This is a genomic window from Devosia sp. SL43, from assembly GCF_021729885.1.
Classification (GTDB): Bacteria; Pseudomonadota; Alphaproteobacteria; order Rhizobiales; family Devosiaceae; genus Devosia.
Map to the genome: position 1 here is coordinate 853,753 of NZ_CP063401.1, position 57,105 is coordinate 910,857.

At 60.6% G+C, this 57,105-nt stretch carries 53 protein-coding genes and 1 pseudogene (2 of these 54 cut by a window edge); 16 read left to right on the forward strand and 38 right to left on the reverse strand.

What is annotated here, in order from left to right; genetic code table 11:
• Together IM737_RS04255 and IM737_RS04260 are read right to left on the reverse strand one after the other, a co-directional pair.
• On the reverse strand, positions 1-886 hold the start of the coding sequence (locus IM737_RS04255) for a PAS domain-containing protein (RefSeq protein ID WP_236898588.1). The gene continues 1,943 nt to the left of window position 1, outside the view; only the first 886 of its 2,829 coding nucleotides appear in the window; the start codon lies at positions 884-886; the stop codon falls past the left edge of the window.
• A gap of 299 nt (positions 887-1,185) precedes the next feature.
• Positions 1,186-2,052, reverse strand: coding sequence for an aminoglycoside phosphotransferase family protein (locus IM737_RS04260; protein WP_236898590.1), 867 nt, complete (start codon positions 2,050-2,052; stop codon positions 1,186-1,188).
• Between the two features lie 422 nt (positions 2,053-2,474).
• Here IM737_RS04260 and IM737_RS04265 point away from each other — a divergent pair, with 422 nt between their 5' ends.
• The gene (locus tag IM737_RS04265) at positions 2,475-3,626 is read left to right on the forward strand and encodes a hypothetical protein (RefSeq protein WP_236898591.1); all 1,152 of its coding nucleotides are present in this window, start codon (positions 2,475-2,477) and stop codon (positions 3,624-3,626) included.
• A gap of 259 nt (positions 3,627-3,885) precedes the next feature.
• Here the strand turns inward: IM737_RS04265 and IM737_RS04270 are convergent, their stop codons facing one another.
• Both IM737_RS04270 and IM737_RS04275 read right to left on the reverse strand, forming a co-directional pair.
• Entirely contained in the window at positions 3,886-5,118 is a 1,233-nt protein-coding gene (locus tag IM737_RS04270; RefSeq protein WP_236898593.1) for a sensor domain-containing diguanylate cyclase, read from the reverse strand.
• Between the two features lie 385 nt (positions 5,119-5,503).
• Positions 5,504-6,319: a DUF1206 domain-containing protein gene (locus tag IM737_RS04275; protein ID WP_236898595.1), complete on the reverse strand. Its 816-nt coding sequence runs from the start codon at positions 6,317-6,319 to the stop codon at positions 5,504-5,506.
• A 251-nt stretch (positions 6,320-6,570) separates the two neighbouring features.
• Between IM737_RS04275 and IM737_RS04280 the strand changes: the two genes are divergently transcribed.
• Positions 6,571-7,254 carry a DUF1236 domain-containing protein gene (locus IM737_RS04280; protein WP_236898597.1) on the forward strand — a complete coding sequence of 228 codons (684 nt, stop codon included), beginning with the start codon at positions 6,571-6,573 and terminating at the stop codon, positions 7,252-7,254.
• 58 nt (positions 7,255-7,312) lie between these two features.
• Here the strand turns inward: IM737_RS04280 and IM737_RS04285 are convergent, their stop codons facing one another.
• Positions 7,313-7,507, reverse strand: a complete 195-nt coding sequence (locus IM737_RS04285; RefSeq protein WP_236898599.1) for a hypothetical protein — start codon at positions 7,505-7,507, stop codon at positions 7,313-7,315.
• 225 nt (positions 7,508-7,732) lie between these two features.
• Positions 7,733-7,984, reverse strand: coding sequence for a DUF6894 family protein (locus IM737_RS04290; protein ID WP_236898601.1), 252 nt, complete (start codon positions 7,982-7,984; stop codon positions 7,733-7,735).
• A gap of 320 nt (positions 7,985-8,304) precedes the next feature.
• Here IM737_RS04290 and IM737_RS04295 point away from each other — a divergent pair, with 320 nt between their 5' ends.
• Positions 8,305-10,539, forward strand: coding sequence for an AI-2E family transporter (locus IM737_RS04295; RefSeq protein WP_236898603.1), 2,235 nt, complete (start codon positions 8,305-8,307; stop codon positions 10,537-10,539).
• A 190-nt stretch (positions 10,540-10,729) separates the two neighbouring features.
• On the opposite strand, the gene IM737_RS04300 is transcribed toward IM737_RS04295, so the two are convergent.
• Positions 10,730-11,179, reverse strand: a complete 450-nt coding sequence (locus tag IM737_RS04300) for a YidB family protein (RefSeq protein WP_236898605.1) — start codon at positions 11,177-11,179, stop codon at positions 10,730-10,732.
• Between the two features lie 42 nt (positions 11,180-11,221).
• On the reverse strand, positions 11,222-11,479 hold the full coding sequence (locus IM737_RS04305; protein WP_236898608.1) for a GlsB/YeaQ/YmgE family stress response membrane protein: 258 nt from the start codon (positions 11,477-11,479) through the stop codon (positions 11,222-11,224).
• Between the two features lie 249 nt (positions 11,480-11,728).
• On the opposite strand from IM737_RS04305, the gene IM737_RS04310 reads away from it, so the two are divergent.
• On the forward strand, positions 11,729-12,160 hold the full coding sequence (locus tag IM737_RS04310) for a curlin (RefSeq protein ID WP_236898610.1): 432 nt from the start codon (positions 11,729-11,731) through the stop codon (positions 12,158-12,160).
• A gap of 353 nt (positions 12,161-12,513) precedes the next feature.
• Here IM737_RS04310 and IM737_RS04315 read toward each other — a convergent pair whose 3' ends face one another.
• Positions 12,514-12,777, reverse strand: coding sequence for a hypothetical protein (locus IM737_RS04315; RefSeq protein WP_236898613.1), 264 nt, complete (start codon positions 12,775-12,777; stop codon positions 12,514-12,516).
• 375 nt (positions 12,778-13,152) lie between these two features.
• Between IM737_RS04315 and IM737_RS04320 the strand changes: the two genes are divergently transcribed.
• The 3 genes from IM737_RS04320 to IM737_RS04330 are packed head-to-tail and all read left to right on the forward strand — an operon-like array spanning position 13,153 to position 15,439.
• The gene (locus tag IM737_RS04320) at positions 13,153-13,413 is read left to right on the forward strand and encodes a PepSY domain-containing protein (protein ID WP_236898615.1); all 261 of its coding nucleotides are present in this window, start codon (positions 13,153-13,155) and stop codon (positions 13,411-13,413) included.
• A 2-nt stretch (positions 13,414-13,415) separates the two neighbouring features.
• A complete protein-coding gene (locus IM737_RS04325) occupies positions 13,416-14,078 on the forward strand; it encodes a response regulator transcription factor (protein WP_236898616.1) in 663 nt (220 codons plus the stop codon).
• A gap of 23 nt (positions 14,079-14,101) precedes the next feature.
• Complete coding sequence (locus IM737_RS04330) at positions 14,102-15,439, forward strand: sensor histidine kinase (RefSeq protein ID WP_236898618.1); 1,338 nt, start codon at positions 14,102-14,104, stop codon at positions 15,437-15,439.
• Positions 15,440-15,771: 332 nt separating this feature from the next.
• Here the strand turns inward: IM737_RS04330 and IM737_RS04335 are convergent, their stop codons facing one another.
• From IM737_RS04335 to IM737_RS04350, 4 genes are all read right to left on the reverse strand, one after another.
• Positions 15,772-15,975 (reverse strand): hypothetical protein, encoded by a 204-nt coding sequence (locus tag IM737_RS04335; protein ID WP_236898620.1) that lies wholly within the window; start codon positions 15,973-15,975, stop codon positions 15,772-15,774.
• Positions 15,976-16,129: 154 nt separating this feature from the next.
• Positions 16,130-17,611, reverse strand: coding sequence for a DUF6600 domain-containing protein (locus IM737_RS04340; RefSeq protein WP_236898623.1), 1,482 nt, complete (start codon positions 17,609-17,611; stop codon positions 16,130-16,132).
• A 68-nt stretch (positions 17,612-17,679) separates the two neighbouring features.
• Entirely contained in the window at positions 17,680-18,126 is a 447-nt protein-coding gene (locus IM737_RS04345; protein WP_236898624.1) for a DUF1236 domain-containing protein, read from the reverse strand.
• 570 nt (positions 18,127-18,696) lie between these two features.
• On the reverse strand, positions 18,697-18,843 hold the full coding sequence (locus tag IM737_RS04350; RefSeq protein WP_236898626.1) for a hypothetical protein: 147 nt from the start codon (positions 18,841-18,843) through the stop codon (positions 18,697-18,699).
• A 157-nt stretch (positions 18,844-19,000) separates the two neighbouring features.
• Between IM737_RS04350 and IM737_RS04355 the strand changes: the two genes are divergently transcribed.
• Both IM737_RS04355 and IM737_RS04360 read left to right on the forward strand, forming a co-directional pair.
• Complete coding sequence (locus IM737_RS04355; RefSeq protein ID WP_236898627.1) at positions 19,001-19,357, forward strand: YciI family protein; 357 nt, start codon at positions 19,001-19,003, stop codon at positions 19,355-19,357.
• Positions 19,358-19,359: 2 nt separating this feature from the next.
• The gene (locus IM737_RS04360) at positions 19,360-20,592 is read left to right on the forward strand and encodes an RNA polymerase sigma factor (RefSeq protein ID WP_236898629.1); all 1,233 of its coding nucleotides are present in this window, start codon (positions 19,360-19,362) and stop codon (positions 20,590-20,592) included.
• A gap of 242 nt (positions 20,593-20,834) precedes the next feature.
• Here the strand turns inward: IM737_RS04360 and rsgA are convergent, their stop codons facing one another.
• From rsgA to IM737_RS04375, 3 genes are all read right to left on the reverse strand, one after another.
• Positions 20,835-21,788, reverse strand: coding sequence for a ribosome small subunit-dependent GTPase A (rsgA, locus tag IM737_RS04365; protein WP_236898631.1), 954 nt, complete (start codon positions 21,786-21,788; stop codon positions 20,835-20,837).
• A 372-nt stretch (positions 21,789-22,160) separates the two neighbouring features.
• Positions 22,161-23,627, reverse strand: coding sequence for a pyridoxal phosphate-dependent decarboxylase family protein (locus IM737_RS04370; protein ID WP_236898633.1), 1,467 nt, complete (start codon positions 23,625-23,627; stop codon positions 22,161-22,163).
• Positions 23,627-24,712 (reverse strand): PLP-dependent cysteine synthase family protein, encoded by a 1,086-nt coding sequence (locus IM737_RS04375; protein WP_236898635.1) that lies wholly within the window; start codon positions 24,710-24,712, stop codon positions 23,627-23,629. Before IM737_RS04375 ends, IM737_RS04370 begins: the two co-directional genes overlap by 1 nt.
• A gap of 105 nt (positions 24,713-24,817) precedes the next feature.
• Here IM737_RS04375 and IM737_RS04380 point away from each other — a divergent pair, with 105 nt between their 5' ends.
• Positions 24,818-26,824 carry a BTAD domain-containing putative transcriptional regulator gene (locus tag IM737_RS04380; protein ID WP_236898637.1) on the forward strand — a complete coding sequence of 669 codons (2,007 nt, stop codon included), beginning with the start codon at positions 24,818-24,820 and terminating at the stop codon, positions 26,822-26,824.
• Here IM737_RS04380 and IM737_RS04385 read toward each other — a convergent pair.
• Positions 26,821-27,150, reverse strand: coding sequence for a hypothetical protein (locus IM737_RS04385; protein WP_236898639.1), 330 nt, complete (start codon positions 27,148-27,150; stop codon positions 26,821-26,823). The genes IM737_RS04380 and IM737_RS04385 overlap by 4 nt on opposite strands.
• A 717-nt stretch (positions 27,151-27,867) precedes the next feature.
• On the opposite strand from IM737_RS04385, the gene IM737_RS04390 reads away from it, so the two are divergent.
• The gene (locus IM737_RS04390; protein WP_236898641.1) at positions 27,868-29,109 is read left to right on the forward strand and encodes a tyrosine-type recombinase/integrase; all 1,242 of its coding nucleotides are present in this window, start codon (positions 27,868-27,870) and stop codon (positions 29,107-29,109) included.
• Between the two features lie 278 nt (positions 29,110-29,387).
• On the opposite strand, the gene IM737_RS04395 is transcribed toward IM737_RS04390, so the two are convergent.
• Positions 29,388-30,542 carry a GlxA family transcriptional regulator gene (locus IM737_RS04395; RefSeq protein ID WP_336886231.1) on the reverse strand — a complete coding sequence of 385 codons (1,155 nt, stop codon included), beginning with the start codon at positions 30,540-30,542 and terminating at the stop codon, positions 29,388-29,390.
• Between the two features lie 31 nt (positions 30,543-30,573).
• Between IM737_RS04395 and IM737_RS04400 the strand changes: the two genes are divergently transcribed.
• Positions 30,574-31,404, forward strand: a complete 831-nt coding sequence (locus IM737_RS04400) for an alpha/beta fold hydrolase (protein WP_236898643.1) — start codon at positions 30,574-30,576, stop codon at positions 31,402-31,404.
• 285 nt (positions 31,405-31,689) lie between these two features.
• On the opposite strand, the gene IM737_RS04405 is transcribed toward IM737_RS04400, so the two are convergent.
• Entirely contained in the window at positions 31,690-32,331 is a 642-nt protein-coding gene (locus IM737_RS04405) for a hypothetical protein (RefSeq protein ID WP_236899988.1), read from the reverse strand.
• On the opposite strand from IM737_RS04405, the pseudogene IM737_RS04410 reads away from it, so the two are divergent.
• A pseudogene (locus IM737_RS04410) lies at positions 32,291-32,590 on the forward strand (transposase); the annotation flags it as partial. The gene IM737_RS04405 and the pseudogene IM737_RS04410 sit on opposite strands and share 41 nt — an antisense overlap.
• A gap of 1,023 nt (positions 32,591-33,613) precedes the next feature.
• On the opposite strand, the gene IM737_RS04415 reads toward IM737_RS04410, so the two are convergent.
• The 9 genes from IM737_RS04415 to IM737_RS04455 form a co-directional block, all read right to left on the reverse strand.
• Positions 33,614-35,473, reverse strand: a complete 1,860-nt coding sequence (locus IM737_RS04415) for a chloride channel protein (protein WP_236898645.1) — start codon at positions 35,471-35,473, stop codon at positions 33,614-33,616.
• Positions 35,474-35,671: 198 nt separating this feature from the next.
• Entirely contained in the window at positions 35,672-36,154 is a 483-nt protein-coding gene (locus tag IM737_RS04420) for a heme-degrading domain-containing protein (protein ID WP_236898647.1), read from the reverse strand.
• A 1-nt stretch (position 36,155) separates the two neighbouring features.
• Positions 36,156-36,629: a VOC family protein gene (locus IM737_RS04425; RefSeq protein WP_236898649.1), complete on the reverse strand. Its 474-nt coding sequence runs from the start codon at positions 36,627-36,629 to the stop codon at positions 36,156-36,158.
• A 58-nt stretch (positions 36,630-36,687) separates the two neighbouring features.
• A complete protein-coding gene (locus IM737_RS04430; RefSeq protein WP_236898652.1) occupies positions 36,688-37,671 on the reverse strand; it encodes a Gfo/Idh/MocA family protein in 984 nt (327 codons plus the stop codon).
• Positions 37,671-38,492, reverse strand: coding sequence for a formylglycine-generating enzyme family protein (locus tag IM737_RS04435; RefSeq protein WP_236898653.1), 822 nt, complete (start codon positions 38,490-38,492; stop codon positions 37,671-37,673). Before IM737_RS04435 ends, IM737_RS04430 begins: the two co-directional genes overlap by 1 nt.
• A gap of 154 nt (positions 38,493-38,646) precedes the next feature.
• The gene (locus IM737_RS04440; protein WP_236899858.1) at positions 38,647-40,209 is read right to left on the reverse strand and encodes a sulfatase family protein; all 1,563 of its coding nucleotides are present in this window, start codon (positions 40,207-40,209) and stop codon (positions 38,647-38,649) included.
• Positions 40,210-40,276: 67 nt separating this feature from the next.
• Entirely contained in the window at positions 40,277-41,317 is a 1,041-nt protein-coding gene (locus tag IM737_RS04445) for an ABC transporter ATP-binding protein (protein WP_272906544.1), read from the reverse strand.
• A gap of 15 nt (positions 41,318-41,332) precedes the next feature.
• Positions 41,333-42,211 carry a carbohydrate ABC transporter permease gene (locus IM737_RS04450; RefSeq protein ID WP_236898654.1) on the reverse strand — a complete coding sequence of 293 codons (879 nt, stop codon included), beginning with the start codon at positions 42,209-42,211 and terminating at the stop codon, positions 41,333-41,335.
• The gene (locus IM737_RS04455; protein WP_236898655.1) at positions 42,204-43,142 is read right to left on the reverse strand and encodes a carbohydrate ABC transporter permease; all 939 of its coding nucleotides are present in this window, start codon (positions 43,140-43,142) and stop codon (positions 42,204-42,206) included. Before IM737_RS04455 ends, IM737_RS04450 begins: the two co-directional genes overlap by 8 nt.
• 293 nt (positions 43,143-43,435) lie before the next feature.
• Between IM737_RS04455 and IM737_RS04460 the strand changes: the two genes are divergently transcribed.
• Entirely contained in the window at positions 43,436-44,386 is a 951-nt protein-coding gene (locus IM737_RS04460) for a LysR family transcriptional regulator (protein ID WP_236898656.1), read from the forward strand.
• Between the two features lie 30 nt (positions 44,387-44,416).
• Here the strand turns inward: IM737_RS04460 and IM737_RS04465 are convergent, their stop codons facing one another.
• The 6 genes from IM737_RS04465 to IM737_RS04490 all read right to left on the reverse strand — a co-directional run bounded on the left by IM737_RS04465 (position 44,417) and on the right by IM737_RS04490 (position 52,071).
• Positions 44,417-45,592, reverse strand: a complete 1,176-nt coding sequence (locus IM737_RS04465; RefSeq protein WP_236898657.1) for a Gfo/Idh/MocA family protein — start codon at positions 45,590-45,592, stop codon at positions 44,417-44,419.
• 31 nt (positions 45,593-45,623) lie between these two features.
• Complete coding sequence (locus tag IM737_RS04470; RefSeq protein ID WP_236898658.1) at positions 45,624-46,706, reverse strand: Gfo/Idh/MocA family protein; 1,083 nt, start codon at positions 46,704-46,706, stop codon at positions 45,624-45,626.
• A gap of 326 nt (positions 46,707-47,032) precedes the next feature.
• Complete coding sequence (locus IM737_RS04475; RefSeq protein ID WP_236898659.1) at positions 47,033-48,541, reverse strand: ABC transporter substrate-binding protein; 1,509 nt, start codon at positions 48,539-48,541, stop codon at positions 47,033-47,035.
• 156 nt (positions 48,542-48,697) lie between these two features.
• Complete coding sequence (locus IM737_RS04480) at positions 48,698-49,543, reverse strand: 3-keto-disaccharide hydrolase (RefSeq protein ID WP_236898661.1); 846 nt, start codon at positions 49,541-49,543, stop codon at positions 48,698-48,700.
• Between the two features lie 49 nt (positions 49,544-49,592).
• Positions 49,593-50,465, reverse strand: a complete 873-nt coding sequence (locus tag IM737_RS04485) for a sugar phosphate isomerase/epimerase family protein (RefSeq protein WP_236898663.1) — start codon at positions 50,463-50,465, stop codon at positions 49,593-49,595.
• Between the two features lie 682 nt (positions 50,466-51,147).
• Positions 51,148-52,071 carry a LysR family transcriptional regulator gene (locus IM737_RS04490; RefSeq protein ID WP_236898666.1) on the reverse strand — a complete coding sequence of 308 codons (924 nt, stop codon included), beginning with the start codon at positions 52,069-52,071 and terminating at the stop codon, positions 51,148-51,150.
• A gap of 133 nt (positions 52,072-52,204) precedes the next feature.
• Here IM737_RS04490 and IM737_RS04495 point away from each other — a divergent pair, with 133 nt between their 5' ends.
• Entirely contained in the window at positions 52,205-52,918 is a 714-nt protein-coding gene (locus IM737_RS04495) for a hydrolase (RefSeq protein ID WP_236895903.1), read from the forward strand.
• A 71-nt stretch (positions 52,919-52,989) separates the two neighbouring features.
• Positions 52,990-53,301: a c-type cytochrome gene (locus tag IM737_RS04500; RefSeq protein WP_236898668.1), complete on the forward strand. Its 312-nt coding sequence runs from the start codon at positions 52,990-52,992 to the stop codon at positions 53,299-53,301.
• Positions 53,302-54,068: 767 nt separating this feature from the next.
• Here the strand turns inward: IM737_RS04500 and IM737_RS04505 are convergent.
• The 4 genes in view from IM737_RS04505 to IM737_RS04520 are tightly spaced (at most 17 nt apart) and all read right to left on the reverse strand, a layout consistent with a single transcriptional unit that may run on beyond the window.
• The gene (locus tag IM737_RS04505) at positions 54,069-55,508 is read right to left on the reverse strand and encodes an aldehyde dehydrogenase family protein (RefSeq protein WP_236898669.1); all 1,440 of its coding nucleotides are present in this window, start codon (positions 55,506-55,508) and stop codon (positions 54,069-54,071) included.
• A 17-nt stretch (positions 55,509-55,525) separates the two neighbouring features.
• A complete protein-coding gene (locus IM737_RS04510; protein WP_236898670.1) occupies positions 55,526-56,275 on the reverse strand; it encodes an SDR family NAD(P)-dependent oxidoreductase in 750 nt (249 codons plus the stop codon).
• A complete protein-coding gene (locus tag IM737_RS04515) occupies positions 56,272-56,994 on the reverse strand; it encodes an SDR family oxidoreductase (protein WP_236898671.1) in 723 nt (240 codons plus the stop codon). Before IM737_RS04515 ends, IM737_RS04510 begins: the two co-directional genes overlap by 4 nt.
• 2 nt (positions 56,995-56,996) lie before the next feature.
• Positions 56,997-57,105, reverse strand: the final stretch of a protein-coding gene (locus IM737_RS04520) for an amino acid ABC transporter ATP-binding protein (protein WP_272906545.1). Its footprint extends 638 nt past the window's final position; only the last 109 of its 747 coding nucleotides appear in the window; its start codon lies beyond the right edge, outside the window; the stop codon is at positions 56,997-56,999.

Here is a 57,105-nt window from a genome sequence, read left to right on the forward strand (position 1 = left end):
TTTCAGTGAGTTGGCGGGCCTTAATATCCCGTTCTCGTTCCAGGGCAGTGCGGGTCCTCTCCGCGACCTCCTTGATCAGCTCCAGCTCGTCGGCACGCCAATGGCGAACGTCTGCGTCATTTACGAAAAGCACCGCTACGAGCTTGCCACGCTCGAGCACCGGAACGTTGACAAATGAGCGTGCGCTCTTGCTCTCCAGCGCCTCAGCTGCCATCGACGTGCGCGGATCGAGGCGAACATCCTCAATGGCGACGAATTCGCCGCGGCGAAGGCTTTCGATGAATGAGCCATAGTTGAGCAGGGGAGTCGCGCCCGCCAGGGACACTATTCCCTGTTGCGCGAAGTCCTTGTCAACGAACAGCGTAGCGGCAGGATCATCGATGGTGCCATAACCGACGCGACTGACGTTGAGTGCCTTTCCCAACACCTCGGCCGCTTCGTATGGAAGATCATCAGCACTCTCGGCCAGGCGCAGGCGTTCGCTAAAATTGGCCAGAATGCGCCAGCGCTCTTCTGCCCTTCGCGCGTCCGTAGTGTCATATCCTCCGACGAAGATCCCCGTGATATTGCCCGCGTCATTCCGGATGGGGTTGTACAGGAAGTCGATGAATCGACTGCCATCGTCGCGGTCAAGCTCGATCGGCGTCGACCGTGCGGCATAGGGCGTGCCGGTTCTGTAGACCTCGTCCAGCAGCCCGAAAAAGCCTTGTCCCTCCAGCTCCGGAAACACTTCCTGGACCGTCCGACCGATAAAGTCTCTCCGCCCGGCTACGTCGCGATAGGCTTCATTCACATAAGTAAAGGTGTGACTAGGGCCATCAAGGATGGCCACAAACCCAGGCATGAAATCGAACACGGCTTGGCCGCCAGAGATAAAATTGTTCAAAGGCGCCCCCGCACAATTACCCGTTAAATCTATAAAGATGCCGGGCCCGTTTGGTTCCAGGGAAATGCCTCATGCGGACCGCTGACAATGAGTCTCACTCGGGCTTGAATGTAGCGGTCAATACAAGAGCGAAGCGCCGATGGCGCCGAAACGCGCCCATTTCAGTCGTCCAGCTCCTTCGGCGGTCTCCTCGAAGCTTCCCGCACCAAAGGGGTATGTAGACGGATCAAATGGGGTGGGTAGCGGACCGACCGGTTTTGGAACGCGACGGGCTAAACCGGCCACTTCACTACGACAAACTATAAATCAGCCAGATGCCGAGCCATCGCATCGAGGGACGGCCACGGTGCGCCCTTGCGTAGAGTGCGGATGAATTGATCGGCCCAACGTCGGCCGTCCGGGAACTGGTCGTCCGCGTCCCACCGCCACGCTGCGACCATCACCAGAACGAGAGCACGGCACTTCCCAAGCAACACCTGATCAACGTCAGGATAGTGCTCAATGACCGCTTCCGGAACGTGAGCTAGGTCGAACTCGATCGGCCCTCGGCAACATGTCTCAAGGTCGATGAACAGTGGCCCGAACTTTGTGCCTAGCACGTTGCCCGGGTGTGGCTCGCCGTGGAGCAACTGCTCCTTGGCACCGCAATCAACAATCGATGATTTGAGGCTCTTCAACATGCCGTTGAGAAACTCCCGGTCCGCATCTGGGAGTTCAGGTGTCTGGTGACGGCTCGCCAAAAGTCGCTGGGCTTCCGCAACTCGATCCGTGAAATGCGGCGTCGTGGTGTCGATCTTCCGCATGCCGATGTGGAGACGCCGTAGCGCGTCCCCGTAGTCGGCTGAGGCGATGGCTGGCGTGACTGACGCGTGGTAAGACCAGAACGTGACCGCGAAGCCGTCGCGCTCGTAGACGCGCGGCGGAACGCGAGGTTCGAGGGCAACTGCAGGGCTCTCTGTCTCAGCAAGCTGCCCGGCAAGCTCAATCTCGAACTGCGCAACTTGATGGGCCAGGGGGGCGATCCGGGCAAGCGAGTCGCAGGGCAGAAGGTGCACTGTGAGCTTGTTCGAGTTCTGGAGAACGACCGCGTCATCTACTTTCAGCCCAAGCGCTGAGGCGGTCGAAACGGCCGAGGCCACAGCACGGGAAACCTCAGTTGGCTGCATAGACAGGTTCCGTCCTACTTGCTCACAAGTGGGGTTACTACAGGAGAAAACGTCTCCCGTCGCCGCGTAAGCCCGTCTCCACAGGCAGATTGGGTTTGGTTTCCTGACACTCCGCTTTTGGGTTCGACATTTGAAGAGAGCAGACATCAGCGAGGCCGGCCGAAAGCCGCTGAGCTCGCGCGGGCCGTGCTCGCGCGCCACGCCCACATTTGTGTGCTGATCGTCTCGGCTACTCCGCCTTGGACGAGATCGCCCCCGACCTTCCCAGGTTGACCAAGCCCTTCCGCAACGACGGACTCGCGACTGCCTTGGGGGCGTCTACTTGGATTTCGATTATCCTCCGGTCGCCAGGTTTCCGCGGCCGAAAGCGGAACGTGAGAGGGCTACAAGCGTTGTGCGCCCGAACCCCGGGGGCAAACGTCATGTCTAGTCTGTCGCAGCGCCTACGCGAACCGCTCGTCCTCGCCATTCTCGTCATCGCCGTCGCCGGCTGGGTCGCCTTCCTGGCCATCTGGTTCAATTCATCCAGGCAGTCGGGAGAGTACCAACAGTCGATCAGCGCACTGACGACAGAGCGTGACGGCGCGGCGGCGAGCCTCGAGGAGCAGGTCGCGACGAACGGCGCGCTCGCCGAGACGCAGGCGAACCTCTCCAAGGCACGACAAGACCTGGCCGCCGCCATGGCATCCACCGAGAACGTCAATTCCGAGCTCGCCACGCGGCAGGAGGAATTGGTTACCGCGTTGACGGAGCTGGAAGCAAGCCGCGCCGAGGCGAACGCTGCACGACAGCTCCAAGCAGAGGCAGCTGCTGAGGCGGAAGTCCTTGCTGCGCGGCAGCAGGAGGTGACGCTCCAGTTGGAGACCGCCAACCAGCAACTGACCGACATCGGCGCCCGCCTGGAACAGGTGCGCAATGAGGAAGCAGAAGCGACCGCCCGATCCGCCCAGTTGGCAGAAGAGGCAGCCGTTGCGACAGCCAGCCTCGCCGACATCCAGTCACAGTTGCAGACCGCCCGTGTCGATCTCGCGGCCGTGCAGCAACAGACCGCGGACGTCACCGCCCAGAGCGAGACTGCCGGAGCAGACCTCCAGGCGCTGCAACAGCAGGTCACGGAGCTGGGCAGCCGCGGCGAGCAGCTCGCGCAGGAAGTAGCAGGCTACGAGCAACAACGCGACGAACTGCAGCCACAGGTGGAGGCATTGGCCGCGGCGGTGACCGCTCGCGGCGAGGAACTCACGGCACTGGAGGCAAGTATCGGCGACGCGTCGCAGGCGGCCGACGCCGCAGCCGCGACAGGCACCTTTATAGCGGGGGACGACAGTGCCGCACCCGGTCTTTCGCTTCTGCTGGGAGGCGACGGGCGTTTCACTCTCACCGGTGCCGATATGCGCGCTGTGGAGGGAAGCTACGTCCTGAGCGATACAGAACTAGTGTTGTCGGAGGCCACCGGTGCGATCGGGGCAGCGACGTTCCCGATGACCTGCCCAATCTCCCGGACAGGAACGACGCTGACGATCGGCGAGGCCGAGGGGTGTATGATCGCGGGCATCCGGTTCGACCGGAGACGATGACGGTCGGGCCGAGTTATCGCTCTTCCGAGGACCGCGGAAAGTCAAGGTATCGCTCCCGCGTGTCGAAAAAGATCGCTCCGTACATCCGCTGGATGGCGCTGGAGTTGGATTAAGTCCGGTCTCGCGCAGGGCCGCTTAAACAAAGGCTATGTCTGCCCGACTTATCGACGCCCAAATTGAGCAACTACTCGTTCCCTAGGGTTCCTATATCACCGCATAGGCTAACCCCGGGGCAGCCCGGTCAGGCGGGCCTGTGCCTTCAGCAGAACTGCACGTCGAGATGCCGATCCGTTTGCGACACCACGCGGCAAGCACGCTCCAAGCCGTCTGAGCGGATCGACAGGGTAAACTGGGCTGGGATGCCGAAAACGCCCAAAATGTCCATTCCAGCGCCCTCGTCAGAAATCCATCGCACGGTGCAGTTCACGACGGACGCGCTTCCATTGAAGACAATGCGACCGGCCTTAAGCACGCGGCGTGCGTTGGTGCGGATGGCCTCCGGTACGGGCTCGACAGCCATGACGCGGTTGCGGCCGTTCTGCTTAGCTAAGTAGAGTGCTGCATCAGCCTGCTCAAGCAGGGTGTCGATATCGGGTGCGGTTGAGCCAATCACCGACACGCCAAAGCTGGCGGTTACAGGGACGGTTTTGTCGCCGAAGGTGAACATTAGCCCCGAGATACTTTGCCGCAGCTTCTCCGCAACTTCGATGGCACTGGCACGATCAGTGAGCGGCAGCAGCACAGCGAATTCTTCACCACCAAGTCGGCCGATGAGGTCGCTTTGGCGCAGCAGGGTCACGCAGGCCTTGATCACATCGGTTAGCACCCGATCGCCGGCGGCATGGCCGAAGCGGTCGTTTACAGACTTAAAGTGGTCGAGATCGAAGGTGAGGCAGGCGAGCGCATGGTTGTGCCGGTTGGCCAGGGAGGCGGCACGGCTGCCCTCTTCCTTGAAGGCGCGACGCGAGAGGGCGCCAGTAAGAACATCGATGGTGGCGCGCTGGCGCAGTTCGAGTTCGCTCATGGTGATGAGCGCCAAATCCTCGAGGATTTTGAGTTCTCGGTCGGAAAAGTCTCGCGGCCGGGTATCGACTGCGCAAATGGTGCCGATCACATGGCCGTCGGGGCTGCGCAGCGGCACACCTGCGTAAAAGCGCACGCCACCCGCCAGAACATTGGGATTATCGGTAAAGCGTGGATCGCTTGTGGCGTCGGGAACCACCATCGGCACGCCTGAAACAAGCGGAAAGCGGCAGAAACTCTCCTCGCGTGCCACTTCAGTGGCACCGGCGCCGTCGGCCGATTTGTACCACTGGCGATGCCCGTCAATCATCGACACGATGCCCGTGCTGACGCCGAAAATGCTGCGGATCAACCGCGTCACCCGATCGAACGGCTCCTCGCGAGGAGAATCCAGCACATCGAAGCGCTGCAACGCAGCGAGCCGATCGCTTTCCCACTCGTCCCGATTGACAGAAACGACTGCCGACATATGCCTCTCCTAGTGGCAGCGAAGCCCAAGATGACGCAGGAAATATTTCCAAGTGGTTAAGTGCATTGCACGGCAAAGACTGCACTCTTTGGTCATAGCCAATGGCAAGTGGAACCTACGCATCCGGAGTAGTCCGGCTCTTTTTCACGCGCATAGCGTTATCTTTTAGGCAGTGCGGTGACTTGAAGGCGCGTGAACGGCTGACGGCGCGTTGGCGACCGACTACTTGGCCATGGGGTAACGACTCTGAGCAGCGCGCGACGGGCTCTGCATCCCGCATCAGGCGCATATCAACTCCGCGCTCCCTAGTTGAGCTTCGCTATGGAAGGACAGGCCGGGCGACGGCCTACCGTAGCGCCGCCCACGTCGCTGGGATAAATCGGGGCTATAAGCCGGCGGCGGCGCGGACGTCGCCCATATCGGGCGCCTCCACCTGCCGGTAGAGCCCCTCGATGACGCTATACACGCCGAAGGCGACGAGGCCCAGGGCAACCAGGCCGTAGAGAAAGGGACCGAACGGCAGGCTGTGCACGTAGTCGAGCGCCTCGGCCGTGCCGCCGGCATTTTCGGGACTAACGGTGAAGGCGGCGTAGAACAAGAAGCCGCCCACAATGGCGAAAACCACGCCGCGCGCAACAAGGCCGAAGGCGCAGACTGGGTCCATCCATTGCCTGTGTGCTGAGGGTAGCGACAGGCGCTTGCGATAGCCGTGCGATGCGCCATACCACGCCTGCACTCCGCCTGCGGCCAGCACACCGCAAGCGACCATGCTGAGGAGAAACGGGCCGAAGGGCTGCTGCAACAGCCAGGCGGACGCGGCCTCTTCGCCATCGCCACTTCCCCGGCCCATGCTGAGCGCCAGGCGGGCAGCGCTGAGCATGAGGAAGAGATTGGCACCGCCGCTGATCAGCTGTCCTGCCCTTGTGACGAAGCCCTGCAGGTCATCGTCCCGGTTGTCGGCATTGAGCAGTCCCTGTGCAAGTTTCCACAACACATAACCAAGAAGGCCAACGGCAACGAGGCCCAGCAGCACGCGTCCGAAGGGCAGGCCGAGCAGGCTCGACAGTGCGTCGGACGAGCCCTCGGCACCATTGCCCATGCCCCAGATGGCCGAAGCCAGCGCTAGCCCCCCGAGCGAGAGATAAACAACGCCGCGGGCGATGTAGCCTAATCGCGCCAGGGCCTCGAACTTATTGTGCATGGGGCTCTCCTGTATCGGGAGCGCAAACGGCAGAACACGCGCATGCGTTCCCGGCGGCGGCCGGCAGCTGACCGTCGCAGCTGGCCCAACCTGACAATTGGCTTACAGGCGCAATGGGCGGTTTATCATAACAAATACAACCACTTATGGAACGAACAAGGCGGAGAGGTAGTTTGCGCTCTTAGCTGAACAATCACAAAATCAAACTCAGCAGTCGTGCATCGCTATGTGATGCCGAACAGGAGAGCACCATGAATAAGCTTCTAACCTTCGTAACCGTTGCCGTCATGTCGACGTCGGCCATGGTGGGCGTAACTCTGGCTCAAAGTGCGTCGGCTACAGCCACCGCGGACCTCAATATCCGTTCTGGTCCAGGACCGCAGTATGGCTCTGTCGCTTTTATTGCTACGGGCGACTCCGCCGATGTGGAGGGGTGCTTGGAAGGCAGTAAGTGGTGCCGGGTTACCTATAACGGGGTCTCTGGGTGGGCATATTCGGACTATCTTACCGCAGATCTATCTGGCGAGGTGGTTGTACTCACCGACCGATATCCCGATGTGGGACTAGCGACCGTTACGTTCGACGACAGCAGTGACGCCGCTGCTGGCGGCGCGGTGACTGGTGCGACGGGTGGCGCTATCGTCGGAGCACTTGTCGGCGGACCTATCGGTGCGGTCGTTGGTGGGGCAATTGGCGCTGCGGGCGGCGCGACAACCGGGGCCATCATCGATCCGCCGGAAGTGGCCCGCACCTATGTAACCGCCAATCCAATCGATCCTGTATATCTGGATGGCGAGGTCGTGATTGGGGCAGGTGTCCCTGACACCGTCGTCCTGCAGGCCATTCCAGACTACGAGTACCAATATGTGTACATCAACGGGCAACCTGTTCTGGTTGATCCGCGTACGCGCCAAATCGTCTATATCGTTCGCTAATGCACTTGGGCCGGCCGGCTAATTTCGGTCGGCCCAATCGACTTGAACGGCGCTAGAACTACGGTTCCTTGGCCGCATATGCCGCCAACATCCGGTGACCCTGGCTGGTCAAATGCACCTTGGCTGGTGAGCCCATCACCAGCCTGTCAGCCAACAGCAGGCGTAACAATGGGCTGTCAGCGACCGGGCTCGGATTGTTGATCAGCTTGCGCATCAGCGCGACGATTTCAGGGGTAAGTTCTTCGAGCTCCATCCGTGTCGGATAGACCGAGTCTCACTCGCATAGTAGCCCTGAGCCCGACCTATCCACGCCGAGGTTGGCTCATGCCATCGAGCTTGGTGGGTTTTTGGTTCAATCTGAGAAGGTATTGCCGCCACGCTATGATGCCAATGACCTTATGGACACGCTGCCTATGGGTTACTTCTGGGACGCTTGGTGTATCTGGGTAGGGTCTATTCTGTGACCTTAGTGAAAATATTAAATTCCAAATTGAGGACTTGTTACTGCAGACTGAGTGGGTATTGACTTGAAGGGAACTGTTGCCACCAGAAGACGAGCGCCGTCTTCGATCTCAAAGCATCCTTCCGTGCGGCCTTCTCCCATTTCCATGGCAAGTTCCGCCGCGACGTGTGCCTGCTTGATTGCTGCGTTCAGCGAATCCAAGACCAAACCGTCAATGTCGAGGTGAAACCCCTCCGGCGTGCGGAGGTTGAAGAAGTATCGGGGCATTCTATTATCCCTGTTGGAGCCCGACAGTCTCCCCTGTCGCAGGCATAGAACAACAAGGAAGTTGCTTTCGTTCCGCCATTTGTGTTTAGGCCCGAACTAAGCCGATACGACTGGCACCTTGCCGATAAATTTACATCCAAATTTCATTCCCATCCCACTGTACCTGGACGGACGGCTGATTTCAGCTTCGCCCAACGCTTGTTTGAATCCGGTTGACTCCAGGTAGCGTCGGAACACTCACCATGGCGCCATCGTGTGGCTGGTACTTGTCGCGTCGGCGAACTTAACCTGATCCCTGTCCCCACCGCTGGTCCGGTAGTATGCAACTGGAACGCATTGAAGAGCGGGGCGTTGCGGCGCTAGGAGTATTCCATTTGTTAAATCCCCAGCTCGACGAGGCCACGACCAGTCCAAAGATATCGGTCTTCCAGGGCGTTGCCACCTTTGCGCTGATTGCGTCACTGCTCTATCTTGGCGCTGGGATACTTGTTCCTTTAGTTCTCGCCATATTGCTGGCTTTTGCCTTAACGCCTCTCGTAACCTCGCTTAACCGCCGAGTGCACTTGCCCGATCCACTGGCGGTCATTGTCGCAGTAGTACTCGCGCTCGCGGCTCTCGGATTCTTCGCCTATATCGCCGGTACCCAAATCGTCAATCTCACGCAGGAACTGCCGGGATACCGGCAGACCGTCTTGACCAAGGTCGCCAGTCTGCAGGCCCAGTTCGGCGAGAATACCCTCTTCGACCAGATCAACAGCGTCATTTCCAGCGTCGCCGAGCAGACCTCGGGCAATGATGCCGATGCTCCACGCCGGCCCGGCGAGCCCATTCCGGTGACCATTTCCAACCAGATCGGCCCAATTGGTATCATCGGCTCCGTACTTGGTTCGATCATTGGGCCGGTAGCGACAGTAGCCATCGTCGTAGTGTTCCTGATCTTTCTGCTCTTGGGGCGGGGCGATCTGCAGGAGAGATTTATCCGGTTGGTCAGCGGCGGCCGCTATTCCAAGACCAACATTGCCATTGCCGATGCCAGTCATCGGGTCGGGCGCTACCTGCTGATCCAGCTCGGCGTCAACGTGACCTACGCCGTCTTGTTCGGATTCGGCCTGTGGCTGATAGGGGTTCCCAGCGCGGTGCTCTGGGGACTGCTGATCATCCTCTTTCGCTACATTCCCTTCGTCGGCGCATTGATCATTGCAGTGGTGCCGTTCCTTCTCGCCTTTGCCGTTGATCCTGGCTGGAACATGCTGCTGTTGTCCGTCGGACTATTTCTGCTGCTCGACCTGACCACCGCCAATGTAATCGAGCCGCGCCTTTATGGATCGAGCACCGGCGTATCGGCCATCGCCATCCTGCTCTCAGCTATGTTTTGGGCCACGCTATGGGGGCCGGTCGGACTGATCCTCGCCACCCCGATGACGGTGTGTCTTGTGGTCATTGGGCGTCACCTACCGCAGTTCCAGTTTTTTGAGACTTTGCTGGGCAGCGAGCCGGTCCTCACCTACTCCGAGCGCCTGTACCAGCGAATGCTGAAGGGTGATGCCGAAGACGCCATCGACATTGCCGCGGACTATGTTGAGGACCACAGCACTGGCCGCTTCCTAAACGAGGTAATGATGCCTGCGCTTTCGCTGGCCAACAGCGAATTGTCGGACCGCCCCGAAGCCTTGCCCCAACGCCGCCAGTTGGTGCGCTCCTTCGAGGCAGTGATCAATGAGGTCGCCCCCATTCAATGGCCCGAACAGAGCAAACTGCTGCTGATCGGCGGCCGCACCGAAATCGACGAGTGCGCCGCAACGCTGGTGGCGCACCGGCTGGCCGAGGAAGAACTGCCCTGTCGGGTCCTTCCGCCTCTCGCTATTCGCCAGGAAGCCATCGGCCGCCTCGACTTAGATGGTGTAGAGATCATCGTGCTGGTGTTTATGGGCACCGACATCCGCGCTCAGGCACGTTATGTTGCACGCCGCCTGGGGCGCATGTCGCCGGATGTTCGCATTCTGGTCTGCGCGCTTAATGAAGCCAGTGGCGGGGAGACGCAGGAGACCCTGCATGTCGATGCCATTTTCCGTACTGTGGAGGATGTGGTGGAGGGCGTGCTGCTTCGTGACATGCGCGAGCAACAAGTTGATCGCGCTCGGGCGCACAAGGGTAAGCCGTTCGTCGGGGCGGGCCGCGGCGACGACGAACTGGGTCTAGCCATCCAACAGATCGCCGACGATTTCGACATCCCAGTCGCGGCAATAAACCTTTTGGCTGACGAGCGGCACCTTGAAGACGTGGACGCCTATAATCTCACAAGCATCGTGGCGGAGACCCGTCAGCCGCTGGTCGTGTTTTCGGATGCACCCCATCCGCTGGTCGGCGATAATGCGTATCTCCAGACCAACGGCATCGACCTCTATGCAGGCGTTCCATTGATCCTATCAGATGGAGAATGCGTGGGCGCGCTGGCGCTACTCGATCACGATCCGCGCACGTTCGCCGCTGAGGACGTGGCGCGCCTGGTTGCTGCAGCCGACGACCTGGTGCTTCGATTTGGGGGTGGGCGGTGATGGGTACTCCGTTGCACGCGCATTCTACTCCTTACCTCAGACGAGCTGACCAGCAAGCAGCAAGCTCCATCGCCAACATTACCTTCGCACCACTCCGGATCGCCAGAAGTGTCTCGATAAGGGCCGCATTGCCGGGCGCCAAACTAGCGGCAATGGGGCGCCCGTTCGCCCCATCGTTGCTTAGGCAGATTTAGGCGAAGCGTGATGCTTCGGCTTCCGTTGGAAGCCTTCCCTCCGGAGTCATCTGGTTGACCGCGTCAGGCAATGTGCTCGACAACCGGTCCAAGACTTCGGCCCTGCTCAACCCGGTCTTCTGTGTCAACTCGGCGATCGTATCCTCACCAAGTGTTGCCTCCAAGTCTGAGGCCTGCAGTGGCGCGTTGTCACCGGCCTTGACCCAACTGTCAGCCGTATCGCCCCGTCCGGATTGACGAAACCTGTCGACCAGATCGCCAAGACCGCCGCTCAAGATGCTGCCGGCGCTGCCGCCACCTAGCCCATTGAGCAGATCGCCGAGCCCACCCGCCCTGTGATTGGCGCCGTCTGAGCCGGCCTCGCTACCCAGTCCGTTGAGCAAGCCACCCAGTTTGTCGCGGTTCTGGTAGCCAGCAACGGCCAAGAGGCCTAGCAGCGCGACCATCGAAGGCATTCCTCTAGCCATTTTCGTGCTCCTTGCTCAAGATTATGTGCGACGGCGGCCAGCCACCATGCCCCAAACGAATAGCAAGATGATGGCGCCGACCACGGCACCGATTAGTCCCGCCCCTTCGCCTGGCGCATACCAGCCAAGGGCCTGCCCCAGATAGGAAGCGACGAATGCGCCGACGATGCCCAAAATAGTGGTCATGATGAAGCCGGACGGCTCGTGACTACCCGGCATTATGAACTTGGCGATGATGCCGGCGACGAAGCCAATTATGATTGTCCAGATGATACCCATAGCGATCTCCTAATACTGACAAGCAGCAACGTGCTCAGGGTGGCGACGTTCCGTCCGTTCGATGAGGCTTCAATAAGTGGAATACAGTCCGCGGCCAGCGATGGATCTGACGGCCAGATCTGCCGGCAACTCGGACCATGAACCGGTTCTGAATCTTCAGTTCAAGCGCGGTTACAACGCCCCAATTTACTTCTCGTGTCACAGGCAAGAAGCGCTCGGAGGGAGCGCAGCCAAACAGGAGATACCAAAATGAAACGCATGATCATCACCACCGCAATCGCCGCAGTTCTCGCAGTTTCCGCCTCGCCCGCTTTCGCCGCCGGCATCTTCGTCAATCAGTTCGGCTTCGGCAACCAGGCCGGTGGCCAGCAGATCGGCGCTGGTAATACCATCGGTATCGGCCAGAACGGCATCAACAACGGCGGTATCGTCCAGCAGTTCGGCAACGGCAACACCGGCGCCGTCGGCCAGGTCGGCGTCAACAACGGCGCTGACATCTGGCAGCAGGGCAACAACAATGCCGGTGGCGTTGGCCAGTTCGGCAGCAACCACACCGCAGTCCTGACCCAGGACGGCAATGGCAACGTCGCCGCCGGTGTCCAGGTCGGCAACAACTGCAATGCCAACGTGACCCAGGCTGGTTCGGGCAACGTGACAGCCTTTGTGCAGGCCTGCCCCTGATCGGTTCTGACGTGAATTGCTGATGGCCGGAAGGGAGGCCCCTTCCGGCTCGCCTGCTAGCGAGTTCGACTAAGCGACGCAGAGTGCCAGGCCTGCTGCGGGTTAGTGTGCGCTTTCTCGACTGGGTGAATGTCCGAGGCGCCGAGCTGCTATCATAGGTCAGCCGCGATCGACCGCTGTTGGGCGGCCGGCCCAAGCTTCGTTCCCGCCGTCGAGCGCTTAGGCCAGATTAGCCCACACATGCGAAATTGCCATGTGGCCCAACCATGCCAGAAGGCATAGCATCATGAGCATCCAAGCGATGGCGACCAGAACGGCTCGCTTGCGGGTCGGTGGGTGTGAAGACTGCATGCTCACGACTGCCGGTTTTGCGGGCGAGGCAGTCGCTGTTCAGCGTATCCAGCCCAGGTTCGGCTTCGGGAGTTGATCAGCAAATCGACCGAGTAGCTCTTCTCCGGATAGGAAATCGCGATGTCGGCCAGCACGTTTTGATCTGCTTCCAATTGGCGATAGAGCAAATCGCTGTCGTCATTTGAAAAGCCGGCAACGGCCATCGTCCAGGTCTTGAGCATCGACCGGTACGTCCTGAGAAAATCTTCGGCTTCTTGAGCGGTCATGGGCGGTAGATGGCCTCAGGGAAATTCCGGCATCGACAACGCGGGGGCGCGATGTTGTCGATGCCGGCAACGTACTGACGATCAAGAGCGGCATGGGATCTCGGACGCCAACGGACATGAAGCTAGCAAACTTCCGGTGATGGAACCGTGACCGTCCCTGTCAGCGTTTTGTCAGGCTTAGAGGCCTACAGAAGAGGGACCATGAATCGAAGATCCGTTTTCGCTGTGCTTTTGTGTTGCACTGTGTCCGTGCCTATCCACGCTTGGGCACAGGGGAATGGCAACGGAAACGGCGGAAACAACGGAAACGGAAACGGAAACGGCGGAAACAACGGGAACGCGAACAACGGCAACGCTAATGGGAACACCACCGGCTTGACCGAGAAGGGTGCGCCCGCCGGCCGATCTGCCGAACTCTCCGACAATGACGCTGTCGCTGCGGTGGAGGCCGGCAAAGCTGTAGCTCTGGAAACCATTTTGCCGGATCTTCGAAGCCGAACTGGTGGAGAGATGATCGAGGCAAAACTGCTGCAGATGCAGGGCTTTCTGCTCTACGCAGTTACAGTTCTCACGCCCGAGGGCCAGGTGGTCACCGAATACTATTATGCCCGCTCCGGGCTACATGTGGATCGATAACCATGCGCGTTCTGGTGGCCGAAGACGATGACAGAATTGCTGAGACCCTTACGACATCCCTTGAGAAGGCTGGTTTTCTCGTCGAGCGGGAGCGCGATGGCGAAGTCGCCTGGTATCGTGGCGACAGCGAATCCTACGACGTCATCATTCTCGACCTCGGGCTGCCACAAATGGACGGCCTTACTGTTCTCAAGCGCTGGCGCAATGCTGGCCGTCTGACTCCCGTATTGATCCTCACCGCGCGCGGCCAATGGGAAGAGCGGGTCGACGGCATCGAAGCCGGTGCTGACGACTATGTGGTCAAGCCTTTCCACGTCCAAGAAATTGTGGCGCGCCTTAGGGCGCTAGTGCGGCGCGCCAACGGACTGGCATCCTCGCGGATCGCTTTCGGCAGATACCTCCTCGACCTGCGGACCATGGAAGTCACCGCAGACGGGGTACCGATGGATTTGACCCCTCAGGAGTTCAAACTGATATCCTACCTGGTCCACCGTCGCGGCCAGGTTATATCGCAGCTTGAGATCACCGAGCACATTTATAATCAGGATTACGAACGTGACTCCAATGCGGTGGAGGTTCTGGTGGCCCGCGTCCGTAAGCGTCTCGGCGCCGACGTGATCAAGACCCGCCGCGGCTTCGGCTACGCATTGGGTGACGGATATTAATGCTCCACTCCCTCCGATGGCGCATGATGGGGCTGGCCGTCATCTGGGTGGTGGCGTCGTTGGTCGCGGCTGGCATCGCGTTGCACTATCTCTTCGGCATCAATATCGAGCGTTCGACCCGTGAGGAAATGGAAGCGGCACTGACGCGGCTCGCGGCCGTGATCGTGTCGTCCGCAGATGGACCAAGCCTTAGTGCGCCGCTGCCTGATCCGCGCTACTCTACTCCGTTCGGTGGCCGCTATTGGCAGATTGAGGCATTGAACACTGGCGTTACCCTACGATCGCGCTCGCTATGGGACTTCGTCGTTGACGCATCGACAGCCGGCGACGGCCTCTACAATGGTTCGGGCCCGGATGACCGGCAACTTATAGTTCTGACCCGTAAGTTGGAGGTCGCGTCTGAGGCTGGGCCCCAAGAATACCTTGTAACCGTAGCTCAGGACCACGGGCCCATTCAGGCCGCGACCCGGGGGTTCGCCAGCGATCTCACCCAGGTACTCGCAGTCCTAGGGATAGTCGTCGTGCTGGCCGCATGGCTGCAGATCAAGCTCGGACTGTCACCCATTTCGCGGCTTCGAGAAGCCATCGAGGGCGTCCGACGCGGAGATCGCGCCCGATTGGAAGGAAGATTTCCGACCGAACTGCAGCCGCTGGTGCAGGAGGTGAACGGCCTGTTGGACGGTCGCGAGGCCATGATGGAGCGCGCCCGGGCCCGCGCGGCGGATCTGGCCCACGGCCTAAAGACACCACTTGCGGCAGTGCATGGCATCGCTGAGCGTCTGCGGGACAAGGGGAATGACGCGGATGCCGACCTGTTGCAGGACCTCAGTTTCGAAATGTCCGAGCGCGTTGACTACCAGATGCGGCTGGCGGCCCTGCGTGTCCGCACCACTGCGCATTCGATGCGTTCTTCGCTCAATACGGCGGTGATCCGAACCCTCACCGTCCTCAAGAAAACCGGTCGTGGTGAGAGTCTGCATTGGGTGGCAGACCTGGCAGAGGACTGCTGGGTGGATGTCCATCGGCAGGACCTGATGGAACTGGTTGGCATCACCCTGGAAAATGCCGCCAAATGGGCATCCAGCCGGGTCATCGTGCGCAGTATGAACGGCGGCGACCATGTGGTTCTGGAAATCTGTGATGATGGCCCCGGGGTACCCGTCGAGCAGTTGCAATCGCTTGGCAAGCGCGGTGTCCGACTGGACCAGTCCCTCCCGGGATCGGGTCTGGGTCTCGCCATCGCGGCCGAAATTCTCGACCTAAACCGGGGCAGCATGGCCTTGAGCGATGCGCAGGTTGGCGGACTCGTCGTTACAATCCGACTGCCACTTTCCACTTCCGAGCCGCCACTGCTGAGCTAAGTGCCGGCATCCGAATGGACGTCTAGTCCCGCCATCGACTTTGCGGCGTCGGCGCCGTTTTGCGTGCTGGCAATGAGCCCGGCCGCGGCCGCGCAGGATACCAATAGGAGTGTACCGAACATCAACAGTGTGAGCATTTCTCGACCCTCAAGTTGGGTTGGGTAGATCGGGGGCTGCGGCCGCTAGGACGGCCTCGGACGCCGGTTGTTGGCTCGCCATTGCGTCCTGATCCATACGCGGCGTAAGGACCAGGACAGCCAATGTGACGGCAGCCAGGGTCTGCGCAATGACCGCTCGCCTGCGACGCCGAACTTGCGCCAGCGTCATGACTCTTACTCGGTGACAGTGACGTTCGGCAGATCGACATTGACCGAGTCGCCGTTGCTGGAGATGCCGCCGTTGACCAGCCACAGGATCAGCAGGACAGCGAAAACGATGGCGATTATCGCGCCGATGATGCCGAACGGGCTACCGCCGCCAACAACGACGGTTTCACTGGGCGTGCGCTCGATAATGGTTTCGCGTTCGATGGGCATAATTGCCTCCTTGTCTGTGTCGAACCAGAAACGCCCGACCTTACCGTTCGTTCCTATAAGTGATTGATATTAAATATGAAAAACGCCTGACAATCCTGTCAGGCGCTTGTAAGGTTCTCCGGCCACAGAGGGCGGCCGAGGCCGCCCTCCAATCTTATGGCTGCGCTGGAGCCGCAGGCAGAACCGGGCATTTGCCATCCACCATCGTCTCCGGCGGACAAGCGGGCTCATTGGCTTCTGCTGCCGGTGCCGGAGCGGGCTCGGCCTCCGGCGCGGCGGCATCAGGCGCAGGAGCCGCGTCCGGTGCAGCCTCTTCGGCAGGTGCGGTCTCAGGGGCTGGCGCCTCCTCGACGTCAGGAGCGGGAGCTGGTGCCGGCTCTGCGGCAGGCTCGGCCTCGGTCGCAGGCAACTCGGCCTCAGGCTGTGCTTCTGTCTCCCCCTGAATCGGCGGACACTTTCCATCCACCATGGTCTCTGGCGGGCACAGAGGCTCCTCGGGCTCGGTCGCAGGAGCAGGTTCCTCGTCGGCGGTGGCGGAAGGTTGCTCCTCTGACGGTGCAGGCGTAGCAGCGGGTTCGCTGCCCTCGGCAGGCGCTGGTGCTTCGGCACTCGGCGTCACCGGCTCGGCGGCCGGCTGGTCGGTAGCAGGTTGCTCGGCCGGCGGCTCGTCAGCGGCAGGCGCCTCCGGACTGGCCGTATCCGCTGGTGCGGCGGCATCCGGCGCTAGCGGGGCCACTGCGTTGCCGCCATCCTCGTCCGGAAGATCAGCCGTAGCACCGGCGGTGCCGCCTTCGGTCTCGATCGTGGCGGCCGCGTCAGCTTCCTCGACCGGTTCGGGTGGCGACACATCCCCGGCCGGCTCGGCGATGTCCTGGTCGAAGACAACAACTGCCTGCGCGTCGACATCCACCGACTGCTGAGCAGGGTCAGCTGCAGGCGCCGTCTGGTAGACGATGACCTGCTGGTTGATCGTCTGTTCGATATAGGTGACGTCGATGACGTTGTTGACGACCACGTCTCCCTCCACCACGACCGGCCCGAGGAATTCGGTTTGGACATAGTAGTCGGGTTGCTGGCTGCCGATCACGATGGTGACGGACAGGTCCGGCTCGACGAAACGTTCGGTCGGGACGAAGACCCAGTAGCCCTCCGGCAACTCGCGCCGCGAAACTTGCACCGAAACAGCGTAACCGTCGCCTTCCGGCGGCAGCGGCGCCCAGCCGACGACGCTGTCGCTGCGGCGCCAGCTCACCCATGCGGGGGCCCACTTAGTGCCGGGAACCCAGCACCAACCAAGGGTCCGGTCGGCGAACCAGCGGCCATAATGATAGGTCGCCCAGGCGAAGGGTTCATCTGAGGCGAAGTACCAGCCACGGTCCTCCAGGTAGAGCCAGCGCCCCCGCGTGTAGGGCCGCCAAGCAGCGTCGACGCCTGTGGGACAGAAGACATAGCCGTACCGGGCCTGGCGCACCCAGACGCCATGCGGCTCAAGCTGGTCGAAGAAAAGCTGAAAGCTGACGCTAGCGGATTGCGCCTGCACGGCCGCGGCGCCAAAGGGCATTCCTGGCGACAAAGCGGCGACGGGAACACAAAGTGCAACAAGCGCGACGCTTGCGAGAAGTCGGGACTTGGACATGGATATCCTCATTCATGATGGCGCCCCCCGGCAAAAGCGCGGCCGCCCGAAGGCGGCCGCCCATGAGATCAGTTCGCCTCGGCGGCGACGACAACGCCCGGCGAGTAGACGACAGTGCGATCGCTGAGGTTGACGAAATAGACGCGATCGTTGGTGTAGAAGTAGCCGTAGGTCGGATCGTCCGGGATAGGATGGACTTCGATCTCGACGGGGACAGCAAAGCCGACATCGACACTGCCGTCGATCACTACCGGCTCGGTGGGGTTCAGGCGGACATAGTCGACTGAGGACGCTTCCACGCCGGCCGTAGCACCAATGGTGGCACCGGTGAAACCACCGATAACCGCGCCAATAGGGCCAAAAATGATACCGCCGATAACGGCGCCGGTTGCGCCGCCAGCGGCGCCGCCGACGACAGCCCCTGCATCGGCATCGGCATCAGCCGATTGTGCATAGGTTACAGCAGGCGCGCCCAAAATTGCTACGGCTGCGACGCTCATGAGAAACTTCTTCATTTTCGTTCTCCTTACTCAAAAACGAGACAGTGCGGAGAATGGTGCGCGACGAACATCGTTCCCAGGAATTGCTGATTTTTACTGTATTAAAACTTGCTTTCACCCTCTGTAAGCCAATCGTCATTTATCAATATTCTATAATCAAGTATTCCAAGGTGGATTTAGTTATTATTCTTCGAGCGTGCCGCAATCTGTACAAAATGTAACCAAATTTGTTAGCCTGTGCGGTCACCGTCTGCTCAGTTGCAGAGTGGACAGTTGATCGCGTGCGCGGAGAAGTCAGCTATCAAGCCCACGGCTCGTGGTCGTCGCTAGCTCCTAGCGTCGTTACGCATCGTTGCCGTTGCAGCTTAAGCAGCGTCAAGTGCGGCGGTTGTGGCGGAGGCCAGCACCGCTCATGGCGAATGGCAGCTTTTGGGAGGCCAAGCTCCCTCTCCAAATGGCCGGAATGGGGTCGGTAGCGGCCGAACGGCTATGCGCCCCATTCAGCCGTTCAGAGATTTGGGATTTTGCTGAAAGCCCCAATTTGGCTCGATTCTGCCAATGGCAGACATTTGTTTGCGCCGTTCACTAGGTGACTGCGATTGCGAAGGCGGCCAATAGCCCCACCAGAAGGATTGCCAAGCGCACCTGATCCAACGCGGTTGGCTGCGGCATAGCGGGTGGCGTCTTTGCACCAAGCCGCGTTATCAGCGCGGCCATGAGAATTTCGATCATCGGATTTACTCGTGCAACGGCATCGTGCCGCTTGCTTCACGAGTTAGTCGGTGTGGCTCGGCTTCGTTCGACCTGTGAAAAAAGAAAACGGATGCTGTAGAAATTGGCCAATGCCGTTCGGCTAGGGGCGTCAACCACTGGCGGCAAGGAGCCCATCATGCAGTACATGTTTTTAATCTACCTCGACGAAGCCAAGTTCGCCGTCATGAGTCAGCCCGAGCGCGACGCGTTCGGCAACGGCATGCTCGACTATGACGAGGAGCTCAAAGCAAGCGGTCACTACGTCACAGCCGAGCCGCTCAAGGCCCCATCCGAGGCCACCACCGTGCGTCGCTGGAATGGCGCCCTGACCACGACGGACGGCCCCTTCATGGAGACCAAGGAGCACCTGAGCGGTTTCGTATTGGTCCAAGCGCGCGACCTCAACGAAGCCATCCAGTTGGCCGGCCGGATGCCGCTCGCCACGGTCGGCTCGATCGAAGTCCGCCCGCTCGACGTGCTGGAGCGTAGCTGACCATGGGCCTCGCCGGACCTACCGAGCTCGATGCCGTCTGGCGCCAGCACTCGCGCAAGGTCCTGGCTACGCTCATTCGGCTGCTGCGCGACTTCGATCTGGCCGAGGAGGCGCTGCACGACGCCTTTCTCGTCGCAGCCAACAAATGGCCCCGCGAAGGCATGCCGGACAATCCCAGCGCCTGGCTGATCTCGGCCGGACGCTTTCGGGCGCTCGACAAGCTGCGGCAGCGTGCCTGCTTCGATACCGCCCAGGCCGAGTTGGCGCTTCTGCTGGCCGACACCGAATCGGCGGAAGAAACCCATCTTGCCGACGACCAGTTACGGCTCATTTTCACCTGCTGTCATCCCGATCTTGCGCCCGAAGCACAGGTCGCATTGACGCTACGCGAGGTGTGTGGGCTGACAACTGAAGAAATCGCCCGAGCATTCCTCATTCGCACGCCGACGCTGGCCCAGCGTATTGTCCGAGCCAAACTGCGGATCAAGGAGGCGGGTCTGCCTTATGAGATACCGGCGCAGGAAGAACTGCCGGGCCGGCTCGATAGCGTACTCCGCGTCATCTATCTGGTGTTCAACGAAGGCTACTCGGCTCATTCTGGCGACAGCATCGTCAGGGCCGAGCTCTCCGTTGAGGCGGTGCGTCTGGGTCGCCTGTTGGCTGGTCTTTTGCCGGACGGCGAAGTTCTTGGGCTCCTCGGCCTGATGCTTCTGAATGAAGCGCGGCGGCAGGCGCGGCAGACGTCCACTGGCGACGTCGTGCTGTTAGCCGATCAGGATCGCAGCTTGTGGGATCGCGCGATGATGGCTGAGGGCACAATACTGATCGAGCAGGCTTTCAGGCAGCATCAGGTTGGACCCTATGTGCTGCAGGGCGCCATTGCCGCTGTGCATGCAGCCGCGTCGAGCGCCGCCGAGACCGACTGGAATGAGATACTAGGGCTATATGGCATTCTGCGGCGCGCGGCGCCTTCGCCCATCGTCCAGCTCAACCGCGCCATTGCTGTGAGCATGGTGCGGGGCCCGGCGGCAGCGCTCCCCCTGGTTCAGTCAATGCTGGATACGGGCCAGCTCGCGGACTATCACCTAGCCCATGTCGCCGAAGCCGACCTGCTGCGGCAGTTGGGGCGCAATGAGCTGGCCAAAGCGGCCTACGTCCGCGCCCTGCAGTTATGCAGGCTTGAGCCTGAGAGGCGTCTTTTGCAAAGGCGCCTAGCCGAACTTGCGCCTTCATAGACGTTGCGCCGGCTTCGCGTCCCATTTCCACCATTTGGGATGCCTTTTCGATTTCCTGAAAGCGGTCGTTCCGGTATCTCGCGACAACATCTAAAACGGGGTGGTTTGCCAATAGGCGTTCATCGTCGGCAATGCGCCTCCAGTCTGGTCGTTGAGGTCTGCTTGCTAGGTTGCCGAGAGCGGACTTTGTTAACCGGAACGCACAGGAGTTTGCGCCAGTTTGCGTAGAAACCATGTCGGCCTCAGCCGCGACTTTCAATCTGTAGCTTTCGCCAGCGTGTGACACGGTCTGGATCGAGCGTGCCGGCCGCTACTGCCGCCAGGACGGCGCAGCCGGGTTCGTGGTCATGAGTGCAGTTGCGGAACTTGCAGGAAGGGGCGAGCTCGGTGATCTCGGCGAACAGGAAATCCAGTCCTTGCCCCAAGTCCTTCATGTGCAAGCTTCTGACACCCGGCGTATCGATTACCCAACCGCCGCCGGCCATGGCATGCAACGAACGCGCGGTGGTTGTGTGGCGGCCCTTTGAATCGTTCTCGCGGACACGGCCTGTCCTTTGCGGCAACCGAGATCCGGAGGCAACCAAAGTGTTCACAAGCGTCGACTTACCGACACCAGATGAGCCGACAATGGCGACCGTTGACCCCGCGCCACACCAAGACCGCAGGGCCACGACGGCATCAGCCGAGCGGGCGTTGGTTGCCACAACCGCCAAATCACGCTGCAGGCTAGCAGCTTGCCGCTCAAAGTCTTGCGCGTCATCGACCACATCGGCTTTGGTCAAAACAATGACGGGATTAGTTCCGGCATCGTTGGCGAACGCGAGATAGCGTTCGAGCCGCGCCAAGTTGAAGTCCGTGTTGCAGGAAGCGACTACGAAGAGCGTATCGACATTGGCGGCAACAAGCTGGGTGGGCCTCTTACCCTCTGCTGCACGCTGCAAAAGCGTCCTTCTATCCAGACGGCGATAGAGCATCTTTGTGAGAGGATGTGCCAGCACCCAGTCGCCAACCGCATAGTCCGCAGTGTCGGTGCGCGGCGGCAGATCAATCTCGAACTGCTCCGTGTCCACAAGACCCGTCAGCCGTCGGCGATGGACCGCGTCGATGCGCAAGCGCCAGAGCTCTGCTTCGTTACCAGCGAGCTGGTCCTCGAAGAAGCTGTCCCATCCGAGTTGCCTTACCGAGACGTGAGTCATCGCGGTTTGCAGCCGCAGATCAGCATCTGAGCGCGATTGCCGATGATCACTAGTGCTTGTCCGAGCTTCGGGCTGGGACCTCACTTTGGCTTCCAGTCGTCGGCTTGAGCTTGGCCTCTGCACGTTCAGCGTTCTTCAGCCTTTTGAGCCGTTCACGCTCCTTTCGCTCAAAGTCATAGTTTGGTTGGCGGGCCATGGTGCCACTTTCTAAAAGGGTAGTACCTGACCCTTCCCTGACTAAAACACAAGGCATCAATACCGTGAGCCTCAAAGGCCGCGCTGCGCCATGCCCTTTCCTCCGGTCAGCAAATTCGGCGAGAGCGCTCCGTTGCAGGTGCGCAACCTATCTGGATACCTGCGAACTGACTTCCGCTACGGATGACTATTCGAGATAGCATTTTGAAGCCGCACGATTTCCCGCACGAGGAGTGCTAAGTCCTCTCGTCGCGTCCGGTGATTGGTGATGGCGACCCGCAGGCAGTGCTTCCCCCTTATAGTTGTGTCTGAGAGCACCGCGATGCCCTCCTCCTGGAGCCGCAGCATGATCTCCACGTTCAACGCCTTGACTGCGGCCGGCTCCCGGATGCCGTCTCGACAGGAGAAGCAAACGATATTGATCGTCGTGGGGGTCAGCCTTTCGAGGCTGAGCTGGGCATCGATCAGACCGCTGAGATAGTGAGCCTGGGCGATGTTCTGGTCGATCAGCCGCCCGAACTTGTCGATGCCATGCTGTTTGATGGCCATCCAGACTTTTAGCGCCCGGAAAGCCCGCGTGGTTTGCAAACCATATTCATGCAGCCATGGCGCCGCGGCGACGCCACGTGGCGATTGTTCCAGATATTCGGGTGTGACGGCGAAGGTGCCGTGATGGGACTTAGGGTCTCGGATCAGCGCACAGCCGACCTCGAAGGGAGCGTGAAGCCATTTGTGTGGATCGAGCGCTACTGAATCGGCGCGCTCAATGCCAGACACGAGCAACCGATTGGCGGGCGCTATGGCGATCAGCGCACCGATGCAACCATCAACGTGAAACCAGAGGTCTTCCTCCGCTGCGACCGTCGCCAGCCCGGCCAGATCATCGATGGCGCCGGAATTGACTGTTCCGGCCGTGCCGATGATGCAGGCGGGGCTAAACCCCGCGGTCCGGTCTTCGGTGATGGCCAAGCGCAATGCCGGTATGTCGATCCGCAGACAGGCGTCTGTCGGTATCCGACGGAGCGCCTGGTTGCCGAGACCCAATGCCTCCATGGCCTTGCGATGGCAGGAATGGACTTGATCAGAAGCGTAGAAGCGCAAGGGTTGCGGTATGGCGGCGACGCCGAACTCCCGCACATCTACCCCGGCTTTCACGTTTCGGGCGACTGTTAGGCCGATGATGTTGGCCATCGAACCGCCGCTTTCTAGCGTACCGCTGGCGCTGGCGGGAAACCCCAGCATCTGCTTGCACCAATCGACCACCTGCTGATCCAGCAGTGCCGCCGCGTGATTGCCACCACCGAGGTTCGAGCCCTGCACTGCCGCGAGGAAGTCGCCCAAGGCGCCGGTCATGTTGGACGACCCCATATACCACGACCAGAAGCGCGGATGGATGTTGCCCATGGGATAAGGCATCAGGTTCTCGGTGACCGAGCGATAGACCTCGGAAAGCTGGGATGGGCCATGCGGAAGGGGTTCGGCAAAGGTCTGCCGCACCGCTGCTGGCATCGGCTGCCAGGGTCGCCTCTCGCGAACGTCCCGCAGGTAGCCCACCGCATCGCTGACGATCTTGTGCGAAAGCGCCTCGGTCTCGGCCCAATCGTCAGGATCGAGCGTTTCCTCGATCAGATCCAGTCCGTCCATCAGACCGGCGCCAGGTGATAGCCGGGCGTCGACAGCGACAGCGCAATCTCGTCGGCATCCATTTCCGCCTCGATGGCCTCAAACAGTGACGTCGTCATATAGCGCTCGCCGGTATCGGGGAGCATGCAGAGGATCACCGAGCCTGGCGCTGCTTGCTCCGCGACCTGATGAGCGACAGCAAAGCTTGAGCCGCCCGAAATGCCGGTGAGAATGCCCTCCTTCTGCGCCAGGAGCCTCGCCCAGTTCATGCCATCGGGACCCGAAACCGGGATTAACTCGTCGTAGCCTTTGGTATCGACCACTTCCTGCAGCACCAGCGGGATGAAGTCAGGCGTCCAACCCTGGATCGGGTGCGGCGTAAAGGCGGGATGGCTCACTGTGGGCGCCCCCTCCGTGTTTCGCTCCTGGGACTGGCCACTACCCAGCAATTGCGCGTTGGCAGGTTCGCTGAGGACAATCCGGGTTTCGGGACGCTCGCGGCGCAGTACGCGCGAAAGGCCCGCTACCGTACCGCCGGTGCCATAGCCGGTGACGACATAGTCGAGGCGCGAACCGGCGAAATCGTTGATGATTTCGCGCGCAGTGGTGGCTTCGTGGATATCGGCGTTGGCACTGGTTTCGAATTGGTGCGCCAGGAACCAGCCATTGGCCTCGGCGAGCTCGACGGCTTTGTTGTACATGCCCAGGCCCTTCTGGGCGCGGGGTGTCAACACCACCTTGGCGCCCAGCATGCGCATCAGTTTGCGACGCTCGATGGAAAAGCTGTCGGCCATGGTAACGACGAGCGGATAGCCCTTTTGTGCGCAGACCATTGCCAGGCCGATGCCGGTATTGCCGCTGGTGGCCTCCACCACAGTCTGGCCCGGCTTGAGCGCACCGCTGCGCTCGGCAGCTTCGATGATGTTGAGCGCCAGGCGATCCTTGACCGATCCAGCTGGATTGAAGAACTCGGCCTTCACATAGAGTGTGACGCCGGGCACGCCCAGATTGTTGATCCGGATGGCAGGCGTGTCGCCTACGGTCTCAAGAACACTATCAAATAGCCGTCCACGTCCATTAGTGGTTCGTGTGCCTGAATTCTGCATGCCCGTCTCCCATTATTGCGGTCGCCCTGGCCGGATGCGCCATCGTGGATTCGATGCTACGATACTTTCGAGCCGACCATCGTGGGAGAAAGCGTGGAAACGCGCATGAAATCCGCTGCATCGGAGCATGACAACCACTGCAAGGGCATCGCAATCACGATGCTCGGGCCCCTGGCGGTATGGCGGGACGGCCGCGCCGTTGCCCTGCCTGCATCGCGCAAGGCGCGTGCGCTGCTGGCCTACCTGGCCCTTGCGCCGCGGCCCGTCAGCCGCAGCTATCTGTGTGAACTGCTCTGGGATGTTCCAAGCGATCCGCGCGGCGAACTGCGCTGGTGCCTCAGCAAGCTGCGGGCATTGCTCAACGAGCCAGGATCGGAGCGCGTATGCACAGAAGATGACCATGTCTGGCTCGCGTTGACCGACTGCCAGATCGATATTGCATCGCTTGAAGCGGCCCTGGCCGCACCGGCGGCATCTATGCCATACCCGGAATTGTCGGCACTCTGGCGCGGGCAATTCCTCGATGGCCTGACGCTTGATCGGTCTCCCGTCTTTCAGGCCTGGGTGACCGCCCAGCGGCGACGCTCACTCGGCAACTATCTCGCGTTGCTGCAACTCGCCGTCTCGTCCTGCACGGACCCTGCCAGCCGCCTCGTGCTTATCGAACGCTGGATCGAACTCTCGCCATATGACGAGCGGCCACATGTGCTCCTATTGAGCATCCTGCGTCAGGCCGGCCAGATCAGCGCCGCGGAGACGCACCTGCGCAACACGATCGACCTGTTCCGTTCCGAAGGCTTGGATACTGCAGGCCTTCGCTCGGCTGGGGACAGGGTGAAGGGCACTGAGCGAGTGCCAGCGACGCTGGCGATAGCTGACCCCAGCGAGGCAGCGGCAGAGCCGTTACTCCCGCGCCATCGTGCATCCCTGGCCATCATGCCGTTTGTCGAACAAACCGAGCAAGGGTCGCGGGGCGGACTTGCCGATGCGCTGACGCAGGACATCATTACCCGGCTAGCCCGCATGCGCACGCTGTTCGTCATCGCCCGGGGATCGGTTTATGCGCTAACGGAAAGTGGCCAGGGCGCCCTTGAGGCAGCGAGGAAGCTGAAGGTCGACTATGTCACCAGCGGCACCTGCAAGGTCAGCGACAGCGGCCTGAGCCTGGGCATCGAACTGATCGAGGTCAGGTCCGGGAGGATCGTCTGGAGCGAGCAATTCGAACGGAGCGCCGCTCATGCGATTACGCTACTGGACGAGCTTGGTGACCAGATCGTTGCGGCAATTGCCAGCGAGATTGAGACCGTCGAGCGAAACCTGGCCGTGCTGAAGCCCGCAAGTTCGCTCAATGCCTGGGAAGCGTACCATCGCGGCCTGTGGCATATGTACCGTTTCACCAAGGATGAAAACGGGCTGGCGCAGCGGTTCTTCCAGCATTCGGTCGACCTCGATCCAACCTTCGCCAGGGCCCATGCCGGCCTGTCCTTTACCCATTGGCAGAGTGCGTTTCAACATTGGGGCGACAAGGGTCGGGACCGTGATCTCGCCTATGCAACAGCAGGACAAGGCCTCATCGCCGACGATCGGGACCCGTCCGCCCACTGGGCCATGGGCCGAGCGCTGTGGATGCGTGGCGACGTCGATCAGTCGCTGGTGGAGCTGGAACAGGCGGTAGACCTGAGCCCCAACTTCGCGCTCGGGCACTACGCCCTTTCGTTCGTGCAGTCGCAGTCAGGCGATCCGCAGGCAGCAATCGCCGCAGCAGATCATTCCCGCAACCTCAGCCCGTTCGATCCGCTGCTGTTCGGCATGCTGGGCGCCCGTGCGATGGCCCACGTTCGGTTGGGCCAGTTCGAGGAAGCCGCTGACTGGGCGATGAAAGCTGCGGCGCGCCCCAATGCGCACGCCACGATCATGGCCATCGCCGCCCATTGCCTGGCCTTGGTGGGACGCGTCGAAGAAGCGCGAACAATGATGGCAGCCATTCGCGTTGCCGTGCCGCGGTATGGCATTGCCGATTTCCTCGACACGTTCCGTTTTGCGCCCGAATCCGAAGCGCATTTTCGTCACGCCGCCCGCCTGATCGAGAGCGGTAGCACAATCCGGTACTAGCGCGTAGACGGCACGGCGGGGCCCGATTGCAAAAGCTTGCTCACGCTCGTCGGCAAAAATGGTCCCTTGCCAGGGGCCCCGGCGATGCGAGCCGGTGGGGGACAGGAAACGCAGGCGCATTCGCCCGCTTCGGCGCAGTAGATTATGTTGTCACCAACAATGATATCGATCCCGCCGTCGCCATCATTCATCGTGTAGGTGCAGTTGGGATTTGCGTCGCACAATCGAATAGCTGTTCGGATTTCGGTCGCCTGCACCGGTGTCAGCGTTGCCGACAAAGCGACAAACAGTCCCGAGACCAGACCTGCACACTTTATGCTGTTCATCTATTTGGCTCCATACATTGCGTCAGCCGCTGCAGCACCACTTACCTCATGGCATGTGGTCTACTCGCCGGTTCTAAGGCGCGGATCGGTTGCCAGCGTGGGAGGCCACGTGGAGACGGACGTGGAAATGTGGGTTGTGAACAAGATCTAAGCACCATTTCGGGATTGCGAAGCCGTCACGACCGCCCTCACGAACCTGCAAGCTGCACAATCGGCGTAGCCTTAGCTCCTCGGCTGGATTGACCGTCCGCTTCTGTTGTTTTGGCCCCAAAACCTGCCAGTCCGCTGTCGGCCCCAAACCTGCCGAAATCTGTCGAGTGGGATGATCGCGGCTCAGCCCACTTCCGCGGTCTCAGCGCAGCTACCTGCCCCCTGCCCCAGCGGAACTCCGGGCCTTAAGGGATGTCGTGGCGCCCAAGAGGTCCAGGCCCCAGTCTTGCGCCATTATGATCCAGCGTGATCATCGGTGATCCAGCAGGAGTGAGCGTGATGCATAACCATCCAAGAATGCCTATTTCGATCACGCAGGATCACGCTGTATCACACTGATTCATCTGTATTTTTTGACTTGTCGTAGTCCCGGCTAGTGTGGCAGATTCAGGGTGGTTATCGGGGGATCAAGACCCCTACCGACCCCAGTTGCCGACTCCATTTTCGGTGGGTGCTCCCACTTCTCCTCTGTCGGCAGGTCCACTCTCAACGCAAGGGAGAAACACCGTGCCGGTCATCTCTGATGGAGAAATACGCGCCGCGCTTAAGCGGATCGAACAAAGCGACAAACAGGAAACGCTTGTCGACGGCAACGGACACGGCACCGGCCGTCTAATCCTTGTTCTGAAACCTATGCCCACCCGTGTGACTGCCGACTGGATGGCGCAACAATGGCGTGACGGGAAGCGGGTCAAGAAAAAGATCGGTTCTTACCCATCGATGTCTCTGGCCAGTGCGCGCGAGATATTCGACCGCGACTTCGCCAAGATCATTCAGAAGGGCCGAAGCATCAAGATTGCGACCGACGCCCGCGCCGGAACTGTCGAGGACCTATTCGGGGGCTATGTTTCCGCCCTCAAGTCCGCGAGCAAGCCCTCCTGGAAGGAGACAGAAAAGGGCCTCAACAAGATCGCCAACTCGCTCGGCCGACATCGCCTGGCCCGCGAAATCGACCCTGAGGAAATCGTGGAGGTGATCCGACCGATCTATGAGCGCGGCGCCCGCGCCATGGCAGACCACGTCAGAAGTTATGTCCACGCCGCCTATAGCTGGGGCATGAAGTCCGAACACGACTATCGCAACGCATCGCCGCGCCGGTTCCGCATACCGTTTAATCCCGCATCCGCTATCCCGACTGAGCCAAAAGTGCGGGGCACGCGATGGCTGGACGAGACCGAGTTCGCGCGCCTCTATTGGTGGCTCGATTGCCCCGACGTTCCGGTACATCCCTCCTACCCTCGTGCAATCCAACTCATCATGCTGACTGGCCAGCGCGTCGAGGAGATCGCGCGCCTCCATGTCGATCAATGGGATGCGGCAGAAAAGATCATTGACTGGTCGAAGACGAAGAACGACCAGCCGCACGCTGTACCGGTCCCCTCGCTGGTAGCAGAGCTGATCGATTCCATCATCCCCAACGAGTACGGCTGGTATTTTCCTTCGGCCAATGACCCTTCAAGGTCAGTCAGCCATGGCTCGCTCTACAGCTTTATCTGGCGGCAGCGGGACCGCGGGGTCATCCCCTTTGCAACCAACCGCGACCTGCGACGCACATTCAAAACCCTGGCGGGCAAAGCCGGCCTCTCCAAGGAAATCCGCGATCGGCTGCAGAACCATGCGCTGCAGGACGTAAGCTCGAAAAGCTACGATCGCTGGACCTACATGCCTGAGAAGCGCGCAGCCATGAGGAAATGGGATGCGTATCTAAGGAGACTGCTCACCCGGAAGGCCGTCAAGCAAGCTGCCTGACCCGACATCGGCGCGCATTTCCTGATAACGCTAGCCACAGCCCCTTCCCTGCCGACCGTCTTCCGCCCCCATTCTTGCCGTTCATGCCACCGCTGCGGCGACCCGAGAGCTGACGGTCTGCTAAGCGGGTATCAAGGTCCCGAATAGGGTGGGAAGCGGAATGTCTGCAATTACTCAAAGCGGAGCGTTAGCTGCCGTTGCTCACCACATCCCGTTGCATAAGAACGTGCGGGATATGTCCGGCAGGTTCCCATATTCCAACCTAGCTGCAGTTCGCGTCAGGCCGGTTCGGCTTGAGCGCGTGCGGCGATGCCGAACTGCTGGCGATAGGCGGCTGGCGGCATTCCCGCCAATTTCTGAAACACCTTGCGGAACGCGGCCGGGTCGGAATAGCCCACATCCCAGGCGATACGGTCCACTGGCGTCAAGGTCCGTTCCAGGACCTCGCGCGCCTTGGCGATCCGGACATGCTGCAAGTATTCGACGGGCGTGAAGCCGGTGGCCGCAATGAACCGGCGCAGAAAGGTGCGGCCTGTCATCCCCGCGGCCGTGGCCAGATCGGCCACCCCTTGCAGGGTCGCGGCATGGGCGTGGACGTGATGTTGGCTTTGCCGGATTGCCTCATCCGCATGGTCGAAGTGAGGTACGAACTGGGCAAAGGGACGCTGGCTCTGACGCGGCGGCTCGATCAGCAGAAAGCGCGCCGTGGCAAGCATGGTCGCGGGGCCCAGCAGGCGGCCCACCAGCGTCAGGCCTAGATCGGCCCAGGCAAGGATGCCCCCGGCAGTCATGATATCGCCCTCGTCCAGCACCATGTGTTCCTCTGCCAGGAGCACCTTGGGAAAGCGCTGCGTCAGCTGCCGGGCAAAGGCCCAATGCGTCGTGGCGCGTCGGCCATCGATCAGGCCGGTTTCTGCCAGAACGAAGGCCCCAGCGCAGACCGAGCATAGCGTAGTGCCAGCCGCATGCTGGTCACGCAGCCAGCGCGCGGCGACAGGCGCGGGTGCCATGCATTCCGGCATAACGATGCTGGGCGGCACAATCACCTGAGCCAGTCGGTGCGGCGCTCCGGGATGGCTATCCCAGACGCAGTCAACGCCCGCCTCCGTCGTCTGCCAATGGGTGACGCGCACGGCACGCGGCGGGTCGCCGGCCCATTCGCCCGCGATGCGGAACAGGTCGGTCAGCCCATAGATCGCAGCCAGCTGGCAGTCTGGGTAAATCAGAAGACCGATTTCGGCGACCAGCTTGGAATTCTGCGCCATTGTCCGTTCTGCCCCGTTGTTTGTCATTTTCGCCACATCCCTTTCTGCAGGGCTGGACGTATTTTGTCCATATCGAACTGAAAGGCACCCGATGATCTTCGACCTTACCAGACGAGCACTGCTGACGGCCGGAGCGGCGGCCGCCGCCTTGCTGATGATGAACCGCATGACTTCCGCACAGAACCAAGGAGACCTTATCATGGCGACTATCAAGACCCAGGACGGCACTAACATCTTCTACAAGGACTGGGGCCCACGCGACGCGCAGCCCATCGTCTTCCACCACGGCTGGCCACTGTCGGGCGACGACTGGGACAATCAGATGCTCTACTTCCTCGAACAGGGCTACCGGGTCATCGCACATGACCGCCGTGGCCACGGTCGGTCCGACCAGACCGATACCGGCAACGAGATGGACACCTATGCAAATGACGTCGTTGAGTTGGCCCGGGCGCTGAACCTGACCAACGCCATCCATATCGGACACTCCACGGGCGGAGGCGAAGTGGCGCGCTATGCCGCAAGGGCCGAACCTGGTCGCATTGCCAAGGCCGTCCTGATCGGTGCGGTGCCGCCGGTGATGGTTGCGTCCGGAGCCAACTCCGACGGCATCCCGCTGGCGATCTTTGACGGCCTTCGTGCGGCGCTGGTGGCAAACCGAGCACAGTTCTTCCTCGATCTCCCGTCCGGACCGTTCTACGGCTTCAACCGTGAAGGGGCGACCATCAGCCAGGGCCTGATCCAGAACTGGTGGCGTCAGGGCATGTCGGGTGGAGTCAAGGCGCATTACGACTGCATCAAGGCCTTCTCTGAAACTGATTTCACCGAAGATCTGAAAGCGCTGACCATCCCCGTCCTGCTGATCCACGGCGAAGATGACCAGATCGTGCCGATCGCCAATTCGGCCCACAAGGCGATCAAGTTGCTGCAAGATGGCACCCTCAAGACCTATGCGGGACTGTCGCACGGGCTGTTCGCAACGCATCCCGAAGTGGTGAACCCCGACCTGCTGGCCTTCGCCCGCGCTTAAAGGCAAAGCGGGCTGCGTCAGATGTCGCAGCCCGCCAGTGCCCCTGACCCAGTGCCTTGACCGATGGCGGCCTTTGGGATGCGCCAAGAACAGCCGCAACGGCAGGAATGGGGGTCGGAAGTTGCCTCGCGCCCGTGCTGCCGTTAGGTGGCGATAGGTTCGCAGGCGCTTCCCAACGCTAGGGCACGATCAACCCGCGCTGACCGTCCCGATCATCCGCATAGGGGGCCGCATCGTAGGCCGGCTGGGTTTCCAATTGCCCGCGGAGGCGGCGCCAGCCGACAGCTAAAGCAAGTCGAGCGCCTTGTCCGGACGAGGCAGTCGCAAGGCTTTGAAGAGCTGCTGAAAACTCTCGGCTCTTTGCACTCCCTCCGCGAACCGCTCCTCCTCTGCAGGATCGGTTGTACCCCAATTCTGCAATGAATGCGGACCCTGCAAGCAATCCTGGATGAGTTGCTTGACACTGCTCAGTGTGTGCGATGGCTCCTCTCTGAACGCCACTCGAATTCCGCCCACACCGAAGAACCAGTGCAAGAGGAGTGGCATAGGCGTTCGGTCAAAGGCGCCCAGGAACTCGATGTCGGCGATGCTTTGAACCTTGCCGTCACGATCGATGATCAGGGTGTCTGCGCAACGTGCGCGAAGCTTTCGTCGCGAGCCTTGCGTCTGTTGAAAGGCCTGAGTGCTCAGCGGCATCATCATGCGTTCGGAGGGTCTAAGGAGCAGCAGCGTTCGAAAACCAGTGCCCACGTCTGCTGTCCCCCTGCCGCCTTGCCAAGGTGTCACCGCGCCCAGATGAGTGCAAGTTGCAAACAATCGGTTGGTGAACTCTCCTTTGAGCGGGCGGGAAATCGCCCGACGGGCCCGCGAGGACGTGATCGCCAGGCGGGTGATGACGATACCGGGCGTGGGCCCGATCACGGCCACGGCGGTTGCCGCCCTGGCCCCGCCGGCGGAGACGTTCACCAAAGGACGAGACTTTGCGGCCTGGTTGGGTCTGGCACCACGTCAGCTCTTAACTGGTGGCAAGCAAAAGCTGGGGTCGATCACCAAGATGGGTGCGCGAACCTTGCGGCGGCTTCTCATCATTGGTTGCAGTGCCGTGGTCCTGCAGGCGAGCAAGCGAGGTGCACCCGCAGGCTCATGGCTTGAGCAGATGATGGCTCGCAAGCCGCGCATCCTGGTAATCTTCGGGGTTCCTGACCTTTGGTGGAAAGCAGACCGTACGAAAATGGGCGCGATCAAGCTAAAGCGGCCTCCGCATTGACACACCTTCTTCACCCTTCCTCAATTGTACACCATCTGAGCGTCGCAGTAGCGGACCGGTTTACCGTTTTGTAGCGGCCTCGGAAATCGGGATCGCAATTGTTGCCACTTGGGGGGCGGCGATAATATCCATCGATCCTGTAGCACTCATAGAACTCAGGATTGTTTGGGGTGGGCTGAGGCGTCAAGCTGCTGCACGTTTCCTCAATAATATCCCCATCGGCAGCATCTTCGCTCGTGCCCTGGGGCGGCGTGGGGCGGGGTGGATGGTTCTCCCGATCCCAATCGTCGCCCATGCGCATGTAGTCTTCAATGTTGGCCCATAGGTCGGTGCCGCCTAACTTACCATCGGGCACGAGGTTGGGCTTCGGTTGTGGCACGGTCGGCGGAACCTGTGGCGGAGGATTGCGGACGGCCTGAAGGTATGCCTGCAATGCACCCGGCTCCCCGTCAAAGCTGAAAGCAAAGGAAGACCTGGGCGCTGCGGCCTAAACGCCCATCTTGCACCCAAAGCGGCTTTCAAGAGCAAAGTCCGCCGTTCCAGTGCAAATCCGGCCTGGGCGGATGACAGGCACGCTGTTGGCGTCGCCACACCGGCTCTGTTCGCTCAGGTTTTCGAGGCCGAGGCTCCCGATCAAAATGGGTGTCGAGATCTCCTACTTCTGGACCAGAGACTGGCTCTCTCGGTGGTGCTGGACCTATTCTTCTGCCGCCTCGGTTGGACACCAGTGACCGACCGCATCGGGCCCTGGCTCTATAGGCTCTCAGGAAGGCACTGGCCGTGCGCCAGCCGCGGCGGGTCTGATCCACCTTCGCCAGATCAGTTCGGATTTTCGGGTCTTGAAGAAAGTCTCGACCCATGGCGTTGTCGTGACAGTTGCCCTTGCCCGACATTGAGATGCGGATGTCGTTTCGGCGCCGTGGGCATTGTAAAGAAGAGAGGTCACGCCGCCAAGTCCGCTCGGGCCTTCTCGAGCTCCTCTGCGTAGCGCCGAAGCAGGTGGGCCTCGGTCAAGGTGCCGATCACCTTGCGTTCTGCAAGGTCAGACACCACCACCAAGGCGTCTGCGCTGTGCTTTTCGAACAAGGCTTCGGCGTCATTCGCTCCCATCGCGGGGTGCAACATGACCTCGCGGTACTGAAGCACCGCCTGCACCGACAGGGTGTCGTCGTCGACCCCTTCGCCATATGCATCGGCGACATCGATCAAACCGGCATAGCGACCATCATCACGCACCGCGATAACTCTGGTGGCCGCACCAAGGGGATAGAGGCGGCGGAACTCCTTGAAGGTTATTCGGTCCGGAACCGATTTGACGTCGCGGCGCATCATCTTGCCGACCGTAAGATTGCGCATCCAGCCAACGTCATGCGCACTGCGGATAGTTTCGCCGCGCAGGTGGAAGCGCCAAGTGGTGAACGAATATCCGAAAGTTTCGCGTACCAACATGGATGAAGCAACCGCAGCGACAAGAACTGCTACGGTCAAAGGTAGGCTCCCTGATGTTTCAAGCGCCAGGAATGCCATAGTCAAGGGACCACCCACGATCGCAGCGGCAAGGCCAGCCATCCCAACCAGCATGGGCACGCTCGGGTCAGGAAACAGACCCGGGTCGATGTAGGCGGCCAGCCAGTAGAATGCCTGACCCAGGATAGCACCCAGGAAAAGCGAGGCGAAAAACAAGCCACCTCGGAAACCTGAGCCCAGCGAGACAGCCGAGGCAACTATCTTCAGGCACACTATCAGCAAGGCCAGGATTATCGGTAGTGGCGGCGCGACAAATGCGTGCTCCAAGGCGCCGTGACCTGCGGAGAGAACGGCCGGCGTGACCAACGCAAGACATCCAACGATTGTTCCACCAATAGCGGGACGGGCCCAAGTCGGTATTTTTAGACCGCTGAACGCAGCTTCGATCAATCCCACAAGCCGCATGAGCAGGATTCCTACGCCACCTGTGGCAAAGCCACAAAGGACAATGAGGACGATTTGGGGCAGGCCGATGTTGATTGCCTGGGTAATCGAAACGATCGGCTCGCCCTGACCGAACAGGGAGGCGACCAACACGGCAGCGATCGAAGCTGCTACGACCGGTGTCAAGGTGGCGATGGTGTACGTGCCAATGATGAGCTCGAAAGCGTAGAAGGCGCCGGTCAACGGCGCTCCAAACGCCGCCGCTATCGCACCGGCGGCACCACACCCCACCAGCTTGCGCATGTCGCCGCGTCGCAGCTGGAAGATGTCGCCGAGTTTGGAGGCCAGGCCCCCGCCCATTTGCGTATAGGCGGCTTCAAGGCCCACAGACGCACCGAAGCCATTGGATACAACCGTCTGAGCAGTAATGATCAAGCTGTCGACCATGGACAACTTACCGCCATGAAGAGCATTGGCCTCGACCAAGTCGACATACCTCGACTTCCGGCGCCGAAGAAAAAGCATGGCGACACCCAGGATGATGCCCCCTGCAGCAGGCATAAGAGCCAGGTGGAGCGGTAGTGAATGCAGGGCGCTCAGGCGCTGCTCGTCAGGCAAGTCGTATAGGACACGCTGAAGCGCGTAGGCCAGGTCGCGCAACACGATGACCACCAGGCCCGCAGCAGCACCGACAATTACGGCGAGCAGGACCAGCCAGCTTTCGCGCCGTCGGATTAGTTGCCTAAGCCTTGCACCAATTCCGAGGCCGCCGACGATACCCGCTCGCCAAGCCGCAAGGCGCTGTCGCAAGGTCTGGAGCTGCTCCGGGATTTCTACACTAGCCTTGCCGGCATGATCTGGTTCGCCGGTTGAATTCGCATCTTCTAACAATGCAGTTTCGCCAATTCTATCAGTTGTGCGTCGTGTGCATTCCGTGGGCAAGGATTTGCCACGGAATGCACAGCCCACGTGAGAGGCTCTCCGGGGCAACTTCGTTGGCACTGCAAGCTCCAGCTGAGCACGCGCTCTCGTTCGCCAATCGCCCTGGGGCTGCATCCTAATCGAAGCGATCTCCCAATATCGCTCCGGTCAGCCGCCCATTTCTCCGTTCTTCAGCCGCTTAAGAGCATCAATAACCAGAGTGTGGTCTTCGACGTCGGGTAAGCCACTTACGCCGACAGTGCCGACCAGCGTTCCATTTTGCATCATGAGCGGCACTCCGCCGCCGCTTGCGACATAATCTGCGGGAGGCAAACGGAAGCGTTCGTTGAAGTCGAACTGCGTCTTCTCGGCCTGAAGGCGCATAGAGAGCGAGCTGCGCTGGAACCGCTGCGCGACGGCGCGCTTTCGCGCCGCCCATGCTAGGTTGTCGGGCGTGGCCCCCGGCAAGAGTGTCGCGAAAATGATGTCTGCCCCGTGCGCGAGGGTAACAGAGACCTTCAATTTCCGTTCGCTTGCCGCAGTGCGCATCATCTGACCCAAGCGCCAGGCGATTTCGTAGTCGAAGCGCTCAAGTCGGAGGGATTCCTGCTCCTCCGCCAAGGACTCCAGGGTGTAGGCTTGATCGCCCATATCATTCACCTCGCAATCGCTGAATTGCCCGCCTCTGGAGCGAGTTGCTTCCCATCTCCATGAGCTCGATCCGATTTCCATCGGGATCAATCATCCAGCATTGCCGGTTCCCGTCGCGACCAGTGTTGACTACTGGGGACGGGCTCACCTGGACCTCGCCCTGGATCCACTCGACAAACGTGTCAGCACCTTTCTCGATCAGATGGCGAACCGCATCATCGAGGTTGTCCACTTCAAGGCAGAAGTGATGGACGCCCATGGCATCGGCGCCGGGCGCCTGGTCACCGACGGCGTCAGGAAACAGCTCGAGATACTGGGTGTCGGTCACGCGTAGGTAGACTAGAAAAAGGCCGCCGACCGGGTTCTCTAGCCTGAGCATCTCCTTGAATTCGAGAACGGTGCGATAGAAGGCGAGCGACCTCTCAATGTCCTTCACCTTGAGGGCTACATGTGCGATCGCCGTGATGTTCTTCACGATGGATTCCTCAGTTTCGTATGGGTGGGACGGCAGGACGCCCCAAGCGAGACGGAGGTCATCGAAGAGGTCGCCTCTGTGGCATGGTGAGTGCATAAATCCGGTCGACTGCGGCCATGTTTCCGATGGCGTCATCGCGGTTCTCCATCGAGGGAATGCCCACGGACGCCGATCGGAGAAAAGCGGCAAGCTGGTAGTCGTAGGTGGTCCCACCGCCAACCGTGTATTGGCTCAGAATTCCGTCCCGCCAAGAGCGGATGGAGTGACCTCGGTGAGGCGAGGACGGGTTGTCCACCTCGATGCACCCCTGAGCCGCCTCAATCCGCAGCCAGGGACGAAACGGAGGATCCTGGATGTCAGCGATCATGGTCGCATCGACATCCTGCTCGAACCGCAGGGTGGCCTCCATCCTCGTATCGACGCCAGATGCCCCGACCCGCGCGGTAGCGGCTATGATTTCAGGCTCGCTGCCCATGAATGAGCGCAGCCAATGGAGCGGATAAACGCCCAGGTCCATCATAGCGCCACCGCCCAGGGCGGGATCGTAGCGGATGTCCTCGCGATCCCACGGGATATCTACGTGAAATTCAGCCCGTATTGAGCTGACCTTACCCAGCTTCTGTCGCAGGCTAACGATATGCTCAAAGAGCGGATGGTGCCGGTAGTGAAAGGCTTCTACCAAGATCCGGCCGCAACGCTCTGCGGTTGCAAACATGGTTTCGGCTTCAGCGGCATTTAATGCCAACGGTTTCTCACACAAGACGTGCTTGCCGGCTTCAAGCGCGCGAATGGTCCACTCGGCATGATGGGACGGGGGAAGCGCGACATAGACGAGGTCTATGTCCCGATCGTCTAGCATCGCCTGATAGCTGGTGTACGCTTTCTCTATCCTGTGCAGGCTGGCAAAGGCTTCGGCGCTGTCCGCCCGCCGCGATGCAACTGCCGCTACGGTCACGTCAGCCCGACGACGGCATGGTTCAATGATCGCCCGCGGTGCGATACGCGCCGCGCCTAGGATGCCAATTCTAAGCAACGCGCCCATCAAGGACGCACTTCAGGATGGCTGACGGGCCCGAAAGCTACGCGAAAGCCCGAATTGCAGCCGCCGCTATCGGCGGGGAGGGCGAGGCGCGCCGCAATGCGGTAGCGGTAGCAGTAGGTGCGGTGGCAAAGAAAACTGCCACCCTTCATCAGGACTTCGTGGCGCTCGCGAGCGGATGAATTGCGCCTCTCGGCGCCGCTGGTGGTCGAGTGCAGACGAAAGGTCTCCGAAGTCCACTCCCAGACGTTGCCGGCCATGTCGTAGAGACCGGCACCATTCGGCGCGAATGTCGCAACCGGCGAAGTCCCCCGCCAGCCGTCGGCGATGGTATTGTACTCGGGAAACTTGCCCTGGAAGATGTTGCAGGGCAGGAAGTCCTGGTCGTCGGGCTCGTGGTCGCCCCAAGGAAATCGCGGGTCGTCCAACCCTCCCCTGGCGGCATGTTCCCATTCCGCTTCAGTAGGCAGCCGGCCTCCGGCCCAGGTCGCAAACGCTCGGGCATCCGACCAGGATATGTGGGTGACGGGATGGTTTGCCCGTTGCCGAACGTCGCTTCCCACACCTTCCGGCCGGTGCCAGCAAGCCCCTTCCACTTTGCCCCACCAGGGCGAACGCCCGTCGATCGGGGACACCGGCCCGTTATCCCGCAGCAGGGGAATGAAGACCAGACCCCACCCAAAACGCTCGGCCTCCGTGATATGGCCCGTGTCGAGCACAAATGCGGAGAAGCGTGCGCACGTCACGGGCGCGACATCCATCTCGAAGGGAAGCAGTTGGTGGTAGGTCACCAGACCTTCGCCGTCTTGCGGTATTTCGGGCATGCTTGTCCCGGTATGGCTGGGGCCGCCAACGAAACGGGCACGCGCCGGTGGCGTGGAATCGGCAATGCTCTGCCATGACGACCGGGGCACACTGGCCGCGATCACATCCGCCCCTACCCTGCTCAGGCTCCCGCAGCAGTTCATTTCGGGCCCTTCAGCCGACGCTGGTCTTGAGAGAACGGGCTGAAATTCCGGCGCGAACCTGCAGGCTGTCGTGCTCAGGAACGTCGCCGATTTCGCTCATGTGATTGTCGAGCTTGCCAAGCATCGTGAGGAAGACGTCGGCGTAAGCCGGATCGTTGGCCAAGTTCACCAGCTCGCAACGATCGACCTCACAGTCAAAGAGCTCCCACTCGGGCGCTGCACCGACCGGTCGCGCGCCGAGCTGCCCCAGGTCATCATTGTACCAGTAGATCAGCTTGTAGCGCTGGTCACGCACGCCATAGTGCGCACGGGCCTCATGGATCGCGTCGTTGTTCATCCAGTAGCGGTGATAGGCGATCTGGTCCCAATCGTCGGGGGTACGGCCCTCCAGCACAGACCGCAGCGACTTCCCCTGCATGTAGCTAGGGACAGGCAGGCCGGCATAGTCGAGGAAAGTTGGAGCGAAATCGACATTGCCCGCCAGATCGCCCGACACGCTGCCGGCCGAGATTGCCGCGGGGTATCGGCAGAGGAAAGGCATCTGGTAGCTTTCCTCATACATGAACCGCTTGTCGAACCAGCCATGCTCGCCCAGGAAAAAGCCCTGGTCGGAGGTGTAGATAACGATGGTGTTCTCGGCCAGGCCGAGTTCGTCCAGGGTATCAAGCATGCGGCCGACGCCATCGTCGATCGCCTGAACCGTGCGCAGATATCGCTTGAGGTAACGCTGGTATTTGAATTCTGCGAAACGCTGCGGGTCGTCGAAGGCAAACCTCTCACCCGTTTCGGCGCAGATCACCGTGATGCTATTGCCGGGCAGGAGGTCCGGGATCTTCCGCATGGCGAATGGCTCAAGCATCCGATGGCCTGCACGCTCTGCCCCACCTTCGGGCTGCACCAGGGCAAGGTCTTCCCACAACAGGTCCGAACGAACCCGCATCTTGGCTGCTGCGGCGGCGGCCCGGCCTTCGTAGTTGTCATTGAAGGTCTCGGGCAGGGGAACGTCCTCGTGCTGCCAAAGGTGCCCATAACGTGGGTGGTACTGCCAATTCCGGTGGGGCGCCTTGTGGTGGCACATCAGGAAGAAGGGCTGATCCTGGTTGCGCTTTATGAAGTCGACCGACATGTCCGTAATGATGTCGGTCGCATAGCCGCTGACACGAGATACTCCGTCGGATGAGATGAACTTGGGGTCCCAATAGTCCCCCTGCCCGGGCAAAACCGTCCATTCATCAAACCCGGTAGGTTCATGGGGTCTGCCCTCCCCGAGATGCCACTTGCCGAAGATGGCCGTGCGATAGCCTCCGGAGCGAAGATGCTTGGCGACGTTGGGAAGGCGGTTGTCGATATGGGTGTCGAGCGTGGTCACGCAGTTCACGTGGTTGTGCGTGCCAGTAAGGATTGCCGCGCGTGACGGTGTGCAGATCGAGTTGGAAACATAAACCGCGTCGTGCCGCATGCCCTCCTTCGCCAGGCGATCAATGTTGGGCGTATGATTGATGCCAGAACCATAGGCGCTAATGGCGCGGGCGGCGTGATCGTCGGCCATTATAAAAATGATGTTCGGGGTCATCACCAAGCTCTCGCAAAACTGAACAAAATCTAATGAGACTGGCTCCGTCAATTGACGGGGCCAGCGTTTAGGGTGCTGCGTTGCGGATGGCCAAACCGTTCGCGTCGAAGAGATGGGTGCGACCGCTCAGGGCGAAAGCGATCGGAGAGCCGGCCTTCGCCTCACTGCCGGGCTCCGATCTGGCGACCAGTTCCTGACCCCATGACGTCTGGAAGTAGATGAACTCGGCGTCGCCAAGCTGTTCCACCACAGTCACGGTGCCGCGCAGCGGGCCATCCGCGGATACGGTGAGGCCATCAGCCCGGACGCCAAGCGTCTTGGCCCCAGTTGCCATATCAGTCGGCTTCGAGCTGTACGGAAATGCGCCATCCCTGAGCTCGAGGAAGTTCATCTTCGGACTGCCGATGAACCCCGCCACAAAGATGTTGTCGGGTCTCTCGTAGAGGTCCAGCGGTTTGCCGATCTGTTCGACCCGGCCGTCGCGCAGCACAACAATCTTGTCGGCCAGCGTCATAGCCTCGACCTGATCGTGGGTGACATAGATCATCGTCGACCCTTCAAGCTGCGTGTGCAGTTTGGCGATCTCGAGACGGGTGGCGACACGCAGTTCGGCGTCAAGATTCGACAATGGCTCGTCGAATAGGAAAACCTCAGGTCGACGCACAATCGCACGCCCGATCGCAACGCGTTGGCGCTGTCCACCCGACAAAGCCTTTGGCTTACGCTCTAGGTAGTCCTCCAGACGCAGGATCCTAGCGGCCTCGTCGACACGCCGCTTTACTTCATCCTTGGGCGTTCCATTCATGAGCAACCCAAAGCCCATGTTTCGCTCGACGGTCATGTGGGGATAAAGCGCGTAGGTCTGGAAGACCATCGCAGTCCCACGCTTGGATGCATCAATGTCATTGACCCGGCGGTTGCCGATGGCGACGTCGCCGCCGGAGATTTCCTCAAGGCCGGCGATCATCCGGAGCAGCGTGGACTTTCCGCAGCCTGAGGGGCCAACGAAGACGCAGAACTCCCCTTCGGCGATGTTGATATCGACGCCCTTGATCACCTGGACAGCGCCGAAATTCTTCTTGACGTTACTCAGTATTACGCTGGACACGGCTATGCCCTCCGATTAGCCCTTCACCGCGCCGGCCAGGCCGTCAACGAAGTAGCGTTGCAAGAAAAGGAACAGGATGATGACGGGGATGATCGCGATCGCCGATGCTGCGGTCATTCCGCCCCAGTCAACGAAGTGCTCGCCACGGAACGAATAGATGCCGACAGAGAGTGTGCGCAACTCCGGGTTTGCCAGCGTGACCACTAGCGGGAGCAGGAAGTCATTCCAGGCCTGCAGGGTCTGCATGACGATGACCGTCACCACGATGGGCATGGACAGCGGCAACATGACGTACCAGAAGGTCTTGAATGGCCCGACGCCATCCATGCGGGCGGCTTCCTCGAGCTCTTTGGGCACTTGGGTGAAGTAACCGGCAAACAGAAGGGTGAATACGACGATCGAGTGACCACTGGTCGCCAGTGTTAGCCCCCAGAGCGACTGCGACAACCCGAACCGGGTGAGCAGCTCGACGATCGGGATAATCGTGAATGCCTGAGGAATGAAAAGGGTGAAGGCCATCAAACCGAAGATCGCCCACTTGCCCGGAAGCGGCCGACGCCCCAGGACGTAGCCCATTAGCGCGGACGACATCGTGGTGATGATCACGGACCCGACCGTGACGACCAGCGTGTTGAAGAAATACTTTGAGATATTCGCCTGCACCCAGGCCCTTGAGTAATTCTCGAACGTCGGCATTTCAGGGATAAGTCCTGAATTGCGGAACAACTCGTCGTTCGACTTGAAGGATGCAGCCAGCATCCAGAGCAGCGGATAGACCCAGATGGCGCATATGCCTGCGAGAACGACCGAAGTCAGGATGCGTTTCCCGCGGGGGCTAAACAGCGATTGGCGTTGAGCCGCCACCCGCGAGGAAGAAGCAGCGATATCAGCCATTGGAGACCTCCCGGCGGCGGCTACGAACCTTCTGGATGGCGACGCCCTGAAGGATAGTCAGACCCATGATAGCCAGGCCGAACAGGACGCCAGCGGCGGACGCGTAGCCGAGGCGCGGGAACTGCCCTGGACTCGGCGCGAACGCGGTGCGGAAAATGTAGACCTCCATCACCTCGGAAGCGAAGAATGGCCCGCCGCCCGTGGTTGCCTGAATGAGAGGAAAGACGTTCAGAGCAGCGATCGAGGAGATGAGCGCTATCACCGCGGCAAAGGGCGCTATGATTGGCAGGACGATGTGGAGGATCACCTGCCAGGTCTTCACGCCATCCAGCTTTGCAGCCTCATAGAGTTCGTTCGGCACGGTCTGGAGCGCCGCGAGCCAATAGATGAGGGTCACCCCGGTCCACTTCCAGACGAAAATGATGGCGAGCGACCACATGACCAGGTTCGGATCGCCGAAGAAATCCATCGGTCGCGACAGCATGCCAAGGTTCACGAGCAGACCATTGATAGGTCCATTGAACGGGCTGAGCATCAGAACCATGACGATGGCGATGACCGCCACCGGCGTCACGACGGGAAGGAAGATCAGCGTACGGAATAACGTCGAAAGCCTGAGCAGACGGTCGTTCAGAACAATCGCGAAGATCAGGCTCAAGAACATCTGGAGCGGGACCGTCGAGACGGTGAAGGCAAAGGAACGCGCAAAGGCGTCGCGGAAGAATTTGTCGTTCAAGAGCTCCTGGAAATTCCGCAGACCAACGAACGTCCCGCTATCCTCGAATCCGGACCAGTCCAGGAGCGAGTAGTAGTTTGATGCAAAGAGCGGCCACGCCACGAAAACACCGAAAATCAGCAGCCCCGGCACGATGAAAAGATAGTCTATGCGTGCGGCCCAGATGCGATGAAGCAGACGATCAGCGCGTGTCATGACGTGACCTCCTTCGCCTTGAGGCTGGCCGCGGCCAAGCGGTCGCAATGTGGCCCGCGCCATGTCGTCGGCATGTTGAGCATCTACTCCTCCGTCGTGAGGCGCCGAACTTCCGCCGAGCTGCCGTCCTCTCATGGCTAGCACCGGCAGCTATTCGAGAATAATGCAAAGATGCGCGGCTCCGATGTGAAATGATTATCACGCGTACCTCCTCTGCCCATTTGTGTTGATTATCACTTCATCTGATCGGTAAACCCAATGACAGGGCTTGGTGATACGTATACCTTATCGGCATGCTGGACCTGATGACACACCTGATGCGCTTGCGCACTGTCGCGGAAGCGGGGAGCATGCGCCGGGCCGCCGGCATACTCAGTGTGACGCAGCCCGCGCTGACCCGCTCGATAGCGCAGCTAGAAAGCCACTTCGGCAAACACCTCCTTGTTCGACATTCAAGAGGGGTCGTCCTTACGGGGTTCGGCGAGCGCGTCGTATCTTCTGTTCAAAGGCTGCAGCGACACTGGGAGCTGGAAGAGCGCAGCCTTGAAGATGACAAGTCCGTTCTGTCCGGCACCTTGCGTGTCCGGGCCGGTCCACTCTGGCGAGCAGTCATCCTGCCTGCAGTGGTCGCGGAACTGCACCGCCACCATCCTGACCTCGTCGTCGAGATACAGAATAACGGGTCGGGCCTGAACGACACGTTGATCGACCTCGTCGAGGGACGGTGCGATGTGGTCTTCGGAGGTGTGCAAGTCGTCGAGGAAAACAACCAGCGCCTTATGGTGCGCAACTACACCACCATCGTGGACCGGGTTGTTGCACGCGAGGACCATCCGATTTTCGGCGGGCTGCAAAAAGGGGAAAACCTGGATGCTAGTGCGCTGCTCAACTATCCATGGCTGGTTTATACGGCAGACCCTGTTTATGAGCTGCAAACCATCCACGCCTGCGTTGAGCGCCTCGGATCAGCACCCAGGATCCGTGCCAGCTGCGAATCCTTGATCGCGACAATTGCAATGCTGCAGAAGGGCGACTACCTCTGCATTCTTCCGGACCGTGCGGTTGCCAATACGATGAACCCACGAATCGTGCCGGTCCCCGTTGAACTTGGTCGCCGCACGATCGTCACGGGTGCTGTATTCCGTGGTGAGATGGTTGACTGGCCGCCGCTCAGTGGTCTGTTGCGCATCTGCGAAAAACACATCGGCAGCGAGGGTGATTTCGCTCCTTCTCCGCCGATGTAGTCACGTAGCGTCAGCGCCCTGATTGAACGGTCATGAACAGCGGCGCCACGACACTTCCTTTGACGAGGTTATGCAGGCGTCTATGAACATCAGGCCGGCCACGCCGTCATCCACTCCTGGAATCTGTCGCGTCAATGGGTTGGGGCTGCAACCGGCGATCCTGGCCGCCACGATCTCGGCAAAGTCACTATAGATATTGGCAAAGGCCTCAACAAAACCGCCCGGAAAGGCTCCGGTGCGCTGGACGGCTTTCTTGGTTAGGGGGTGCAGCGTTGGTAGCCCCACCATGCGTGTTTCGGCTGGCTGACCCTGGCGGGTGATCTGAAGTTCGTTGGCATTGGCCTGGTCCCAGACGAGACCGGCTTTGTCACCGTAGACCTCGATCGAAAACCGATTCACGGCACCCGAGGCTGCCTTGCTGGCGATAATGCTGCCCCTGGCTCCATTGCCCAATCGTATCAGGACGGATGCGCTGTCGTGCACCATACGTCCGGCGATCGCAGCGCCGAGGTCGGCGAACACATCGGTGACTTCTTCGCCCGTAATGTACCGGGTCAGATGGTGCGCGTGACTGCCAATGTCCGAAAGAGCGTGGCTCTGCCCCCCGCGCGATGGGTCGAGCCGCCACTTAAGGCGGGACGGCATCTGATCCGGGTCGGCTTCTACCATCGTACCCAGCGCACCCTGGAGGTAGGTAACGACGACCAGGTGCACTCGTCCGAGTTCGCCTGCAGCCACTGCCGCCCGCGCCTCCCTGACCATCGGGTAGCCGGAATAATTGTGAACCAGGCACAGCTCGGACCCGCTTGCCCGTGCCACCTCCGCGACACGCCTTGCATCCTCAAGCCGTGTTGATAGCGGCTTCTCACAAACCACATGGAAGCCGGCCTCGAGCGCCTTGATGGCATAAGGCACGTGGGTGTCGTCGGGGCTCATGATGGCGATAACATCAACCCTGTCCTCGCGTGCACCCTCCCCGGCAATCATCTCATCGACTGACGCATATGATCGCGAAATGCCGAGCTTGGCCGCGTTGTCTTCCGACCTCTCGGCATTCGAGGACAAGACCCCCGCAACAAGCTCGTAATAGTCGTCAGAGCGCGCGGCCAACCTGTGAATGGGCCCGATAAGGCTCGAACCACCACCACCAATTACGCCCAACCTCAGCCGGCGACCCAGCATAGCAATGACCGCGTTCTCGCTCATTCAACTCGACCCCATACTTCATTTTCACTGCTCACTGCGCGGCCATCAGTTTCATCATCTCGGCGAACAGTTCGATATCCTGGCGAGCATCCTTGATATCGGTCTTGGGGCGACGGCCCATCACCACGCAATCATGGAAGTATTCCCACTCGATGATGAAGCTGTCCTGCCTACTCTGGTAGCTGCTGCGCGTTGAAACACCTGTTGGCGTATTGGCCTCGGTGACCGTCAGCCGCGCGGGCTGGTGGCGAATAAAGGTCGTATCGTAGTCGACGCGAACCTGGCGCTGCGGCGTGAAAACCTCAAGATTCACGTCAAAGCGCGCAATCTGGTCGAAACCGGTCTCGAAGTGGCAGACGAAGTCGCCATAGTCAAAGACGGCGGAAATGAACCGGCCGCCGCGGCGGTACAACGCCGAAAGAACGCGTTGCGGCCGACCGATCAGTTCCCGCATTGCCGAGATATCGTGCGAGGAGAGACCCAGGAGCATGTTGTAGATGCCGGCCATCGTGTTTTCGTCTGTGCCAATGGCGGCTTTCAACGCCGCCGAACTGATCGCATCGAGGCGCTCTTTCTCCGCATCGGGCACGTCATCCCCGCGGATCACCGCCGTGATGGAAGACAGGAAGGCCGGGCTCTGGCCGACGATGTCCCTGACTCGGGCAAAGTTGATCTCGCCCCGTAGGGGCTCAATGAGTGCCACCGCTTCTTTGAAGGCGCCCGCGTGACGCCGCATATAGCCCACCAGGGCGATACAACCGCTCTCCTGCTCTGCAGATTGGAGTTCGCTTGCCTCCTCGAGGGTGAAGCACATCGGCTTTTCGATAAGCACGTGTTTACCGGCGCGCATGGCCTGCAGTGCGTGTGTGGCATGCAGTGCGCTCGGGCTCGCCACCAGCACGGCATCCACCGCGGGGTCGTTCAGCAGCGCCTCGAACGAAGCATAGGGCGTCGCTCCGGGAATGGTCTCGGCAAGCCTGATGGTCACGGATGGCGAGGCATCGTGCAAAGCTGCAATGAACAGCTTGTCCGGCAGATGCCGAAAGGCGGGAATATGCAAGGTTTGGACGGCCTGGCCGCAACCCACAATGCCGATCCCTAGGCGATTGGTCATGCAACAAGTTCCTCCTCGGCCTTTGGCTGATGCTCATCTGGCGGTTGGTTCGGCGCCCGACGCACGGGGCGAGGCGAACTGCGCGTTGCCGCCGCGCGTGCCTTCAACCACCTTGGCTCCTCCGAGCCAGCGACCGTGTTTTCGTGTTCAGCCCGTTGGACAAGCCTAGCCACCCCAGCCAGGCACGGACAATGCAAAGAAGTCCCGAAGATATCGGTGCGGTTATCACCAGAGGAGCTTTGTCGAGTCGACCGCACTACAGGGATGAACCGGCGACACGATATCGCCGGTTGCAGCGGCTTAGCGGCCGTAGATTCGTCAGACGCCTAGATGTGATCCACGGCGGGGTCCCAGTCGGGGAACACGAGGTCGGAACGGTTCACATTGGCGCCTTCGGCCTTTGCTGTGGCGAAGGCAGTGTCGAGTGCCACATTCATGGCCTCCTTGAGCACCGTCAGGCTCTCTTTCACGCCTGACAACTGGCCAGAATACAGACCCTGCACCGTTTGCGCTAGATTTGGGGTCGGCGCAACGTAGAGGCGCGCGACATCCACGAAGCCCGCATTCTTGGCATAGGGGTTGGGCGACACACGAACCTGATCTTCCTGCAAGGCCAGGATGCCGATCGAGCGCTCGGAGAGCGTCGCCCGTTGATTGGCTTCCGGGAACGCGGCCGGGTTGCCAGGCGATGCCACGCTTGCCCACTGGGTCTGCCCCTCGAGTGTACCCAGAATTTGGAATACGTCCGCGGCGTATTGCGGGTTCTTCGCCTTGGCGTTGATGAAAAGCAAGTCGCCAATGGCGATCACCGAATTTGTATAGGTCTTGCCATCCTTGCCGGCCGGAGCGGGCGTGGCGGCATAGCCGAAGTCGAAGTTGGGGTTTTCGGATTCCCACAGCGGCACGTTCCATGGTCCCTGCAGGATCATGCCGGCACCGCCTTGCGGCATCATGGCGCGAGCTTGTGGTGCAGACATACCCATCAGACCCGGGAATGCGCTGCCATCGTCGCGGATAGCCAACAACAGCTCGACAGCGCCGACAAATTCCGGGCTATCGACAACTATCTCGCCTGTGTGGAAGTCGACCCCGGAAGCAAAGCCGGCCGCAGAGTTGCCGCATGCCCTGCCCGCTCTGGCAGCCAGGCTGGTCACGGCGTCCGACCAACGGTTCGGCTGGTTTCCTCCTTCGATCCAGCCGTACATTCGACCCTTCGAATTGGTGGTAATCTGCTGTGCAGCGGCGCGGAACTGATCCCAATTGAGCGGATTGTCTGGTCCTGGGGTGAACTCGGTCAGGGCCATCGCTTCCTTGTTGAACAGCAGCAAGGAACTGCTGCGCCGGTCGCCGGTATAGGGTAGCCCATAGGTCTTGCCGTCGATGACGTTGACACCATCAATGAAGGCGCCTGCTGGAAACCCAGCCTTCCAGTTCGCGAAATCGGGGATCAGATCGTCGATTGGCTGCACCCAGCCCGACGCTACGGCGACAGAAGGCGGCATGCCGTTCGGAAGGATGAAAACGTCCGGCGCGGTGCCATTGCGGACACCAAGCGGCACCACGGTGCCGATATCGTTCCAGGTCAGGCCGTCGAACACGACCTCGATGCCACGGGCCTTCGAATACTCGGCGAAGAACTTGTTGTAGAATACAGTGTGCAGGTCGCCGATATCCAGATAGCGCAGAGGACCGTCAGCAGGCGGCAGGTCACTTGTTGCCGCTGGTATCCAGCTCTCCTGTCCCCAGCTGGGGGCGACCAAACCAGCAAGCGCCAGCGCGCTGGTAGATGCAAGAAATGCGCGGCGCGACAAGCCGCCGCCATGATTACCCGACATGTAGTCCTCCCTTTGACCCCGAGCGTTGTCGAGGTATCGCTACGCTATCCGGTGCAGACATGCGTGAATAATAGAAAGAGTCTGAGGCGCGATGCGCGCAGCTTATCGCAATGATCGGCTGATGCGGCTGCGTCGGTCACAGCCCCAGTAGGCTTGTTAGAGCTCGCGGATGCGAATGTTTCGCCACCGACAACAGGCATCGCGACCCCAGCGATCCTTGCCCAGCCCGGGATCATTGTCGTGGACCTCGAAGGCGATGTGCCCCTCCGGCCCCAGAAAATCGGCGACCGCTTCGGCGTCGTAGTTCAGCGCCTGCATCGCTGCCAGGTCGATAGCGGCGATTCTGAGGTCGTTGATCCACACTTCCGCGGTGGGCTTGGCACCAGCAATCCTTATGCGGAACTCGTTCCAATCCAGGAACCGCCAGGTGGACAGGAAGTCGGACACATCTGCCGCGTAGGTCAGGCGGTCGCGTTTCTCCGGTGTCATCGACGCGACGGTCCCGCTGCTGGTGTCTTCATACAGACTTATCGGTCGACCCTCGGCATCGTAGTTTGCGTTGACGGCAAACGGCGCGGCAGCCCACCCGCCAATGCCATTGCCATAGAAACCGCCGATTGCCCCTGTCCGGCGATGATCGAGCAACACCTGCAAGCCATGAAAAGTATGGGCTCGCTTGCGCAGCATGATTCCAGTATCTGCCGGCCAATCGGGGTTGGCCTCGAACATGAGCTCGAAGTCGCCATACTTGCGCTCGGTCACCAGGTAGCCGCCCCAACCGCTGCCGGGGCTATCCTGCCGGCCGACGATAACTCCGTCCTCCACGGTCCAGACCGCCGGGTGCTTGGCCGCCTGCTCGTTATAGTCGGCAGGAAAATGGTCTGGTGCTTTTTCCTGGACAGTCGGACCGCCTGGCCACATTTCACCATAGGTTCGCGGCGTCGCGAACCAGCCCGTGAGGTCGACACCGTTGAAGATTGACGTGAAGCCGTTATCGCCCATCAGTTCCTACCAATGTGAGCGACGCACTTGGCCACCGATTTCGTCCTCACTACTGCCGGCCGAGGCTCAAGCGCGGACGCAGCCACTCGGCCGCCACGCGGGCGCTCTCCGGCACGGTCGGCTGGTCCGCAATATCCACCTCGACGACGAACCACCCTTCGAAGGACCCAAGGGCCTTGATAGCACCCTCGAGATCGATGCTCCCCCTGCCCGGTTCGGTCCAAATGCTCGCCTTGTTGGCAGCGGTATAGGTCATCCCCTGATCCGCAACCGGCTTGCGATAGTCCTTGATATGCACCGCTCCTATCCGTCCGGAATGACGCAGGATGAAATCGGTCAGGTCGGCACCGGCCCAGCTGAGGTGGCCGGTATCCGGACCCACGAGAAGGTCTTTGGCGCTTATTCGATTCAGGATGAAGTCAGCCTCGTCTCCCGTCTCGATGCGCGTGCCGATGTGCGGATGCAGGCAGGGAACTATTCCTTCGCTCACCATTGCTGAAGCGACCTTCGCTAGGCCCTCCACGATACGAGACAGGCGCTCTTCGCTGCCGCCAACACCGAGCCCCGGCTTTTCCGTCCGTTCAGGGGCAACTCCGAATGCTTCTGCTATGAATACGCGATCAAGCCCGAGGCGGGCATGATCGCCGGCCAGGCGCCTTGCTGTGTTGATTGTGTCCGGCAGCTTTTCGGTGTCGGCAAAACTGGCCTGGAAATATCCCGGGGCTGGCACGAGGTCATACTGCTTGAGGAGCGCAAGATAGTCTTGTGGCGTGCTGCCGACAGGAATTGCCGAATGGATACCGTCGTAGCCGGTATCTCGAACAACAGAGAGTATCTCGGTCAGCGGCGGCGCTGCATCGGATCTGAAGCCTTCGGGGGTAAAGTAGAACGAGAGGGGGTTGTAGGCCATTTTTCTGGTCATTGAGTGCACTCCGGCGATTGAAGAAGTGGGGCATGTTCGCATGTTCTGGGATGTGAACATGCTTGGCGCGGCCGGCGCGCGAAGTGGTGGTCGACTCCGCGAAAGCCAGCACGCCCCGTACCTGACCTATGCTACCGTGGTAGGCGGCAAATTTTGTGCCTCTCTGAAAGGGCTTTCTCACTGGTGCCAGCGCCCTTTTTTGCTCAAACTAGCCGAAGCCCACCATGCAAGAATAATGCAAATAGTTCCCTAGGCTATGCGAACACCTTATCGCCCGTAACCTGCGGACGAGCCACTTGCGAGTGGCCCGCGCCACCAAACCAAACCGGTTACCTCCGCAAACAAAATCGTTGGAACCCGTAGAATTGGGTTTGAACCTGCCGCCGTTGCGATAAATCAGTCGAAGCCTTGGATACTAACGGCAAACTTGGTCTTGGCTTGCGCCACGACTACCGCGCTGGACCGGGCGAGTGCGCGTGTCACCCAGGAGCCGTCGAGGGCGTTGGATCAGAGTAAAACCAGGACGTTGGTGAATATCACCACACCCGTGTCCTCTTCGATCGTCATGCCGCCCATTTTGACGTCAATCGTTCAACAGCGGAAATGGAAAAGCGCCCCTGACTTTGAGGATTGTAAGGACGAACATCCGTGCACCAACGTCCGTCATATCCGCCTCTCCCGTCTAGTCTAGAAAGTCTAGGCCCCGGTCCCAGTAGGGCACGTTGCCTACTGCGCTCACCAGATGGTCGACAAACGCCCGAACCTTGCCAACGTCGATCCGGCCCGGAGGCATGACGGCATAGAAGGACGGCTCCAGCACTTTCCAATCGCATAGCAGCGGGATGAGTGCTCCCGATTTCAGATGGTCCGAGGCTATGAATGTCGGAGCAAGAGCCACGCCGACGCCGGCGACCGCCGCCTTGACCAGCGTCTCGCCATTGTTGCTACGAAGTCTGCCAGCCACTCGGACATTCTCGGTTTCACCGTTCCGGTCAAAACTCCAAGTGCCCCTTCGCGCCAAATAGTCGTACACGAGACACTGGTGCTGCTCGAGATCGGTTGGACTCTGGGGAGCACCGTTTGCATCGAGGTAAGCAGGAGACGCGCAGACGATCATGCGCGCCGGCCCCAGATGGCGCGCCAACAAGGTGGAATCTTCAAGGCGTCGGATCCGGATGGCGATGTCGTAGCCTTCCTCCACGACGTTGACCGTTCTGTCGTCCAGCGTGAGTTCAACGTCCACATCGGGATAGATGCAAAGAAACTCGCTCACAATATCGCTGAGATGAAGCACCCCGAACGACATTGGTGCGTTTATGCGCAACGTCCCTTTCGGCGACGCGGTCGCGCCCCTGATGTCCTGCTCGGCACCTTCAAGAAGACCGAACAGGGTCGATGCCGTCGAGGAGAGAGTACGGCCGGCCTCGGTGAGGCTGAGCCGCCGCGTCGTGCGGTTGAACAGTTTCGCGCCAAGCTCTTTTTCGAGATCAGCCACATGCTTGGTGGCGAGTGGTCTCGAAATCCCGAGCTTGTCCGCTGCCTTGGCGAAACTGCCCTGGGACGCGATGGTGACGAAGGTCCTCAGCGAGACAAGGTCGCGGATCATGGGTTGCTCTCGAGCTCATTACTATTCAGCCATATGAAATAGTATATTAGATTTCCTCTGAATTGTTATCAAACAGAAAGTGGCGGAATGTTGTCTCCTGCGATTTGAACATCGCTTTGCAAGGAGACCTAAAATGAATATATCTAATATCTTCAAAGCCCTAACACTGGTCCTTCCTCTGGGTCTGGTTGGTGCGAACGCCGAGGCCGCTCCAGCGGCCAGTAGCTTGCTGACGCCCGACAACCACGTCCTGCTGCTCATTGACCATCAGCCGCAAATGGCATTTGCCACCCGCTCGATCGACATCGCGGAACTGCGCAACAACGTCACCGGCCTGGCAAAGTCCGCCCAGGTCTTCGACGTTCCCACGATTCTGACGACCGTCGCTGCGGATTCGTTCAGCGGCAAGATCTTCCCCGAAATCCAGGCTGTCTTCCCTGACCAGGTGCCGATTGACCGTTCGACCATGAACACCTGGGAAGACCAGCGCGTCTCGGACGCCGTTGCCGAGACCGGTCGCAAGAAGATCGTTGTCTCCGCCCTCTGGACGGAAGTGTGCGGCGTGATGCCGGTGCTCTCCGCCCTCGAACAGGGCTACGAGGTCTACTTCGTGACTGATGCGTCCGGCGGTATCAGTGACGAGGCCAACGACAGGGCGATCGAGCGGATGGTTCAGGCTGGTGCCCGTCCGATCACTTGGGTTCAGTACCTTCTCGAACTTCAGCGTGACTGGGCGCGCGGTGAAACCTATGCCGCTGTCATGGACATCGCGAAGGAGCACGCAGGCGGCTACGGGCTGGGCATCTTCTACGCAGAGACGATGTTCCACGCCCAGGAAGGCCAGTAGTCCCAGCGGGCGGCCGGTTCCAACCGGCCGCCCTTACTCTTGGTAATCACTACATCGAAGGTCCGCTCATTATGAAGGCTTGGATACTCGCCATCGCCCTGCTCGCTGCCATCACTGGACCGGCGGCTTCCCAGGATCGCGCCGGTGACGAAATCTATCGCGACTACTGTTCTGCCTGCCACGCGCCTGCAAATGTGATGGTGAATTCTCCGAAGGCCGGCGTTGCGAGGGACTGGAACACCCGGCTAGCAAGAGGTCTGCCCGCCTTGCTGAAGTCGGCCATCGAAGGATTCGAAGCGATGCCGCCGAAGGGTTTATGCGAAGACTGTTCGGACGAGGAACTGGAGGCGGCGATCCGGTTCATGGCGGGTTTGAGCGACTGAGGTCTAGAGGCCGCCGCGGACGTTGTCGGTATTTTTGCGCGGCTCTAGTCCCCTGACATCGCGCAGTGTCCGCCGCGCGATCTCTCGAATGGGCCGGGCGAGGCGCTATACCTACGCCACAGGTGCAGCCCTCAAATCGCGCAAAATCTAGCGGTGATCCTTGCGCAATATACCGAGAAGCAGCGCTCGCAACCCCGCTGGGTACATTGATGCGGCAAACACCTCGCAGCACAAACGCGATTTGGTGCGGGCTTACCAATCAAGGCGTGAACGACTGCTGTTCGCTTTAGTGCGCACCCAGGCCTTCAGTCTGCCTCCCGCCCCAAGCCGCAGTTCCAGTCCGCCTACTATGCGAATCCTGCGACAGCTTTGCGGCCATTTCGGTCATCCAGGACCCTTCAGCGACTTCTTAAAGGCCGACATTCCCTGACGGGTGCGGCAGGTGGTTGAGATGGGGTAGCAAGCCAACTGGCCGCTTTAAGCTGAGGGAACGAAATTGCGGACGGCAAGGGGTGCGATGGCTTTAGCCAGAACCATCGGGACCGCCAGCGCACCCTTGATCGGGCCATAGGACTCTCGGAGACCATCTCTAAAATTGCCACGCCGCGGACGATGGTCATCACTCCGTTGGCGCGCAATAGAGAGCCGCGACGAGAGCAAAATCCAGAATTGCTGTGGAGCGACGTAAGATCAACATGGCGATCGGAAAGCTGGCGACGACACGCGATGGTCCTTAGCGGGATGTCAAGTGACGAACGGTCGGCTCCTCATCCCGCTGCGGTATAAGCGGTCTTCACCACGGTGAAGAACTCGGCCGCGTACTTGCCCTGCTCGCGCGAACCGTAGCTCGAGCCCTTGCGCCCGCCGAACGGCACGTGGAAATCCACACCCGCGGTCGGCACGTTGACCATCACCATGCCGGCTTCGGCATTGCGCTTGAAGTGCGTCGCGTACTTGAGCGAGGTAGTGACGATGCCAGCCGACAGGCCGAACTCGGTGTCATTGGCTGTGAACAGAGCTTCCTCATAGTCCTTCACCTTGATCACCGCAGCGACTGGTCCGAAAATCTCTTCGCGCGCGATACGCATCTGGTTGGTGACGCCGGTGAACAGGGCCGGCTGCAGGAAATAGCCCTCGGTCGGTGCGTTCACGCGCTGCCCGCCCTCGCGCAACTCGGCGCCTTCGTCCTGGCCGATGCGGATATAGTCCATGTCCTGCTTGAGCTGGCTCGGATCGACCACAGGCCCGATCTCGGTTTCCTTGGCCAGGGCGTCGCCGACGCGCAGATTCTTGGTGCGCTCGCACAGCGCATCGACGAACTTGTCGTGGATGCCTTCCGTCACGATGACGCGCGACGAGGCGGTGCAGCGCTGTCCGGTCGAGAAAAAGGCCGACTGGGCAACGGTTTCGACGGCGACCTTGAGGTCGGCATCGTCGAGCACGACGGTCGGGTTCTTGCCGCCCATTTCCAGCTGGAACTTGCGGTTGTGTTCGATGGACGAGGCAGCCACGCGCTTGCCGGTACCGACCGAGCCGGTGAAGCTGATGGCGGTGACGTCCTTGCTGTCGAGCATGGTCTGGCCCACGACCGAACCCTTGCCCATCACCAGGTTCAGCACGCCCTTGGGCAGGCCATTGCGGTGGAGAATGTCGACGATGGCCCAGGTCGAGCCTGGCACCAGGTCGGCCGGCTTAATCACGACGGTATTGCCATAGGCCAGGGCCGGGGCAATCTTCCAGGTCGGGATGGCGATCGGGAAGTTCCACGGCGTGATGATGCCGATGACCCCAATTGGCTCGCGCGTGATCTCGACGCCAACGCCGGGACGAACCGACCGCAGCACTTCGCCGGCCAGCCGCAGGACTTCACCAGCGAAAAAGTCAAAGATCTGCGCGGCGCGGGTCACTTCGCCAATGCCCTCGGGCAGCGTCTTGCCCTCTTCACGGCTCAGCAGTTCGCCCAGCTCGGCCTTGCGCGCCAGGATTTCCTGGCTGGTCTTGCTGAGGATCGCATGGCGCTCGAGGATGCCCGAGCGCGACCAGGCCGGGAAGGCCGCCGTGGCCGCAGCGATGGCCTGCTTGGTTTCCTCTGCCGTGGCGCGGGCATAAAGGCCCACGACCTCGGCGGTATCGGACGGGTTGATGTTCTCGACACCGTCCGAGCCCACCCATTCCCCGTTGATAAGGTTCTTGTGCAGTTCAACCATGAGATGCCCTTGCAATGTCAGGCGTAGATATAGCCGCCGGAAACAATGATGTTCTCGCCGGTCATGTAAGTATTCTTGGGCCCGCCGGCCATCAGAACCCATTCCGCCATTTCGCGCGGCTCGCCACCACGGCCCAACGGACTGGCCGCTGCTAATTCAGCCAGGAACCCCGTTTCCCTGGCCTTGGCAGTCGCCATTCCTGCAGGAGCAACGGAATTGACCAGAATCCCAAGAGGAGCAACCTCATGGGCGAAGCTACGGGTCAGGCTGACCACAGCAGCCTTGGTCGCCGCATAATGGGCATTCTGCGGATGCGCCTTGAATGCATCAACGGAGGTGATGTTGACGATACGTCCGCGCACGTCATCGCGGACGGCCTGGATGCGCATATGACGTATGGCAGCAACCATCATGTGGTACGTGCCCTTGACATTGATCGCGTTGGACTCGTCCCAGTCGTGATCGGAAATTTCGAGCAAAGGCCTGCGCGGATAGATCGCAGCCGAATTCACCAGCGTGTCGACACGTCCAAGACGAGCCACGATCGTCTTGACCGCCTCGTTGGCAGCCGCTGCAGTGCGGATGTCGCAGGCAACCGCTGCAGCCGGCAGGCCCGCCTCAAGCGCTGGCGATAGGGCACGATCAGCAGCGGCCTGATCGATGTCGATGATTCCGATCGCCGAGGCGCCGGCGTCGACCGCCATCCGCGCGATCAGGGCGCCCAAGCCCGCGCCCCCCCCGACCACAAGAACTGACATATCTTTCATCGTTCATTCCTCCTCGAATTGCCGGTGCCGCTGGCCTGAAAGGTCGGCAGGATATCCATGCGAGACACATTGGCCGATTTTGGTAGAGAGAGAGCGGCAAGCACCATGGCTGCCAGATCGTCAGGCTGAACGGCCTGCGCACCGGCATACATGTCGGCCCGCGCGTCAACAGAGAGGATATCGCCGTAAAGATTGGTCTGCACTCGTCCAGCCACGATCTCCGTCACCCGCACGCCGTAGCCTCCCATTTCGAGCCGCAATGCCTGCGCGAAGCTGCCCAAAGCAGCCTTGGTGGCGCCATAGGCCGCGAGATTGGCGAAAGGGCCGTGTCCAGCGGTCGATCCCGTGAAGAAGATGTGTCCCCGCCCACGCTCGCGCATGCCGGGGGCGACCATTCGCGTCACCCGAAGCGTGGAGGTGAGATTGATCGACACGAGACGGTCGGTGTCGTCTGGATCGCTGTCGCAGAAGGCAACGAGCGGCGAGATCACGCCGGCGTTGTTGATGAGGATGTCGAAGTCCCCGTCCGCCAGCGCCGCCTTCACCGCCTGGCCATCAACGAGATCGAGGCGCAGCGGCGTCATTCCCCGCTCAGCCAACTCCGCCAGTGCCTCTGGCTGTCGGCCGACGGCGGTCACGTCATGGCCGGCACGCTGCAACGCGATTGCGATGGCACGCCCGATCCCACTGGTTGCGCCTGTTACTAGAGCCTTTGCCATGATCAGTGCCTGAGTACCTGTGATAGGAACAGCTTGGTGCGCTCATTGCGCGGATTGGAGAAGAACGCGTCCGGAGGCCCCTCTTCGACGATCTCGCCGCGATCCATGAAG

Excerpts from the sequence above, each read along its gene's own strand:
- IM737_RS04295 (WP_236898603.1), top strand. The coding sequence starts at position 8,305 with ATGCAACTGGAACGCATTGAAGAGCGGGGCGTTGCGGCGCTAGGAGTA.
- IM737_RS04440 (WP_236899858.1), bottom strand. The coding sequence starts at position 40,209 with ATGACCCCGAACATCATTTTTATAATGGCCGACGATCACGCCGCCCGC.
- IM737_RS04290 (WP_236898601.1), bottom strand. The coding sequence starts at position 7,984 with ATGCCCCGATACTTCTTCAACCTCCGCACGCCGGAGGGGTTTCACCTC.
- IM737_RS04380 (WP_236898637.1), top strand. The coding sequence starts at position 24,818 with ATGAAATCCGCTGCATCGGAGCATGACAACCACTGCAAGGGCATCGCA.
- IM737_RS04395 (WP_336886231.1), bottom strand. The coding sequence starts at position 30,542 with ATGCGGTTCATCATCAGCAAGGCGGCGGCCGCCGCTCCGGCCGTCAGC.
- IM737_RS04515 (WP_236898671.1), bottom strand. The coding sequence starts at position 56,994 with ATGGCAAAGGCTCTAGTAACAGGCGCAACCAGTGGGATCGGGCGTGCC.
- IM737_RS04480 (WP_236898661.1), bottom strand. The coding sequence starts at position 49,543 with ATGGGCGATAACGGCTTCACGTCAATCTTCAACGGTGTCGACCTCACG.
- IM737_RS04270 (WP_236898593.1), bottom strand. The coding sequence starts at position 5,118 with ATGTCGGCAGTCGTTTCTGTCAATCGGGACGAGTGGGAAAGCGATCGG.
- IM737_RS04350 (WP_236898626.1), bottom strand. The coding sequence starts at position 18,843 with ATGATCGAAATTCTCATGGCCGCGCTGATAACGCGGCTTGGTGCAAAG.
- IM737_RS04470 (WP_236898658.1), bottom strand. The coding sequence starts at position 46,706 with ATGACCAATCGCCTAGGGATCGGCATTGTGGGTTGCGGCCAGGCCGTC.
- IM737_RS04305 (WP_236898608.1), bottom strand. The coding sequence starts at position 11,479 with ATGGGTATCATCTGGACAATCATAATTGGCTTCGTCGCCGGCATCATC.
- IM737_RS04335 (WP_236898620.1), bottom strand. The coding sequence starts at position 15,975 with ATGCCCATCGAACGCGAAACCATTATCGAGCGCACGCCCAGTGAAACC.
- IM737_RS04505 (WP_236898669.1), bottom strand. The coding sequence starts at position 55,508 with ATGGTTGAACTGCACAAGAACCTTATCAACGGGGAATGGGTGGGCTCG.
- IM737_RS04340 (WP_236898623.1), bottom strand. The coding sequence starts at position 17,611 with ATGTCCAAGTCCCGACTTCTCGCAAGCGTCGCGCTTGTTGCACTTTGT.
- IM737_RS04355 (WP_236898627.1), top strand. The coding sequence starts at position 19,001 with ATGCAGTACATGTTTTTAATCTACCTCGACGAAGCCAAGTTCGCCGTC.
- IM737_RS04495 (WP_236895903.1), top strand. The coding sequence starts at position 52,205 with ATGAATATATCTAATATCTTCAAAGCCCTAACACTGGTCCTTCCTCTG.
- IM737_RS04310 (WP_236898610.1), top strand. The coding sequence starts at position 11,729 with ATGAAACGCATGATCATCACCACCGCAATCGCCGCAGTTCTCGCAGTT.
- IM737_RS04510 (WP_236898670.1), bottom strand. The coding sequence starts at position 56,275 with ATGAAAGATATGTCAGTTCTTGTGGTCGGGGGGGGCGCGGGCTTGGGC.
- IM737_RS04360 (WP_236898629.1), top strand. The coding sequence starts at position 19,360 with ATGGGCCTCGCCGGACCTACCGAGCTCGATGCCGTCTGGCGCCAGCAC.
- rsgA (WP_236898631.1), bottom strand. The coding sequence starts at position 21,788 with ATGACTCACGTCTCGGTAAGGCAACTCGGATGGGACAGCTTCTTCGAG.
- IM737_RS04485 (WP_236898663.1), bottom strand. The coding sequence starts at position 50,465 with ATGACCAGAAAAATGGCCTACAACCCCCTCTCGTTCTACTTTACCCCC.
- IM737_RS04460 (WP_236898656.1), top strand. The coding sequence starts at position 43,436 with ATGCTGGACCTGATGACACACCTGATGCGCTTGCGCACTGTCGCGGAA.
- IM737_RS04490 (WP_236898666.1), bottom strand. The coding sequence starts at position 52,071 with ATGATCCGCGACCTTGTCTCGCTGAGGACCTTCGTCACCATCGCGTCC.
- IM737_RS04465 (WP_236898657.1), bottom strand. The coding sequence starts at position 45,592 with ATGAGCGAGAACGCGGTCATTGCTATGCTGGGTCGCCGGCTGAGGTTG.
- IM737_RS04330 (WP_236898618.1), top strand. The coding sequence starts at position 14,102 with ATGATGGGGCTGGCCGTCATCTGGGTGGTGGCGTCGTTGGTCGCGGCT.
- IM737_RS04420 (WP_236898647.1), bottom strand. The coding sequence starts at position 36,154 with ATGGGCGATCAAGCCTACACCCTGGAGTCCTTGGCGGAGGAGCAGGAA.
- IM737_RS04265 (WP_236898591.1), top strand. The coding sequence starts at position 2,475 with ATGTCTAGTCTGTCGCAGCGCCTACGCGAACCGCTCGTCCTCGCCATT.
- IM737_RS04385 (WP_236898639.1), bottom strand. The coding sequence starts at position 27,150 with ATGAACAGCATAAAGTGTGCAGGTCTGGTCTCGGGACTGTTTGTCGCT.
- IM737_RS04450 (WP_236898654.1), bottom strand. The coding sequence starts at position 42,211 with ATGGCTGATATCGCTGCTTCTTCCTCGCGGGTGGCGGCTCAACGCCAA.
- IM737_RS04280 (WP_236898597.1), top strand. The coding sequence starts at position 6,571 with ATGAATAAGCTTCTAACCTTCGTAACCGTTGCCGTCATGTCGACGTCG.
- IM737_RS04375 (WP_236898635.1), bottom strand. The coding sequence starts at position 24,712 with ATGCAGAATTCAGGCACACGAACCACTAATGGACGTGGACGGCTATTT.
- IM737_RS04260 (WP_236898590.1), bottom strand. The coding sequence starts at position 2,052 with ATGCAGCCAACTGAGGTTTCCCGTGCTGTGGCCTCGGCCGTTTCGACC.
- IM737_RS04275 (WP_236898595.1), bottom strand. The coding sequence starts at position 6,319 with ATGCACAATAAGTTCGAGGCCCTGGCGCGATTAGGCTACATCGCCCGC.
- IM737_RS04400 (WP_236898643.1), top strand. The coding sequence starts at position 30,574 with ATGGCGACTATCAAGACCCAGGACGGCACTAACATCTTCTACAAGGAC.
- IM737_RS04345 (WP_236898624.1), bottom strand. The coding sequence starts at position 18,126 with ATGAAGAAGTTTCTCATGAGCGTCGCAGCCGTAGCAATTTTGGGCGCG.
- IM737_RS04500 (WP_236898668.1), top strand. The coding sequence starts at position 52,990 with ATGAAGGCTTGGATACTCGCCATCGCCCTGCTCGCTGCCATCACTGGA.
- IM737_RS04315 (WP_236898613.1), bottom strand. The coding sequence starts at position 12,777 with ATGACCGCTCAAGAAGCCGAAGATTTTCTCAGGACGTACCGGTCGATG.
- IM737_RS04300 (WP_236898605.1), bottom strand. The coding sequence starts at position 11,179 with ATGGTCGCGCTGCTAGGCCTCTTGGCCGTTGCTGGCTACCAGAACCGC.
- IM737_RS04475 (WP_236898659.1), bottom strand. The coding sequence starts at position 48,541 with ATGTCGGGTAATCATGGCGGCGGCTTGTCGCGCCGCGCATTTCTTGCA.
- IM737_RS04370 (WP_236898633.1), bottom strand. The coding sequence starts at position 23,627 with ATGGACGGACTGGATCTGATCGAGGAAACGCTCGATCCTGACGATTGG.
- IM737_RS04430 (WP_236898652.1), bottom strand. The coding sequence starts at position 37,671 with ATGGGCGCGTTGCTTAGAATTGGCATCCTAGGCGCGGCGCGTATCGCA.
- IM737_RS04285 (WP_236898599.1), bottom strand. The coding sequence starts at position 7,507 with ATGGAGCTCGAAGAACTTACCCCTGAAATCGTCGCGCTGATGCGCAAG.
- IM737_RS04455 (WP_236898655.1), bottom strand. The coding sequence starts at position 43,142 with ATGACACGCGCTGATCGTCTGCTTCATCGCATCTGGGCCGCACGCATA.
- IM737_RS04435 (WP_236898653.1), bottom strand. The coding sequence starts at position 38,492 with ATGCCCGAAATACCGCAAGACGGCGAAGGTCTGGTGACCTACCACCAA.
- IM737_RS04325 (WP_236898616.1), top strand. The coding sequence starts at position 13,416 with ATGCGCGTTCTGGTGGCCGAAGACGATGACAGAATTGCTGAGACCCTT.